Raw genomic sequence first — 53815 nt, 5'->3', positions numbered from 1 at the left:
CAGGGGCGGAGGCGATGGCCGCGGCGGCGGCCGAGAGCTTCGCGCTCGCGCTGCGGCTGGCCGCGCCCTTCGTCCTGGCGGCGGTGGTCATCAACGTCGCGCTCGGCCTGCTGACGCGCATCGCGCCGCAGGTGCAGGTCTATTTCCTCGCCGTGCCGGGGCAGGTGCTGGCGGGCGTCGCGCTGCTCGCGCTGGTAATGCCCGCGCTGCTCGGCGCCTTCGAGGAAGCCGCGCGCGGGGCCTTCATGAACCTGCCCGGGCTGCGCTGAGCCATGGCCGGGGACGCCGAAGGCGGCGCGGAGTCCGACGACAAGACCGAAGCCGCATCGCCACGGCGGATCGAACGCGCGCGCGATGACGGCCAGGTCGCCCTGTCGCGGGAATTGGCGGGGCTGGGGGCGTTGTCGGGCGGCGTGCTTGGCATGGTGCTGGCGATGCCGCTCGGCGCGCAGATGGTGCGCGGGCTCGGGGGCGTGATGTCCCGCGCGCATGACATCCCGCCCATCGATGGCGCGATGGAGATGGCGCGGCTGGGCATGCTGGTCGTCCTGCCGATCGCCCTGCTGACCGCCATTGGCGCCCTGGCGGCGACCTTCCTGCAGACGCGCGGGCTGGTCTCGGCGAAGGGGCTGGCGCCGCAATTCTCGCGCCTCAACCCGGCGGCGGCGATCAAGCGCATCTTCGGCATGGATGGCGCCATCGAATTCCTGCGCACCCTCGCCAAGCTGGCGTTGGTCGGCGCGGCGCTGTGGCACGCGGTCGGCGACCCGGCGGAACTGCCGCGACTGCTGTTCCTGCCGCCGGCGCTGCTGCTGGAACGGCTGGGCCGGGCGGCGGGCGACCTGGTGGTGGCGGCGCTGATGGCCTTCGCCGCGATCGCCGCATTCGACTGGCTGATGGCGCGGCACCGGCACCTGCAACGCCTGCGCATGTCCCGCCAGGACCAGAAGGAGGAAGCGCGCGAGGCCGAGGGCGACCCGCACATCAAGGCGCGCCAGCGTCAGATCCGGCAGCAGCGGGCGCGCGGGCGAATGATGGCTGCGGTGCCGAAGGCGGCAGTGGTGATCACCAACCCGACCCATTTCGCCGTGGCGCTCGCCTATGACCAGGGTGGCGAATCGGCTCCGCGCATCGTCGCCAAGGGTGCCGACGAGGTCGCCGCCCGCATCCGCGCCGTGGCCGGGGAGGCCGGCGTGCCCATCGTCTCCAACCCGCCCTTGGCACGCGCACTGTTCCGGCTTGAACTGGAGACGGAGATCCCGCCGGAGCATTATCAGGCGGTGGCCGAGATCATCGCCTATGTCTGGCGGCTCGGCGGGCAGGGGCAGGCAGAGTGAGCGAATTGCGCGGGCGCGAGCCGGACGAGACGGCGTTCCGGAAATTGTTCGAGGCCGAGGACACGGTCGGGCTCGCCGTGCTGGACCCGCAGGGGCGCATCCTGTTCGCCAATGCGGCGCTGGGGCGGCTTTGCGGCGATGGGCCGGGACCCAAGCCGGGCATCGCCGCCGCTGCGCTGTTCACCTTGGAGACGGCCACCGCGGTGGCCGACATCGTTCGCGCCGCCCTTGCCGGCCCGCCGGCGCCGGCGGTGGTCCTCGCCAGGCTGGCCGATGCCGCCCTGCCGGCCGATGCGCAGGTTGAGGTCGCCTGCCGCCCGCTGCGTGGCGAAGCCGGCGCGCTGCTGCGCGTGGCAGATGTGACGGCCCGGCAGCGCATGCAGGCGCAGATGGAGGAAGGCGCGCGGCTGCAATCGGTCGGCCGGCTGGCCGGCGGCGTCGCGCATGACTTCAACAACCTGCTGGCGGCGATCTCCGGCGCGGCCGAGGCGGCGCTGTCGCGCGAGCCGGATGCGCCGACGGCCGAGGATCTGCGCCAGATCCTCGACAGCGCCTCGCGCGGGGCGCGCCTGGTGCGGCAACTGCTGGCCTTCGCCAGCCGTCAGGCGCTGGCGCCGCGCGTGCTGCCGTTGGCTGCGACGGTGGAGGCGATGGCGCCGCTGCTGCACCGGCTGCTCGGCGGCCGGCACCTGCTGACCCTCGACCTGCCGGCGCGGCCGGGGCCGCAGGTGCGGGTCGATGCGTCGCAACTCGACCAGGTGCTGTTGAACCTCACCGTGAATGCACGCGATGCGATGCCCGGCGGTGGCGGCATCCGGCTCGGGGTCGAGGCGGTCACCCTGGCCGAGGAGCGTGTCGAGCCCGGCGCCGTCGTGCCGCCCGGCGACTGGGTGGTGCTGACGGTGGCGGATCAGGGTCGCGGCATCGCGCCGGCCGACCTGCCGCGGATCTTCGAGCCCTTCTTCACAACGCGCCGTACCGAAGGCGGCACCGGGCTCGGCCTTTCCACGGTGCTGGGAATTCTGCGCCAGTCGGGTGGGCATGTGACGGTGGCCTCCCGACTGGGCGAGGGCACCGCGTTCCGGCTGTGGTTCCCCGCCGTGGTGGCGCCGGCGGCCGTGCCCGCGTCATCCCCGCCGGTGGCCAGGCGGGCGCCCGATGCACCCCGGCGCGTGCTGCTGGTGGATGACGAGCCGCCGCTGCGTCGGCTTGCCGCCCATGCGCTGAAGGCGGCCGGGCACGAGGTATGCGAGGCCGAGGATGCCGAGGTCGCGCTGGAAGCGGTGGCGGACGGCTTCGTGCCCGAGGTACTGGTCACCGACGTGACCATGCCCGGGGAGATGGACGGGCTCGCCCTGGCCGATGCGCTGCATGCTCGCCTGCCGGATCTGCTGGTGGTGCTGGTCTCGGGCTATGCCGAGCGCGCGGTGGGGGAGGGGCTGGCCGGCCGCGACTATGTCTTCCTGGAGAAGCCGTTCCGCATGAAGTCGCTGCTGGCGGCAATAGCTGGCGCTGGTTCTTAATTTGTTCTTGCGGTTCCGGCAGGCCGGGGGCATCTTTCGCTTGCGCCGAATCGCGCCGTCATGTGCCGGTGCAGACCGGCCCGACGGGTCGGACCGTCGGTTGGTCCGCAACGAATGGGCGATAGACCGAATGGAGAAATCGCCCTATGGTTGAGAAATCGTCGTCCGATCGGGGGAAGGGCATGGATAAGGGAAAGGCGCTTGACGCCGCGCTGAGTCAGATTGAACGGGCCTTCGGCAAGGGCTCGATCATGCGCCTCGGCGCCCGCCAGGCGCAGGATGGGGCCATTGATGTCGTCTCCACCGGCTCTCTCGGGCTCGACCTCGCCCTTGGCATCGGCGGACTGCCCAAGGGGCGCATCGTCGAGATCTACGGGCCTGAATCCTCGGGCAAGACCACGCTCGCGCTGCATGTCATCGCGGAAGCGCAGAAGAATGGCGGCACCTGCGCCTTCATCGACGCCGAGCACGCGCTCGACCCCGGCTATGCCCGCAAGCTCGGCGTCGATGTCGACAACCTGCTGATCAGCCAGCCCGATGCCGGCGAACAGGCGCTCGAGATCGCCGACACGCTGGTGCGTTCGGGGGCGATCGACGTGCTGGTGGTCGATTCCGTCGCCGCCCTGGTGCCGCGCGCCGAACTCGAAGGCGAGATGGGCGACACCCATGTCGGCCTGCATGCCCGGCTGATGTCCCAGGCGCTGCGCAAACTGACCGGCTCGGTCTCTAAATCCAACACGCTGCTGGTCTTCCTGAACCAGATCCGGCTCAAGATCGGCGTCATGTTCGGCAATCCGGAGACCACCACGGGCGGTAATGCGCTGAAGTTCTACGCCTCGGTCCGCATGGAGATCCGCCGCATCGGCGCCGTGAAGGATCGCGACGAGGTCACCGGCAACCACACCCGCGTCAAGGTGGTGAAGAACAAGATGGCCCCGCCGTTCCGTGAGGTCGAGTTCGACATCATGTATGGCGAAGGTATCTCCAAGGTCGGCGAGATGATCGATCTCGGCGTCAAGGCGGGCGTGGTCGAGAAGTCTGGCGCCTGGTTCTCCTGCGACAGCCAGCGCATCGGCCAGGGGCGCGAGAACGCCAAGCAGTTCCTGCGCGACCATCCCGAGATGGCCGCCTCCATCGAACAGCGCGTCCGCGGCCAGGCCGGCCTGCTGGCCGAGCAGATGCTGGTGGGCAACAGCACCGACGACGACGAGGCGCTGGCGGCCGAATAAGGCCCGGCGACCGCAGCTGAACGGGAAGGGCGCTGCCCGGCCGGGTGGCCGGCGGCGCCCTTCCCGCGTTTTGGCCGGCAAGCCAGGCGGCATAGCAACCATCGCCGCCGCGCCGTGTTCCTCTGAGGAAGGAGCACGCCGCCATGAACAAGCCCCGCCGCCCTCGTCTTCCCGCCATCGCGCCGGAACCGCCGCCCCCGCACAAGCCCGACCCGCGCTTCCGGCCCGATGAGCGCAAGGAAGGCGGACCCGATTACGGCAAGGAAAGCCACCAGCGGGAGAAGTCACGGCGCGACGGCGCCGACCCCGTCCCCGATGCCGACAAACGCCCGCCAGACTGACGCGCCCCTTCACGCCCGGCCGCCCGCGCGCTACCTGTCGCTCCCTTTGGGCCAACACCTTGCCGGGACGGGCTTTTCCCGGGTGACGCGACGGGCGGGACATGACCAGCAGCAACGACATCCGGGCGACCTTCCTCGACTACTTCCACCGCAACGGACACACCGTCGTGGAATCGAGCCCGCTGGTCCCGCGCAACGACCCGACGCTGATGTTCGCCAATTCGGGCATGGTGCAGTTCAAGAACGTCTTCACCGGCCAGGAAAAGCGCCCCTACACGCGTGCGACCTCGGCGCAGAAGTCGGTCCGCGCCGGCGGCAAGCACAACGACCTCGACAATGTCGGCTACACCGCGCGCCACCACACCTTCTTCGAGATGCTGGGGAACTTCTCCTTCGGCGATTACTTCAAGGAACAGGCGATCCCCTATGCCTGGGAATTGCTGACCCGTGACTTCGCCCTGCCCAAGGACAAGCTGCTCGTCACCGTCTATTCCGAGGATGAGGAAGCGGCCGCCATCTGGCGCAAGGTCGCCGGCCTGCCCGACAGCCGCATCATCCGCATTTCCACCTCCGACAATTTCTGGCGCATGGGCGACACCGGCCCCTGCGGCCCGTGCTCCGAAATCTTCTTCGACCATGGCGACAAGATCCCCGGCGGCCCGCCTGGCTCGCCGGATGAGGATGGCGACCGCTTCATCGAGATCTGGAACCTGGTGTTCATGCAGTTCCTCGAGGAGCCGGCCGGCACGCGCAACCCGCTGCCGCGCCCGTCCATCGACACCGGCATGGGCCTCGAACGCTTCGCCGCCATCCTGCAGGGCAAGCACGACAACTACGACACCGACACGCTGCGCGCCCTGATACTCGCCTCGGCCGAAGCCACCGGCCAGGAACCGGACGGCCCGTTCCGCTCGAGCCACCGCGTCGTCGCCGACCACCTGCGCGCTGGCGCTTTCCTGATCGCCGATGGCGTGCTGCCCTCCAATGAAGGCCGCGGCTACGTCCTGCGCCGCATCCTGCGCCGCGCCATGCGCCACGCCCACATGATGGGCTCGCGCGACCCGTTGATGCACCGCCTGCTGCCGGCGCTGTTGCGCCAGATGGGCGCGGCATACCCCGAACTGGTGCGCGCGGAATCGCTGATCAGCGAGACGCTCCGACTGGAGGAAACCCGCTTCCGCTCGCTGCTCGAACGAGGCCTGCACCTGCTGGCGGAGGAAACCGGCCGGCTCGGTGACAAGCAGACGCTTCCTGGCGATGTCGCGTTCCGGCTTTACGACACCTTCGGCTTCCCGCTCGACCTGACGCAGGACGCGCTGCGCGCCGAGGGCCGCCCGGTCGATGTCGAGGGCTTCAACGCCGCCATGACCGAACAGCGCAAGCGCGCCCGCGCCGCCTGGGCCGGCTCCGGCGAGGCGGCGACCGAAAGCGTGTGGTTCGACCTCAAGGAGAAGGTCGGGGCCAGCGAGTTCCTCGGCTACACCACTGAGACCGCCGAGGGCGAGATCATCGCCATCGTCGCCGACGGCAAGCCGGTGGATACCGCGCCGGTCGGCACCGAGGTCGCGGTGCTGCTGAACCAGACGCCCTTCTACGCCGAATCCGGCGGCCAGGTCGGCGACACCGGCATCATCCAGGCCGGCGATGCCTGCCGCATCGAAATCCGCGACACGCAGAAGAGGCTCGGCGCGCTCTATGTCCATATCGGCACGGTGGTGCATGGAGAGGCGAAGCTCGGCCTTGCCGTGCAGGCGGAGGTCGACCACGCACGACGTTCCGCCATCCGCGCCCACCATTCCGCGACGCACCTGCTGCATGAGGCGCTGCGCCGCCGCCTCGGCACGCATGTGGCGCAGAAGGGCTCGCTGAACGCGTCGGACCGGCTGCGTTTTGACGTCTCCCAACCCACGCCGATGACCGAGGAAGACCTGCGCTGGGTCGAGGCCGAGGTGAACAACCGCATTCGCGAGAATGCCGAGGTCATCACCCGGCTGATGACGCCCGAAGCGGCCGTCGAGGCGGGGGCGATGGCGCTGTTCGGCGAGAAGTACGGCGAGGAAGTCCGCGTCGTCGGCATGGCCCACGACCCTGCGGCAGTCGAGAAGCACGGCGTCTATTCGCTGGAACTGTGCGGTGGCACGCATGTGCGGCGCACCGGCGATATCGGCCTGTTCAAGATCGTCTCGGAAGGCGCCGTCGCCGCCGGCGTGCGCCGCGTCGAGGCGGTGACGGGTGAAGCCGCGCTCGCCCTCGTCGCCGGCATGGAGGAGAGCCTCACCGCCGCCGCCGCGGTGCTGAAGGCACAGCCTGGTGAATTGGCCGGCCGCATCAGCGCGCTCGTCGAGGAACGCCGCAAGCTGGAACATGCGGTGGCGGATCTGCGCAAGAAGCTCGCCACGGGCGGCGCCGGGGCGGAAGTCGAGCAGGTCGCCGGCCTGCGCGTCGCCCTGCGCGACCTCGGCGAGGTACCGGCGCGCGACTTGAAGGGCTTGGCCGAAGCCATCCTGAAGGGCGGCACGACGGATGTCGTCGCGCTGGTCTCTACCGCCGAGGGCAAGGCGTCGATCGTCGTCGCCATCGGCGAGGCGGCGAAGGGCAAGGCCGACGCCGTGGCGCTGGTGCGCGCCGCAAGCGCGGCGGTGGGCGGCAAGGGCGGTGGCGGAAGGCCAGAGATGGCGCAGGCCGGCGGGCCGGATGCCACCAAGTCGGCCGAGGCGCTGGCGGCGATAAAGGCGGCGATAGGCGGGTAGGGTTATCAGCGGCGCTCGCGACTGCCTCGTACAATCTCGGCGGCGAGCCGCCGGAGGGTCAGCGAGGTCTCGCCGCTCCAACGCGGCAGTTCGTCCGAAAGGCTGCGGTAGTGCGCAACTAGCAGCAGGAGGAAGGGCCAGTCGATCAGGCCGCCGAATGGCGGCGCCGGCTGGAATGGCAAGTGGCCGTCACCGATATCCTCGGGCTCGCGCAGCCGTGCCGCGAGGCCGGTGAGGCGCTGCTCGAAGGCGGTGCCGCGGGCATGCAGAAAGGCTGTCGCGCCGGCCTTCTGTGCGGGATCAGACCAGCCCTCGTCCACCGGCATCTCGGGTGGCCAGTCGGAGTAGGTCAAATGCAAGCCCATCGGCTCGAAGCGATTGCCGGGCATCCGGCGCAGGCCGAAGTGCGGCAGGACGGCCGCTTCCGCGCAGGCCCCCAAGGCGTGCCGCAGCTTGGCCGCGACGCTGTTGTCGCTCGGGGGCGGTGGCGTCTCCAGCAACAATTCGTGCCCGCGAATGTCGGGCGATGCCGCCAGTGTAGCCGCGAGGAGCAGTCCGGCAGCATTCTGCAACGCCGCGAAGTTGTTCGGCAGGCTGTTGCTGCTGAGTACGTCATCGAGCACCTTGAACCCTTCCGGCCTGACGAGGCTGACGCCCGCCGCCGCGGTGAGGCCGATAGTGAGCGCGACGGCAGTCGCAGGCGGCGCAGGCATCGTCCGCAGAACGTCCAGGGCGGCAGCCGCGGCCTTGAGGGCGTCGGGGACGTTCTGTGTCGCCAGAAACAACTCGACAGCCTGCAAGCGCGCCCAGGCGGTCGAAAGCTGCAACGATCGCTCGTCGGCGCCGCTAAGCCGCGCAAATGCTCCAGGCTTTATCTCGGCGAGCCATGCCGCCTGACGCGCCCAGCTTGGCGCGCAGCGAGCAAGGGTGTGCAGGAGTGCCATCAGGGCACCAAATCGCGCAGATTGGTGATGCGATGAGGCTCGACGAAATCGGGATTGGGGCGTTGCCAATCGATCGTCTCGCCCGCGTGGCGGGGCTGCGGGGCCGGTTCCTGCACCGGCATGCCCTGCGCGTCGATCTTCACCACCCGGCGGATCTGCCGCGGGGGCACCACCAGTTTCGCGGCGATCTCACCCTCAAAATGCCAGATGGAGAACTGCGCTGAAGCGTTGAGGTCCCGCACCTCCTCCCCGAAGCCGGGCAACTCGGGGACCGGCTTCGGCCCGACCAGCACCCAGCATTCGAAGATGTAGCCTTCGACCTGCCCGCCGCCGGTCGCGAAGTTTGCCGCCGTGGTCCAGGCGCCATGCGGCGTTGCGACGCCACTGCCGCCCCAGGTGACGACACCTGCCGTCAGTGAGAGATAGGGCGTGGTACGCTTTACCGCGCCGAAATTGTTGACGTGGTCGTCGAGCGCCGTGGGCGAAAGCGCGGCATGCGCGTCGGCGAATACATCTTCGCGCGAAAATCTGCCTGTGGCGGAGGTGGACGGATCCCATACCCAGGCGGAACGAATTCCCAGCGTATTCATCGTCGCCGTTGCCTCGGCATCGCCGAAGCGCGGTACCGACGCCGACGACCGCACGCCCCGCAGGCACCATTGCACCAACATGATGGCGGCACTCCCGCTTTCACGATGGACCGCCTTCAGGCTACCGTTCGCCAGCGCAACAGTTCAAGAGACACGGCCATGGCTGCCGACCCGCCCACTGCCGGTCAGATCGCCGTCCAGATCATGCAGGCCAGCGCCGGCATCATCTGGAGCCTGCTCGCGGCTGGCGCTTTCGTCACGCTGCTGCCGCAGATCCGTGGCCTGTTCGGCAAGGCCGACCAGTTCGAGGCCTTCGGCATCAAGGTCTCCCTCAAGGCCTTGGCGGCGGCGGGTGCCGAGAAACAGGTTGCGATCCCCCTGGCCGGGCCCGAGGGCAGCCCTCTGCGCGACAGGCTGGCGAAGGAAGGCAAGCGGTTGAACGGGGCCGAGATCCTGTGGGTCGATGACCGCCCCTCGGGGAACCACAACGAGGCGCAGGCACTGATGGCGCTCGGTGCGCATCTCACCTTCGCTGCCAGCACGGCAGAGGCGGAGGAATTGCTACGCGCCCGTCCCTGTCGTTTCGACCTGGTCCTCTCCGATTGGGCGCGGCCGGAAAGCCCCGCGGCCGGACCGGCGCTGCTCGCTATTCTGAGTGGCCTGGAGTCCGATACGCCCTTCATCTTCTATGTCGGGCAGCCGCGTGACCTGCCGCCAGGCGCCCAGGGGCTTGCAACTCGGCCCGACCAGCTGCTGGAGCTGATCCTCGACGCGCTGAAGGACCGCGGCTGAATCGTGGAGCAGGCCCGCCTCCGAGCCCGTGAGCTCGGCCTCACGCCAGGTATCTTCAACACCGGCACGCACAACGCCATCACCGATGTGGCCGGCGTCGCGGTCGGCCATGTCACGCTGATCGACGGCGAGGCGACCCGCACCGGCGTCACCGCCATCATCCCGCACGCCGGCAACCCCTTTACCGACCGTGTGCCGGCCGGCCTCGCCGTCATCAACGGCTACGGCAAGCTTGCCGGCGCGACGCAGCTTGCCGAACTCGGCGAACTCGAAACCCCGATCATCCTGACCAACACCCTCGCCGTCGGCCGCGCGGTGGAAGCGCTGGTGGATTGGACCCTCGCGCGCAATCCTGACGCCGTCTCGGTCAATGCCGTGGTGGGCGAGACCAATGACGGAAGGCTCAACGATATCCGCGCGCGTGGCGTGGGTGCCGAGCATGTCCTCGCCGCGCTCGACGCCGCGACGGATGGCCCGCTTGCCGAGGGCTGCGTCGGCGCCGGCACCGGGACCATGGCCTTCGGCTTCAAGGGCGGTATCGGCACATCCTCCCGTGTGCTGCCCGAAGGTCTTGGCGGCTGGACTATCGGCGCGCTGGTGCAGGCCAATTACGGCGGCGTGCTGACGATGGATGGCATCCCGGCCGGCCGTGAACTCGGCAAATGGTACCTGAAGGAACACACCGACCGCGGCGATGCCGATGGCTCGGTGATGGTGGTGATTGCCACCGATGCGCCGCTGTCGGACCGCAACCTCACTCGCCTGGCGACCCGTGCCATGGCCGGGCTGGCGCGCACCGGCGCGGCCTTCAGCGACGGGTCGGGCGACTACGCCATCGCCTTCTCCACCCATCCCGGCGTGCGGCGCGATGCCGAGCGACGTGCGCAACAGGCGGTCATCGCCGACTGGCCGAATGACCGCATGTCGCCGCTCTTCGTCGCCGCGGCCGAGGCGGTGGAGGAAGCCGTGCTCAACGCGCTGACCATGGCGACGACCACCATCGGCCGCGATGGCCGCACGGGTCGACGCGCCACCGGGCACGCCATCGACCTCGACGCGCTGCGCGCCATCCTCGCGAGGTATGGGCGATGAGGCGCTGGCTGCTCGCCGCTGCGCTGCTCGCGCTCGCGCTGCCGGTCGCCGAGGCTGCCCGTGCCACGCTGCGCGCCACCCGCCCCGGCGCGCCGCCCCTCACGCTGCAGGCCGTCTCCAACGCGGAATACTGGACCATTGCGGTGCTCGACGGTGGCGTCGAAAGCCAGCGCATCGAGGTACAGTCGGACCTGCCGGACAGCCTGCCGCGCCTTGCCGATACCAATGGCGATGGCGCGCTCGACCTCTGGGTGCCGGTGATCGGCGGCAATGCGAATACCGCCTGGGATGTGTGGCTCATGCAGCCTGGTCAGGCGCGGTTCCGCCGGGCAGGGGAGGTGAGCGGCCTGGCCTTTTCGCGCGACGCGGCGGGGCGGCTGGTGACGCTCGGGCGCAATGGCTGTTGCAGCGTGGACTACACCTTCCACGAGATCACCGCCGAGGGCACGCTGCGCGAGGCGTTCGCGATCGAACGCCGGTTCGATGAACTCGGCCGCAGCAGCTGCGAACCCTCGGCCATCGCCATCGAGCCACCGGCCGCAGCCGTGGCAGCGACCTGCCGGCTGGGGCGCGGGGGCATGCCGGGGGTGGTGTTGCGCGTGCCTTGAGAGAACGACCAGGCAGGGGCGCCGCCGCTATAAGCGTCGGCGGCGCGTCACATGCCCTCGGCGCCGCTGACCCTCACCTGATCTCCCGCGTCGCCAGCGCATCCCGCGCCGCCGAGCGGAATTCGCGCCGATGCAACTCCCGCAACACGAACAGGCTGGCGACGATCAGCGCCAGCGGATGGAGGATCCAGGCCAGGGCCGCCAGCCCGAAGTAGTACGACCGCAGCCCCGTGTTGAAATGTCGCGCGCCGCGATTGGCGAGCCGCGCCGCGGCACTGGCCTGCGACAGGGCCGTGACGTCGTTCGGCATGCCCATCACCAGGGTCGAGGTGTAGTTGAACTGCCGTAGTGCCCAGGTGAATTCGAAGAAGGTGTTCACGAAGATCACCAGCAGCAGGCCGATCTTCACTTCCCACATCATCTCATCCGGCACCGCGCTCCAGGGCAGGATGGCGACGACGCGCCGGGCCGGGTCCGGCGCGGCCAGCATCGCGATCAACCCGCCGAGCACCAGGATCGAGGTGGTGGCGAGGAAGGACGTCGAGGACATCAGGTTGCCGATCGCCGCGATGTCGGCGATGCGATTGTCCCGCCCGAGCGAAGCGCGCATCCAGCGCTCGCGATGGACGTCCATGGCGGCGATGACGCTTCGCGCGCGGATCGAGGGCACACGGTCGACGACCGAGGCGTAGCCGATCCAGGCGGCGGCGAAGATCGTGACGGCGATCCAGTCGAGTAGGGTGAGGGGCAGGTTCATCGGGCACCATGCGGGGCGGGGGAGGCGGGCGCGTTGGCGCAGTGGCACCCGCGCCGCGGCCATTCGCAAGTGATTCCCGTGCCGTGGTCGGCGCCCGTGCCGTCGGTCACGTGGCGTCAGGCACATGCCAGGGCGCCGCCGATGCGCGATGGGGCTGCCGTCGATGTTCTTGAACAACGCTGGGCCGCGGGCCAGCCCATCGGGCGACGGCGAGCGCACCGGAGTGATTCATGCGGCCGCCCACGTCATGGCCGAATCATCGTGAAGCCCGCCGCGGCGAACACGCAGGCGCGGGAGCGCCCCGTTATCCGCACGGCGGGTGGCCCTTCCGGTCGCGCCACCCCTTCTGGTCGGGGGTGGCGCGCGCCGCGTCAGGCCATCGCCTTCTTCAGGTTCTCGTCGATCTTGGCGAGGAAGGCCTGGGTGGTCAGCCAGGGCTGGTCCTTGCCGATCAGGATGGCGAGGTCCTTGGTCATCGAGCCGCTCTCGACCGTGTCGATGCAGACCTTCTCCAGCGTCTCGGCAAACGCCGTCACGTCCGGCGTGCCGTCGAACTTGCCGCGATAGGCCAGGCCACGCGTCCAGGCGAAGATCGAGGCGATCGGGTTCGTCGAGGTCTCGCGCCCCTTCTGGTGCTCGCGGTAGTGGCGCGTCACCGTTCCGTGCGCCGCCTCGGACTCGACCGTCTGCCCATCCGGGGAGAGCAGCACCGAGGTCATCAGGCCGAGCGAGCCGAAGCCCTGCGCCACGATGTCGGACTGCACGTCGCCATCGTAGTTCTTGCAGGCCCAGATGTAGCCGCCTTCCCACTTCAGGGCGGAGGCGACCATGTCGTCGATCAGGCGGTCCTCATAGGTCAGGCCGCGCTTCTCGTACTCGGCCTTGAACTCGTTGTCGTAGATGGTGCGGAAGATGTCCTTGAAGTTGCCGTCATAGGCCTTGAGGATCGTGTTCTTGTGGCTGAAGTACACCGAGTAGTTGCGCGCCAGCCCGTAGTTCAGCGACGCGCGGGCGAAGCCCTCGATCGAGGCATTCAGGTTGTGGATCATCATGGCCACGCCGCCGGCCTTGAAGTCGAACTGGCCGATTTCCTGCGGCGCGCCGCCCTCGGGCGTGTAGGTCATCTTCACCGTGCCGGCGCCCGGCACCTTCATCTCGACCGAGCGGTAGATGTCGCCATACGCATGGCGGCCGACGACGATCGGCTTCGACCAATGCGGCACCAGGCGGGGCACGTTCTGGCAGATGATCGGCTCGCGGAAGATGGTGCCGTCGAGGATGTTGCGGATGGTGCCGTTCGGGCTGCGCCACATCTTCTTCAGGCCGAATTCGGCGACGCGCGCCTCATCGGGGGTGATGGTCGCGCACTTCACGCCGACGCCGTACTGCTTGGTCGCGTTCGCCGCGTCCACTGTCACCTGGTCGTCGGTCTGGTCGCGATACTCGATGCCGAGGTCGTAATACTTCAGGTCGATGTCGAGATACGGGAGGATCAGCTTGTCCTTGATGAAACCCCAAATGATGCGGGTCATCTCGTCCCCGTCCATCTCGACGACGGGGGTCTTTACCTTGATCTTGGCCATGAGCTGTCCTCTGCGGAGCGTGCGGGTGCGGGTTCGCCCGCGCGGGGCGGCCGATGCGCGCGGAAATTGCACCGCCTCGGCGGGGGCGGCAAGCCCGCCCCCCCGTATCCACGCGCCGAAGTCCCTGCCGGACCGCCAGGACCGCCCCTCCTGACGGCCCGGCCGGGTGCACGGCCGGTGCCGAACACGAGAACGCGCCGGCTGGCGCATTCTCGAACGGCCACTCAGCCGAGGCTGGTCACGTCCATCCCCGCCGGATACCAGCCATAGCCCTCGCCTTGCTTGGCCACATGCCCAAGCCCCGGCCAGGGGAAGTGATAGGACAGCAGCATCGTCCGGTCGGTGGCAAAACGTTCTAGTTGCCGGGAGCGCGACTGCGCCGACTGCTTCGGGTCGGTGTCGAAGGCGAATTCCCACATCGGGTGGCGCAACAGCAGCACCTGATGATGCGCTAGGTCGCCCGTATAGACCATGGTGTTCGGCCCGGAACTGATGGCGTAGATGGTGTGACCGACCGTATGCCCCGGCGCCGAGATAGCGCTGACGCCGGCGGTCACTTCCTGCCCGTCGCGGACCATGATCATGCGGTCGCGATAGGCCGAGAGGTTCTTCTTCGCCCCGTCGATGAAGGGCACCATGAAGGCCGGCCCGCGCTTGTTCGCGTCATCGGTCCAATAGCGCAGATCCGCCTCGGTCACCGCCACCTGGGCGTTGGGGAAGTTGCGGTTGCCCTGGCCATCGACCAGCGCCCAGCAATGGTCGCAATGGGCGTGGGAGAGCACGACCAGGTCGATCTGCGCCGGGTCGATGCCCGCCGCGCGCATGTTGGCGAGCATCCGCCCAGTGGTCGGGCCGAACATCTTGCTGGCCTCGCCCATGCTGTCGCCCATACCGGTGTCGAACAGGATGAGTTGCCGCCCGGTATTCAGGATCAGCGCATTCTGTTCGAGCGTCGCCGAGGCGGGGTCGAGGAATTCCGAGCGCAGCAGCGTGGCGATCTGCCCCGGCTGGGCGCCGGTGAAGCTGTCATCCGGCTTGCCCAGGGGCAGCGAGCCGTCGGAGACAATCGTCGCCTCATAGTCGCCGAAGCGGAAGCGGTACCAAGCGGGCGCGCCCCGGCCGACGAAGGGCGCGGCGGCCTCGGCGCGGAACAGCGGCAGCGCCGCGGCCGCGAATCCGGCGCCCATCAGGGCGCGGCGGCGAAGATTCATGGTTTTTCCTCCTGAAGCGCATCGCCATGCTTGGTGGGCGACGTCGCGCCGGCAGGCTATCGTCCCTGCCGCGCGAAATGCCAGCGTGGCGTGTGCCGTCGCTGATCATCCTCGCGTGAATGAGAAGGAGGACGGCATGTTGCTGCGGATTGCGGGATTGGGCCTCGCCGGCATGGTGGTGATGACCGCCACGGCCGCCGCCGCGGGCGCCCTGGTGGCCGGCACCGCGGTCGCCGCCTGTGCCATGCGGCGCCGCGCCAAGGCCAAGGCCGCCTGGCCGGCGGAAAGCCCGGCCGACCCACCCGGCCCGGCGCCCGAACCCGCCACGGACCCCTGACTCCCCGCTGCCAGCGCCAGCCGCTAAGACAGGCGGCGCGGAACGGGAGGATGCCATGCAGGTCTTGATCGCGGGTGGCGGGGTTGGCGGGCTGACGCTCGCCCTGTCGCTGCACGAGCGCGGCATCCCCTGCACCGTGTTCGAGGCCGCCGAGCAGGTCCGCCCGCTCGGCGTCGGCATCAACACCCTGCCGCATGCGATCCGCGAACTCACCGCGCTGGGGCTGTTGCCGGCGCTCGACGCGGTGGCCGTGCGCACGCGCGAGCTGCGCTACCTGAACCGCTTCGGCCAGGAGATCTGGGTCGAACCGCGCGGCACCTGGGCAGGCCATGACGTGCCGCAATTCTCCATCCATCGCGGCCATCTGCATGAGGTGCTGTGGAACGCGGCGCACGAACGGCTTGGTCCCGCGGCGTTGGTCACCGGCGCAAGGCTGGCGGCGGTCGAGCAGGACGCCACCGGCGTCACCGCCCGCTTCGCTGATGGCCGCAGCGCGCGCGGCGACGTGCTGGTGGGGGCCGACGGCATCCATTCCGTGCTGCGCGCCGCGCTCCACCCCGATGATGGTGGCATCCGCTGGAACGGCATCCAGATGTGGCGCGGTGCGATCGACTGGCCGGCATTCGAGGGCGGCGACACCATGATCGTCGCCGGCGACATGGCGGAGAAGCTGGTGCTCTACCCCATCGCCGCCGGCGCCACGCCCGGCACGCGCCTGACCAACTGGGTGGTCTGCGCGCAGATCGGCGATGCCACCCGCCCGCCGCCCCGGCGCGAGGACTGGTCGCGCCCCGGCAGCCTGGCCGAGGTGCTGCCCCATGTGGCGCGCTTTCGCATCCCCTTCCTCGATGTCGAGGCGCTGGTGCGCGCCACGCCGACCTTCTGGGAATACCCGATGTGCGATCGTGACCCGCTGCCCTTCTGGACCCAGGGGCGCGTTACGCTGCTCGGGGATGCGGCGCATCCGATGTATCCGGTGGGCTCGAACGGCGCGTCGCAGGCGGTGCTCGATGCGCGCTGCCTCGCTGCGCTGCTCGCCGGGGGCGACCCGGTCTCGGCACTCGCCGCCTATGAGGCCGAGCGCCTGCCCAAGACCGCCGAGATCGTCCGTAGCAATCGCCGCGGCGGCCCGGAACGCGTGGTGGATGTCGTCTCCGAACGCGCCCCGGAGGGCTTCGCGCGCATCGAGGACGTGATCGCCCGTGACGAGCTCGCCGCCATCGCCGGCGGCTATGCGCGCATGGCGGGATTCGCCGCGCCGCGCTGAGGCCCCGTTTCGCTCCCGGCCGCACCATCGCGGCGGCCGATTGCGGCATCTCTCCAGCCCACGAGCTGGAGAAAGACGATGACCACACACACCGACCTCATGACGGCATCGCCGCCCGTGCGGCGGGCGCGGCGCCCCTGGGCCTGGCTGCTGGCCTGGCTCGGCGCGGCCATGGACCGCCGTGAGCAGCGGCTGCGGCTTGCGACCCTCGACCCGCATCTGTTGCGCGACATCGGCCTGACCCGGGCCGAGGCGCAGGCCGAAGCGGAGCACCCCTGCTGGCGGGCCTGACCCGCCACATTGGCAGTCTCCCGCCGCGCAGGCAGGATGCGCCGCTTCGGAGGAAATCGCATGGCAGGACGAATTGATGTGCGACGCTCGCATGGCGGGCAGGTCGCGACGGTGACGGTGGACCACGACGCCAAGCTGAACACGCTGAACCCGGCGCTGATGGAGGCGTTCATCGCCAGCTTCGCCAGCCTCGCCGAGGACGCTTCCCTGCGCGCCGTGGTGCTGACCGGCGCCGGCCCGCGTGCCTTCATCGGTGGTGCCGACATCTCCGTGATGGCCGCCGTGAAGGATTCCGCCGGCGGCGAAGCCTTCATCCGCCTGGTCCACGGCTGTTGCCGCGCCGTGCGCGACTGCCCCGTGCCGGTGCTTGCCCGCATCAATGGTTGGTGCCTCGGCGCCGGGCTCGAGATCGCCGCCGCCTGCGACCTGCGCCTCGCCGCCGAGGCCGCGAAGTTCGGCATGCCGGAGGTGCGCGTTGGCATCCCCTCGGTGGTCGAGGCCGCCCTGCTGCCCGGCCTGATCGGCTGGGGCCGCACCCGTCGCCTGCTGCTGCTCGCCGAGACGATCGGCGCGGCCGAGGCACGTGACTGGGGCTTGGTAGAGCGCGTCGTGGCGGGCGATGGTCTGGACGCCGCGGTCGAGGCCTGGGTCGAGTTGCTGTTGGAAGCCGGGCCGCAGGCGATCCGCGCACAGAAGGCGCTGATCCGGCAATGGGAGGATTTGACGGTCAGCCAGGCAATCGAGGCCGGGATCCACGCTTTCGCGGCGTCCTGGCGGACGGATGAGCCGGTGCGGATGCTGGGCGGGTTCATGGCGCGGAAGAAGGGCGGCTGAAGGCAAGACGGGGAGGGCGCTGCCCTCCCCGAACCCCACCCGCCAAAGGCCTAAGGGCCTCTGGACACCAGTATTTTGCACCGGGACCCGGCTGAGGAGGAGGCGACATGCCCACTCGGTCCCGCACCAAGAGGCGGCTTCCCAAATGACACGGTCATTTGGTGGGGGAGGTTGAGGGGGCGACGCCCTCTCAACCTGCCTTCCCCACCAGGGCCGCCAGCCGCGCGCAACACCGCTCGAACGCCTGCAAGTCATGCCAGCGCCGACCCGCCGCCGCCTCGGTGCGCTCGAACGCCCCGCCTGCCGCCGCGATGCCGCCATCGATCATCAGATTATCCGCCAACCCGAAATCCTCGAGCCCCATAGCCTCGGCGTCTTCCCACCCACCATCCTCGCGTGGCCGTGCCTCGGCGCCGAGGAAATCCCGGCTGCGGTCGAGGAAGGCCGCCGCGGCATTGCTGTAGCCCATCACCGGCCGCCCCAGCGCCCGCATGAAGCCGAGTTCGAACACCGTACCCGCATCGGCCGATGGCCCGCGAAACGGCGTGAGGTTCGCGATCAGCCCACCGCAGGAGCGGATATGCGCCTCATTGCCGAGATAGATGCGCATCCAATAAGGCCGTTCCGCCGGCGGCGCCTGGGGCGGCGTGTCGAAGGGGAACACCCCCTCCAGCCCATGCGCGGCGCAGATGCGCTTCTTCGCCGCGGCGATCTCGAGCGCATCGGGAAGGAAGACTTCGGGGCCGGCGAGATAGACACGCATCACCGCCGATCCTGCCTTGCCCGGCCACGCCGCGCCATGCGGAATGCGCGCCATGGACCTCGAAGCTGAATACAACAACCGTGCGCGCGTCGCGGATAGCGGCGCGATCATCGGCCAATGGGCGCAAGACGCGGCCGCCTTTCGCGCCGCCTGGGCGGCAACCACGCTCGACATCCCCTATGGCGAGGGCGTGCGCGAGCGATTCGACCTGTTCGAGGCGGCCACGCCCGGTCCGGTCGCCGTCTTCATCCATGGCGGCTATTGGCAGGCGCTCGACAAATCCTTCGCCAGCCATTGGGCGCGTGGCCTGCTCGGCCATGGCGTGACGGTGGCAGTGCCGTCCTATGATTTGTGCCCCGCCGTGCCGCTCCGGCGCATCGTCCAGCAGATGCAGGCGGCCTGTGCCGCCCTGCACCGGCGGACCGGGCGGCGGTTGCTGGTCGCCGGCCATTCGGCGGGGGGGCAATTGGCGGCGATGCTGATGGCGACGGACTGGAAGGCCATCGACCCATCCCTGCCGGCGGATCTGGCCGGCGCGGTGCTGCCGGTATCCGGCGTCTTCGAACTCGAACCCGTTCTGCCCACCAGCCTCGGCGCCGCCCTGCGTCTCACCGCCGAGGAAGCCCGCGCCCTCTCTCCTCGCTGGCTGCCCCCCGCACCGGGCGCGCTGCACGCCGTGGTCGGCGGCGTGGAGAGCAATGAATTCCTCCGTCAGACCCGCGACTTCGCCGCCGCCTGGTCCGGCAGCCAGGAGGTCCTGCCCGGCGCCAACCACTTTACCGTGCTCGACCCCTTCACCGATCCGGCACATCCCCTGGTTGCAAGGGCGGCGGCGATGGCGGGCCGACTTGCGCCCGACTGACGGATCGCGCTTAAGAGAAGCTGGAATCCAGGCAAACAGGGGGGTTTTCATGGTCGGGATCGGACGGCGCGGGCTTCTGGGGACAACGACGGCGCTGCTGGCCGCGCCCAGCATCCTGCACGCGCAGCCCGCGGGCGGCGTGAAGATCGGCGTCGTCGCGGTGCAGACCGGCCCGCAGGCAGCCCTCGGCAACCAGCTCAAGGAGGGCTTTGCGCTCGGGCTGCGCCACCTCGACGGCAAGCTTGGTGGCCTGACCGCCGAGACGGTGCTGATCGACGACGAGCTGAAGCCCGATGTCGGCGTCACCAAGGTCCGCGCGGCGCTCGAACGAGACAAGGTGGATTTCATCGTCGGCGTGGTGTTCTCGAACATCCTGGCCGCGATCATCCGCCCGGTGACGGAGAGCGGCACCTTCCTGATCAGCACCAATGCCGGCCCCTCGACCTTCGCTGGACGCGGCTGCAACCCGAATTTCTTCACGACCTCCTACAACAACGACCAGGTCCATTCGGTGATCGGCCAGGCTTGCGAAGATGCCGGCTACAAGCGCGTCTTCGTCATGGTGCCGAACTACCAGGCCGGTCGCGATGCCGTCGCCGGCTTCAAGTCGCGCTTCAAGGGCGAGGTGGTGGACGAGGTCTTCGTCCCGCTCACCCAGCTCGATTTCTCCGCCGAACTGGCGAAGATCGCCGCCGCGCGCCCGGATGCGATCTTCACCTTCATGCCCGGTGGGCTCGGCGTGAACCTAGTGCGCCAGTACCGCCAGGCCGGGCTGCAGACCATTCCGTTCCTGTCCACCTTCACGGTGGATGAGGCGACGCTGCCCGCGCAGGGCGATGCCGCGCTCGGCTTCTATTCCGCCGCGTCCTGGGCGCCGAACATGGACAACCCGCAGAACGTGAAGTTCGTGGCCGACTACATCGCCGCCCACAATGCGGTGCCGGCGACCTATGCGGCGCAGGCCTATGACGCGGCGATGCTGCTCGATTCCGCCATCCGCAAGGTGGGCGGCAACCTTGCCGGCAAGGACGCGCTGCGTGCCGCGATCAAGGCCGCCGATTTCCGCTCGGTGCGCGGGCCGTTCAGCTTCGGCGTGAACCATTACCCGGTGCAGGATTTCTGGCTGCTCAAGGTCGGCCGCCGCGCCGATGGCAAGCTCGAGACCCAGACCGACCGCAAGATCTTCACCAATGCGGTCGACCCCTGGGCCGCCGAATGCCGCATGCGCTGATGCCCTTCGCGCGGCGGCGCGCGAAGGGCCCTGCGCGTGGGGTTGGCGGGGCGGCCGCGCGCGAGACCAAGGCAGCGACTGACATGCACGAGCACGTCAGGAGCGCTTCGTGACGGCGCAACTGCTGCTGGTGCAGGTACTCAACGGCCTGCAGCTCGGCATCCTGCTGTTCCTGGTCGCCGCCGGGCTGACGCTGGTCTTCGGCGTCATGGATTTCATCAATCTCGCCCACGGCGTGCAGTACATGCTGGGTGCCTATCTGGGCGCCTGGCTGGCGGCGGCGGCGGGGTCCTTCTGGTGGGGGCTGCTGCTCGCCCTGCCGGCGGCGCTGGCGGCGGGGCTGGTGCTGGAAGTGCTCGTGTTCCGGCACCTTTATGCACGCGACCATCTCTCGCAGGTGCTCGCGACCTTCGGCGTGATCCTGTTCCTGAATGAGGGCGTGAAACTCCTCTGGGGTGCCTCGCCGTTGCAGGTGCCGATCCCGCCACTGCTCGCCGGCGGCATCGAGATCATGCCCGGCCTGCAATACCCGATCTATCGTATCGCGGTGCTGGCGGCAGGCATCGCGACGGCCGGCGGGCTGTGGTTCCTGGTGGACCGCACCCGCGCGGGCATGCTGGTGCGCGCCGGCGCCACCAACGCGGCCATGGTCTCCGCCCTGGGCGTCGATATCGGCCGGCTATTCACCATGGTCTTCGCCTTCGGGGCGATGCTGGCGGGCTTCGCCGGTGTGCTGGCGGGGCCGATCTTCTCGGTCGAACCGGGCATGGGCGACAACGTCCTGATCCTCGCCTTCGTGGTTATCGTCATCGGCGGCATCGGGTCGATCCGTGGCGCCTTCCTCGCCGCCCTGCTGGTCGGGTTGATCGACACGCTCGGCAAGTCGTTGATGCCCGACGTGATGCGGCTGTTCCTCGACGCGTCACCGGCGCGGCAGACCGGCGCGGCACTCGCCTCGATGCTGGTCTATATCGCCATGGCGGCGATCCTGGCCTTCCGCCCGGCGGGGCTGTTTCCCGTCCGCGCCGGCTGACCCGCTATGCGCCTGCGCGAGGCCTGGTTGCCGCTGCTGCTGCTCGCCGCCCTCGGCATCGCGCCGCTGGCCGGCTTCGCGGCCTCCTACGAAATGACGTTGATGGCGCGGATGATGATCCTCGCCATGGCGGCCGTCTCGCTCTCCTTCCTGGTGGGCGGGGCGGGGTTGGCGAGCCTCGGCCACGCCGCCTGCCTCGGCGTCGGTGCCTATGCGGTGGTGATCCTCGACGCCCATGGCATCACCGACGCGCTGCGCGTCCTGCCGGCGGCGATCGGCGCCGCGTCGGCCTTCGCGCTGCTGACGGGGGCGATCGCCATCCGCACCAGCGGTGTGCATTTCATCATGATCACCCTGGCCTTCGGGCAGATGGCCTTCTTCACCGCCGCCTCGCTCTCGGCCTATGGTGGCGATGACGGCACTACGCTGTACAGCCGCACCGAACTCGCCGGCACGCGGCTGCTCGAGAACCGTCTCGTCTTCCACTACATCTGCCTCGGTGCGCTGGCGCTGACCTGGGCGGCCTGCGCGATGCTGCTGGCGTCGCGCTTCGGCCGCGTGCTGCGCGCCGCGCGCGAGAATGCGCAACGCGTCGAGGCGGTCGGCCTCGCGCCCTATCCCTTCCGCCTGGTGGGATATGTCATCGCCGGCGGCTTCGGTGGCGTCGCGGGCTTCCTGCTGGCCAATGCCACCGAATTCGTCTCCCCCGCCATCCTGTCCTGGCAGCGTTCGGGCGAACTGCTGTTCATGGTCATCCTTGGCGGCGTCGGGCGACTCTGGGGGGCGATCCTAGGCGCGCTGGTCTTCGTGCTGCTGGAGACGTGGCTCGCGGAACTGACGCCGCACTGGAAGATCATCTTCGGGCCGCTGCTTGTGGTCTCGGTACTGCTGCTGCGCGGCGGCCTGTCCTCCCTGGTGGCGCCGCGCCATGGCTGAGCCGCTGCTGCGCCTTGCTGACCTGCGCAAGCACTACGGGGGGCTGGCCGTGACAGACGGCGTCTCGCTCGATGTCATGCCGGGCGAGATCCACGCCGTGATCGGCCCGAATGGCGCCGGCAAGACCACACTGATCCATGAGATCACCGGCCTCGTCGCGCCGGATTCCGGCCAAGTGGTCTTCGCCGGGCGGGACATCACGCGGCTGTCGCGCCCGGCGCGGGTTCGCGCTGGCCTCGCGCGGACATTCCAGATCACCAATGTCGTTGCAGGCTTCTCGGCGCTGGAGAATGTCGCGCTGGCCGCCCAGGCGCGCGTCGGGTCTTCCTTCCGCTTCTTCCGCGCCGCCACCAGCGAAGTTGCGTTGAACGAAGCGGCGCTGGCCGTCCTGGCCGAGGTCGGCCTCGCCGATCGCGCCACAGTGCTGGCCGGCGCGCTCTCCCATGGCGAAAAGCGCGCGCTAGAAATGGCGGCCGCGCTGGCCACGCGTCCCCGACTGCTGCTGCTCGACGAACCGCTGGCCGGTGCCGGGCCGGAGGAGACGGCGCGCCTCATCGCCCTGCTGACCCGGTTGAAAGCTGCCTACACCATCCTGCTGGTCGAGCACGACATGCAGGCGGTCTTCGCGCTCGCTGACCGCATCTCGGTGCTAGTCTACGGCCGCATCATCGCTACCGGGACGGTCGCCGAGATCCGCGGCAATGCCGAGGTCCGCGCCGCCTATCTCGGCGAGGACGACGCGTGATGCTGGCGGTCGAGAACCTTCTTGCCGGCTATGGCGACAGCCGCGTGCTGCACGGCATCAGCTTCACCATCGGGGCCGGGGAGGTCGTCACGCTGCTCGGCCGCAACGGCATGGGCAAGACGACGACGGTGCGCGCGGTGATGGGGCTGCTGGCCCCGCAGGGCGGGCGCATCGCCTTCGACGGCACCGACGTCACCGGGCTGCCGCCCTACCGCATCGCCCAGCGCGGCATCGGACTGGTGCCGGAAGGCCGCCAGGTCTTCCCGACGCTGACGGTCGAGGAGAACCTCGTCGCCACCGCCGCCAACCGCTCGGGCGGGGCGCCGCGCTGGACGCTGCCCGCGGTGCTCGCGCTGTTCCCGCGCCTGGAGGAACGGCGCCGCAATCTCGGCGCACGGCTGTCGGGAGGGGAGCAGCAGATGCTCGCCATCGGCCGCGCGCTGATGACCAACCCGCGCCTGCTGATCCTCGACGAAGCGACGGAAGGCCTGGCGCCGATCATCCGGGCCGAGATCTGGGCTGTGCTGGCGGCGCTGCGAGCCGAGGGGTTGGCGATCCTGCTGATCGACAAGAACCTCGCCGCGATCCAGCGCCTGGCCGACCGGCATGTGGTGATCGAGAAGGGCCGCGTGGTCTGGACCGGCAGCAGCGAGGCCCTTTCGGCCGCACCCGAAGTGCGCGACACCTATCTTCACGTCTGAGGGAGGACGAGACCCATGACCGCATTGACCGCAGGCATCACCCCGGCCGGAGAGGGGATCGACGGCGTCGTCTGGAACATCCTGGGCCAGACCTACAAGCCGGTCGCCCATGGCGAATCCTGCTTCGCCTTCGACACGCTGTTCCCCGATGGCACCTTCGTGCCGCCGCATATCCACGCCTCGCAGGATGAATTCATCCGCGTGCTGGAGGGCCGCTTCGACCTGGTGCTTGACGGCCAGCCGCTGACCGCGACGGCGGGCGACCTGATCCGCATGCCGGCAGGCATCATGCACGGCATTTTCAACAAGTCGGGGGCGCCGGTGCGTGCGCTGTTCTGGGTGACGCCGGCGAAAGGGCTCTACACGCTGTTCACGCGCATCCACAACGTCGCCGATCCGGGCGAGGTGGTGCGTATCGCGTCGGAATACGAGGTGGAGTTCCTGCCGCCGCCGGAGTGAGTCGCGTGGTGCTCCGGTATGAGCGGCGAAGGAAGGTTGGAGGGTCGCTGCCCCTCCAAGCTACCCCGCCAAATGCCAGGGGCATTTGGAATGCCGTCCTTTGGCGCCGGGCAGTAAAGGCATGCTGCTCCTGCGGCATGCATGCCTTGCGTAGGGGTGGGGTTCGGTGCCGGAGTGTCCGGGGCGCTGTTCGTTGCGTCGCGAGGCAAGGTATTGGGGTGAATCCGAGTAGACACAATCGCTCTCGGTTCCCGGATTAAACATCGCGCGGTCATCAGAGCCGATGCTGGCTTCTGCCGACGGTACGGCCATGCGCCCGCGCCACGATCCCATCGATTTCGTGGAAATCGCGCGAAGGTGCAGGAAACTGAGTTTCCTGCCGGGGTGCTCGAGGGGCGGCGCCCCTCGACCTTCCGTCAATGATCCTCGGCGTCCAACGCATACCCCGCCGACCGCACGGTGCGGATCAGGTCCACCTCATGCTCGCCGTTGATGGCCTTGCGCAGCCGGCGGATGTGCACATCCACGGTGCGGGGTTCGACATGGATGTCGCGCCCCCACACCGCATCGAGCATCTGCTCGCGTGTAAACACCCGCCCGGGGTGCTGCAGGAAGAATTCCAACAGCCGGTACTCCGTCGGCCCCAGATGCAGCGCCCGTCCGCCGCGCGACACGCGATGCGAATCCTGGTCCATGGTCAGGTCGCGATAGGTCAGCGTTCCCTTGGTCGCCGCCCCGCCTGACCGGCGCAGCAGCGCCCGGATGCGCGCGAGCAGCGCGTCCATCACGAAGGGCTTGGCGATGTAGTCGTCCGCGCCGGTGTCCAGCGCACGCACCGCGTCCTGGTCCTCGGTGCGGGCGGTGACCATGATGATCGGCAGGTCGCGCGTATTGGGGCGACGGCGGAGCTGGCGGCACACCTCAATGCCCGACAGCGCGGGCAGCATCCAGTCGAGCAGCACGAGGTCGGGCCTGGCTTCGGAGACGCGCAGCAGCGCCTCCTGGCCATCGGCCGCCTCATCGACCTTGAACCCCTGCTTCTCGAGGTTGTAGCGCAGCAACGTCATCAGCGGCGCCTCATCCTCGACCACCAGGATCGTGGGCTTGGCAAGCGTCGAATAGGCCTCGGCCATCGGCGTTTCCCTTGTGTGTTATTCGCCGGCCGGACGGACCACCGCATAGGCCGAATCATCGGCCTTGGGGCGCTCGTCGGGCAGGCTGTCGCCGCGCACGGCGTAGTGGATGCGTTCGGCGATGTTGGTCGTGTGGTCGCCGATGCGTTCGAGGTTCTTGGCGATGAACAGCATGTGCGTCGCCGCGGAGATGTTGCGCGGGTCCTCCATCATGAAGGTCAGCAATTCGCGGAAGATGCCGTTGTAGATGGTGTCGATCGGCTCATCCGCCGCCCAGACGCGCCCGGCGGCCTCGGCGTCGTTGTTGACCAACGCATCCATCGCCGCCTTCAGGTTCTCCTGCACCAGATGCGTCATGCGCTCGAAGCCGTTGAGGCTGCCGAGCGCGGGCAGGGAGGCCAGTACGATGGCGCGCTTGGCCGCATTGGCCGCGTAGTCGCCGATGCGCTCCAGGTCGTTCGAGACCTTCATCACCGAAATGATGACGCGCAGGTCGGAGGCGACCGGCTGGCGTAGCGCAAGAAGCTGCACGCAGAAGGCCTCGATCTCGCGTTCCAGCGCGTCGATCTGGACATCGCGCTGCACCACCTCGGAGGCGAGGTCGGTGTCGCGGCGCACCAGCGCGCGGGTCGCATCGGCCACCTGGCGTTCCGCCAGGCCACCCATGCGCGCCGCCATGTCACGCAGGCGGCGGAGATCCTCGTCGTAGCTACGCACGATATGTTCGTTGGGCATCGGGTGTTCCTCGCGCCGCTCAGCCGAAGCGGCCGGTGATGTATTCCTGGGTCTTGGGGTGCTTCGGCGCGGTGAACATCTGCGCCGCCGGAGCAACCTCGATCAGCTCGCCGAGGTAGAAGAATGCCACCTGATCGGCGCAGCGCGCCGCCTGCTGCATGTTGTGCGTGACGATGACGATGGTGAAGTCGCGCTTCAACTCGTCAATCAGCTCCTCGATCTTCAGCGTGGAGATCGGGTCCAGCGCCGAGGTCGGCTCGTCGAACAGGATCACCTCTGGGCGCACGGCGATGGTGCGCGCGATGCACAACCGCTGCTGCTGCCCGCCCGACAGGCCGAGCGCGGATGCATCGAGCCGGTCTTTCACCTCGTCCCAAATGGCGGCGCGGGTCAGCGCCCATTCGATGCGCTCATCCATCTGGCTGCGGGAGAGCTTCTCGTGCAGGCGGATGCCGAAAGAGATGTTCTCCTGGATCGTCATCGGGAACGGCGTCGGTTTTTGGAACACCATGCCGATCTTGGCGCGCAGGGCGTTGAGGTCGGCATCGGGAGCGACGATGTTCATGCCGTCGATCATCGCCTCGCCGGTCGCGCGTTGGCCCGGATACAGGCTGTACATCCGGTTCAGCACGCGCAGCAGGGTGGACTTGCCGCAGCCCGAAGGCCCGATCATGCCGGTCACCTGGCGGTCGGGGATGTTGAAGTCGATCCCCTTCAGCGCCCGATTGTCGCCGTAGAAGAATTCGAGGTTCTTGATGGCGATGCGCGGCGCGTTCAGCGTGACGTCGGAACGGGCCTGGACGCCGCCGAAGCCCTGCGTGCCGGCGCCGGCCGTGCCGGTTTCTGCTGTGGTGGACATGGGTTGTTTCCTTCCGCCTACTTGCGGCCGCGCAGCAGGGTGCGCGCCAGGATGTTGAGAGCAAGCACGCTCAGCGTGATCAGCAGCGCACCGGCCCAGGCCAGGGCGATCCAATCTTCGAAGGGCGACCCGGCCATGGAGTAGATCGCCACCGGCAGGCTCGCCATCGGCCGCGTCAGGTCGGTCGCCCAGCCATTGTTGCCCAGCGAGGTGAAGAGCAGCGGCGCCGTCTCGCCGGCGACGCGGGCGATGGCCAGCAGGATGCCGGTGATGATGCCCGACATCGCCGACTTCCAGCAGACGAACACGATCATCTTCCACTTGGGCGACCCCAGGCCGATCACCGCCTCGCGCAGCGTGTTCGGGATCAGGGTGAGCATGTCCTCGGTGGTGCGCACCACCACCGGGATGACGATGATCGCCAGTGCGACCACGCCCGCCCAGCCCGAGAAGCCGCCGAAGGGCAGCACCAGGATCTGGTAGACGAACAGACCCACCAGGATCGACGGTGCCGAGAGCAGGATGTCCGAGACGAAGCGGACCATGTTCCCGAACTTCGACCCCCGCGCGTATTCGGCGAGGTAGGTGCCGACCAGCATGCCGATCGGCGTGCCGATGGCGGTGCCGAGGCTCGCCTGGATCAGGCTGCCGACGATGGCATTGAGCAGGCCACCGTCCGAGCCCGGCGGCGCGGTGACGCGGGTGAACACGTTGGGGCCCATCGCCGTGAAGCCGCGATAGGTCAGCGTGATCAGGATCGAGGCGAGGAAGGCAAGGCCGATCAGCGTCGAGCCCACGCACAAGGCGCGCACGATCCGGTCGGCGCGCTTGCGGCGCCGCCCAAGGGCTGCCGCCACCTCAGGGTCCTTGCGGGGGCCGGGGACCGAACCGGCCGTCATGGAGAGGCTCATCGGATCAGGCCTTCAGGCGGGAGCGGAGGAGGTAGCGCGAGGTCGCAAGCACGATGAAGGACAGCACGAACAGGATGAAACCGAGCGCCAGCAGCGATGCCAGCTTCAGGCTGCCCGTCTCGCTTTCGCCGAATTCGAGCGCGACCAACGAGGCGATGGTGTTGCCCGGCCCGAACAGCGAGGTGCTGATGCGGTTGGCGTTGCCGATCACGAATGTGACCGCCATCGTCTCGCCCAAGGCACGGCCGAGGCCGAGCATGATGCCGCCGACCACCGAGATCCGGGTATAGGGCAGCACGACGCCGCGCATCACTTCCCAGGTGGTCGCACCCAGGCCGTAGGCGCTTTCCTTGTAGACCGGCGGCACCTGCTGGAACACGTCGCGCATCGTCGCCGCGATGAAGGGCAGGATCATGATCGCGAGGATGAATGAGGCGGTGAAGATGCCGGTGCCGAACGGCGCGCCCTGGAACAGGAAGCCGATCAGCGGCAGTTCGCCGGCATTGTCGATGATCCAGGGCTGGATATGTGCGGCGAAGGCCGGCGCGATCACGAAGAAGCCCCACATGCCGTAGATGATCGAGGGCACGGCGGCGAGCAGCTCGATCGCCGTGCCGACCGGCCCGCGCAGCCAGGTCGGCGCGAGTTCGGTCAGGTAAAAGGCGACGCCGAAGGCCAGCGGCACGGCGAGGAAGATGGCGAGCACCGCGGTGACGATCGTGCCGTAGATCGACACGCCGGCGCCGAACACCTCCTGCACGGGGTCCCAGTCGGTCGACCAGATGAAGTCGATCCCGAAGGCGCGAAACGCCGGCAGCCCGGCGATGAACAACTCGATGATGATGGCGCCCAGCAGCACCAGGACGAGGAGCCCGGAACCCCGGCAGGCCCATTCGAAGATGAGGTCGCCGAGATTGCCACCGCGTCTAGCGCTGTGACTGATTGTTGCGGAGGAAGCGGTTGCGGCCTGGCTCACGGAATCTGCCCATCAGGAGGGAAGGGAGGCGGGGCCCGGCGCGATGGCCGGGCCCCATCCTTGGTTCAGGCGCCGTACTGGCGGGTCCAGGCGGCACGGATGGCGGTCTTGGTCGCCTCCGGCAGCGGAATGTACTCGAGTTCGCGGGCCAGCGCGTCGCCGTTCTTGTAGGCCCAGTCAAAGAACTTGCGCACATTGGCGCTGCGCGCCGCATCCTGCGGGTCGGTCGGCAGCAGGATGAAGGTCGGCGAGACGATCGGCCAGGAGGTCGCACCCGCCTGGTCGATGATGTTGGCCGCGAAGCCCGGCACCGACCAATCCGCATTGGACGCCGCCGCCAGGAAGTTCTCCATGGTCGGCTTCACGAAGTTGCCGTCCTTGTTCTTCAGCTGCGTGGTGACCAGGTTGTTGCGGCTGGCATAGGCATTCTCGACATAGCCGATGCCGCCGCGCGTGTTGCGCACGCCGCCAGCCACACCTTCATTGCCGCGCGCGCCATTGCCGACCGGCCAGCGCACCGAGGTGGCGGCACCCGGGCCGCCGCGCCAATCGGCCGACACCGCCGAGAGGTAGGAGGTGAACACGAAGGTCGTGCCCGAGCCGTCGGCGCGATAGACCGGCGCGATGGCGAGCGAGGGCAGGCTCACGCCGGCGTTCAGCGCGACGATCTTGGCGTCGTTCCAGCGCGTGATCTTGCCCATGAAGATCTCGGCCAGCACCTCGCCGGTCAGCTTCAGCTGCTCGTTCGCGATGCCCGGGACATTGATGATCGGCACCACCGAACCCATCACGGTCGGGAACTGCAGCAGCTTCGCTTCGGTCAGCTGGTCGGCGTTCAGCGGCGCGTCGGTCGCGCCGAAGTCGACGGTGCGGTTCTTGATCTGGTTGATGCCGGCGCCCGAACCCACCGACTGGTAGTTCAGGTGCACACCGATCGCCGGACGGGCCGCTTCGGCCCACTTCTGGTAGACCGGGTTGGGGAACGACGCGCCAGCGCCGGTGATGTTCGCGTCTTCGGCTCGGGCAGCGAGCGGAAGGGTCAGTACCGCGCCGGCGCCGAGAAGGATGGACCGCCTGTTCATGAGCGTCACTCCGTAGATGTTTCAGCGGCGCCTTCGATGATAGCGCCAACGCCGCGGCTTCTAGGCGGGGTGGAAGACGTCACGATTGCAGTTTTATGATGGTTCGATGACAGCCGGTGCGACAACCGAGGCGGTCATCCCTGCTCTGCGCCAGGCGCGGCCCACCGGACCGCGCCCACTTGGCCTCAGCGATACCAGGCTGGCCGGCGCTTTTCCCGAAACGCGGCAAGGCCTTCCCGCCCCTCGGCGCTGGCCCGCTGCATCCATGATTCATGCGCCAGCAATGACATCTCGCGGGCCGAAAGCTTCAGTCCGTTAGCACCAAGGAACGAATCCTTCGTCATCGCGATGGCCGAGGGAGCGGACAACATCGTCTGGTCGATGATCTCGGCCAGCCGCGCATCGGCCCGCTCGGCCGCCACCACTTCATGCACCAGACCGATTCGCAATGCCTCGGCGGCATCGAAGCGCTCGCCGGTCAGCGCGTAGCGGCGCGTGTGGCGCAGCCCCATGGCATGGACCATGTGGGTCGAGATTGGCGTCGGTGCCACGCCGACGCGCACCTCGGTCAGGCCGAAGATGGCCGCGGGCGTGGCGATCGCGACATCGACGCAGCACACCACGCCGCAGCCGCCGCCGAAGCAGGCGCCATGCACCAGGGCGAAGGTCGGCTTGGGGAACTCGTTTAACTTCTGCATCGCCAGCGTCGTCGCCATCGAGGCCGTGTAGGCCTGCTCCGGCCCGTAGGTCGCCGCCTGCGCCAGCCAGTCGAGATCCGCCCCGGCCTGGAAATGCTTGCCCGCGCCGCGGATCACCAGCGCGCGGACGCTGTCATCGTCATGCAGCTTGTCGAGCCCGGCGATCAGCGCGCCGAGCAATTCCTCATTGTACGCATTGCCCTTGGCGGGCCGGTTCAGCGTGGCGGTGGCGATGCCACGCTCGTCGACGGACAGCAGGACGGGGTCTGACATGGCGGTTCTCCCTATTCGAACCTGCGCATCCTTGCCGCGCGGCGCCCCGCCGCCAAGCCGCCGTTGACGCATGGCCGCAGCGCGCCGAGGCTTCCCCCGTCAGTCAGGAGGCCCCGCCATGGCCAGCAGCCGCCCCACGCTTTCCGGTCCCCGCCACGCCATCTCGGCGGGGCATTACCTGGCGGCCTCCGCCGGCATGGCGGTGCTCGAGGCCGGCGGCAACGCCATCGATGCCGGCTGCGCGGCCGGCATGGCCCTCGGCGTGCTGCTGCCCGACCTGGTCAATGTCGCGGGCGTAGCACCCATCATGATCCGCATGGCGGACGGCACGGTCGAGACCATCGCCGGCCTGGGCCACTGGCCGCGATCCCTGCCGCCCGACATCTTCATGCGCGAACACGGCGGCAAGATCCCGAACGGCGTCCGCCGCACCGTGGTCCCGGCCGCACCCGATGCCTGGATCACTGCGCTGGAACGTCATGGCACGATGGGCTTCGGCGATGTCGCGCAATACGCCATCCGCTTCGCCGGGGAGGGTTTCGCCGTCTTCCCGCTGCTCGCCGAGACCGTCGCGCTGCACCAGGCCGACTACGCGCGCTACCCCTCGAACGCCGCGATCTTCCTGCCCAATGGCGCACCGCCCAAGGTCGGCGACCGGTTCGTGCAATCCGACCTCGCCCGTACTCTTACATATATGGTAGAGGAAGAACGCCGCGCTGCAACCAAGGGCGGGCGCATGGCCGGCCTCGCCGCCGCCCACGCCGCCTTCTATCGCGGCGACATCGCGCGGGAGATCGTGAAATTCATCCGGGCCGAGGGCGGCTTCCTCTCCATGGAGGACATGGAGGGCTTCCGGTCGCGGCTGGAGCCCGCCGTCGCCCGCCCCTGGCGCGGCCACACCTTGCTGACCTGCGGCCCCTGGTGCCAGGGGCCAGCACTCGCCCAGGCGCTGCTGCTGATGGAACGTGCCGGCTTCTCCGGCATGGCGCACAACTCGGCCGACTACCTGCACCTGCTGACCGAATGCGTGAAGGCGGCGATGGCCGACCGCGAATACCATTTCGGCGACCCACTCTTCACCCAGGTGCCGCTCGACGGGCTGCTCTCGCCCGAACACCTCGACGCCCGGCTGGCGCAGATCGACCCGGCCCGAGCCCATCCCACCATGTACGAACCTCTGCTCGGCCAGGGCACCCCCGCCGATGGCCCACAGCGCACCGACCTGCCGAAGGTCGAGGCCGATACCTCCTACGTCGCCGTGGTCGATCGCTGGGGCAATGCCTTCAGCGCGACGCCGTCGGACGGCTCCTGGAATTCCCCGGTGGTGCCCGGCCTCGGCCTCATCCCGTCCAACCGCGGCAGCCAATCACGGCCCGACCCGGCGCATCCCTCGGGTGTCGCGCCCGGCAAGCGCCCGCGCCTGACGCCCAACCCGGCGATGCTGGTGACGGAAGATGGCGGCGTCATGCCCTTCGGCACGCCGGGCGGCGACGTGCAGATCCAGGCGATGCTGCAGGTCATGTTGAATGTCTTCCATTTCGGCATGGAGCTGCAGGACGCCATCGAGGCGCCGCGCCTCGCTTCCTATGCCTTCCCCTCCTCCTTCGCGCCCTTCGACTATTTCCCCGCCCGCATCGCGGTGGAATCGCGCATCTCGCAGGCGGTTCGCGACGACCTTGCCGCACGCGGGCATGAGGTGAAGGAATGGCCGGACATCACCTGGCTCGCCGGCAGCGTCGAGGCGGTGCTGTCCGACCCCAAGGCCGGCCTCGTGCGCGCCGGTGCCGATCCGCGCCGCCCGGCCTATGCCATCGCCGGGTGACGGCAGCACGGCCGATCAGCTCCTGGCGGTGGCGGTGGCGGTGGCCTGCGGCATCGCGAATTTCGAGGCGACCACCGGACCAGGTGCCGGACGGCTTCCGCCCGCTGCTCACCCATGCCCCGGGTACCTTCGCCGGCTATGGCCTGCCGCGCGAGGCGGCGATGGGCGCGCCCAATACCGGTGGCGCGCTTGACCTCAATATCAAGGACCTGGCCCTGACGCTGCTGGATGTGCAGGGCGGCGCCGAGGTCCACGCCGCCAATGCGCTGCGCCAGGGCCTGACGCTACCCGAACTCGCTGAGGGGCTGGTGCGGTGCATCCCGGTCGGCGGCATCACCACCTGGAACTGCGTCGGGCGCCAAATCATGGAGCACGCCGTCGTCATCGCGGGGGGATCTTGCCGCCGGGCCTGGCTGACGACCGGGTCAACGGCGAGGCGAACGGTCTGGCGCGCGGGTCTTGCGGGTCGGCCGCGCGCGAAGCAACGTCTCTGCAGCCTGGCCGGCTATCAGACGTAGCCCGGCCCCTCGATCGCCGGATAGGCGGCGAGGAACCCCTCATCCACCTCGACCCCGATCCCCGGCGTCTCGTTCGGCCGCACATGGCCATCCGCCCCGATCGTCCATGGCGTGCTGCACAACTCGTCGCGGAACTTGTTGGCGCGCGAGATGTCAGCCTCGAAATACCCGCCATTCTCGATTGCGGCGAGGAAGTGGATCGAGGCCGCCTGGTTCACCCCGGTCATTGATGAATGCGGATGGATCGGGATCTTGAAGGCGCTCGCCATGGCGGCGATGCGTTGCGCCTCGGTGATGCCGCCGCATTTCGACAGGTCCGGCTGCCAGATGGTGATGACGCCATCCTCCAGCACGCGGGTGAACTCGTACCGCGTGAAGTGGTTCTCCCCGGCGGCCAGCGGCGTCGAGCCATAGCCGCGAGCCTGGGAATAGGAATGATGGTCGTGCGCGGGGAAGGGTTCCTCGAGCCAGCCAATGTTGAGCCGGTCCATCTCCGGCATCACCTGCCGCACCTGGTCGATGTTGTAGCCGATATTGGCGTCGGTCAGGATCGTCAGCTCCTTGCCGAAGGCGTCGCGCACCGCCTCCATGCGCGCCACATCGTCCTTCACCGTATCGCCGACGCGCAGCTTCACCGCCTTGTAGCCGGCCGCCATGTGCGGCGCCGCCTCGTCGATCAACTCCGCCGGTTCCTGGTAGCCGAGCGCCACGCCCCCGGCATAGGCCGGCACCGCCCGCGCCGCCCCGCCCAGCAGCTTGTACAGCGGCAGGTTCAGCGCCTTCGCCTTGGCATCCCAGATCGCCATGTCGATGCCCGACATCGCCAGCGCACAGCCCGCCCCCATGCCGTGGCTCGCCAACTGGTACTTGTAGATGCGCGCATTGATGCCGGTGGTGTCGAAGGCGTCCATGCCGAGGATCAACTGCCGCAGCGTCGTCTGGATCAGCGTCGCGACGGCGGTGTGCGCGCGGCCATGATGCGCCTCGCCCCAGCCGACGATGCCGTCCTCGGTGGTGACCTTCACCATCACAGCATCGCGCTTGACCGCCTGGCCGATGCCGAGCCGCGGCCCCCCCGGCGGCAAGGGGAAGGAGGTCGGGTAGGCGCGCACATCGACGATCTTCATCGGCAGGTTTCCTCGGTTCGTTGCGGTCGAGGCTGCCAGCCGGGCACGCGGTTTGCAAACCTGCCCTTCGCCATGCCCAGGATGCGGCCTGGCAATGCAGGAGTAGTGACAGAATGGCGAGTGAACCCGTCCCTCCCGTGATGGAGGCGATCCGCCTCTGGACCGGCGTCGAATGCCCCAACGCGGCCGGTCTGCGGAGCCTCGACGACTTCACGGCGCTGATCCAGGAATTCGAGGCGCTGCGCGGCACGCTGGTGTTTGAGGACGAGCCCTCCAGCTTCGAAGCCGCCCTGCGCGCCGAAGCGGAGCCCGGCGCATGAGCGACCTCGCCGAACTCTCCGTCACCGACGCCGCATCGGCCTTCGCGAAGGGCGAGGTGACTGCCGAGGCGATGGTGCGCGCCTGCCTCGCCCGCATCGATGCGCATGACGTCAAGGTGAATACCGTCATCCGCCTGGACCGGGAGGCCGCGCTCGAAGCCGCGGCTGCGCAGGACAAGGCGCGTGCCGGCGGTGTGGCGCTCGGCAAGCTGGCCGGCGTGCCGATGATGCACAAGGACATGTACTACCGCACCGGCAAGGTCTCGACCTGCGGCTCGAAGATCCGCCGCGATTTCACCCCGACGGTGACCGCGACCGCGTTGCAGCGCCTGGATGCAGCCGGTGCCATCGACATGGGCACGCTGAACATGGCGGAGTTCGCCCAGAACCCGACCGGCCACAACGCCCATTTCGGCGACTGTCACAATCCGTGGAATCTGCCTTACTGCACAGGCGGCTCCTCCTCCGGCTCGGGTGCCGGCGTCGCCGCGCGCTTTTTCGCCGCCGCGCTGGGCTCGGATACCGGCGGGTCGATCCGCCTGCCGGCCTCCATCTGTGGCGTGACGGGCATCAAGGGCACCCAGACGCGCGTGCCGCGCACCGGGGTGATGCCGCTCTCCTTCAGCATGGACAATGTCGGCCCGCTGACCCGCACCGCGCGCGACGCGGCGCGCGTCATGACGGTGATCTCGGGCAGCGACGACATCGACCCGACCGCCGCCCCGGAAGCCGTGCCGGACTATGAAGCCGCGCTGACCGGCGACATTCGCGGGCTGCGCATCGCCGTGCCGCATGAATGGTTCTTCGACAGCGCCGATGACATCGTGGTCACCGCCTTCGAGGCCGCGCTCGAGGTGCTGAAGGCGCGCGGCGCGACGGTGGACTACGTCGCCTGCCCGTCGCTGCGCGCGATCGGCGCCTATGTCGCCGTGGTCAGCCGCGTCGAAGGAGCCACCATCCACGCCAACTGGATGCGCGATCATCCGGGCGACTACGCGATCCACCTCTCCGGCCGCCTCTACGGCGGCTATGCCATTCCGGGTACCTACTACCTGGAAGCGCTGTCACGGCGCGGCGCCCTCCTGCGCCAATTCTGCAAGGAGGCCTTCATCGACCATGACATCGTCGCCACGCCGACCCTGCGCATGCGCGTGCCCACGCTGGCCGAGACCGACATCGACGTCGATCCCGCGGCTAATTGGGCGCGGCACATGGCCGTCTCGGCCAATACGCGCCCCTTCAACTATCTCGGCCTGCCGACGGTCAGCGTGCCCTGCGGGCTCGACGATCGCGGCCTGCCGATGGGCCTGCAACTCTCGGCACGCCCCTTCGGCGAGGGCCGCGCACTGATGGTCGCCGATGCCTACCAGCAGGACACCGACTGGCACGCCCGCATGCCACCACTGGCCTGACCGGTCAGCCCGGCCCGACCGGCGGAAAGCGGTCGAAGACGGGCGGGTGATAGGCCTCGCCGCGCCAGCGGTGGCGGCTCACCACCCGTCGGGTCCGCGCGTCGCGGATGGTGATCTCCGGCATCGCGCCCTGCGGTGCCGGCCGGCGCTCCACCTGGTATCGCCGCGTCCAGCCGGTGCGGCGGCCACCGATCTCGCCTTCGCTGTGCACGGCCGAAACCAGGCTGCCGAAGACCGGACGCAGCACCGCGCCCTCGACCAGCAGCAGATGCAACGCTGCGGTCGAGGTGCTGCGACCGGTCGAGGTGTAGGAATTGGACACTCGAATCCCGATCGTCGGCCGCACACCAAGCGGCGCCTGCTCCACCGCGGTCAGCAGGCAGGCCCAGAGCGGGCCGAGCGTGATCGGCTCGAACGACGCCGGCCCGGCGAGGATGGCAGGCTGGCCATCGGCGCCATCGCGCATAAGCGCGACTACGATCTCCTCGCGGTCATTCGGCACCGCCACGAGGAACACGCCCTCCGCCGGCGCGCCCCAAGGGGCGAAGGCGATGCAGGGTGGCTCGCCTGTCGGCGCGTCCTGTCCGGGCGTGGCCAACAGGGCCCGCGCCGCCGTGCGTTCGTCCAGCGTGAGCGCCGCGCCTGGCGCCATCAGCGCCAAGGCCACAAGTAGCCGGGCCAGCGCCATCATCCGCGCAGCGCCTTGATCTGTGCCGGATAGCCCGACGGATCGACCGCGACATCGATCAGCACCGGCCCCTTCGCCGCGCAGGCCGATGCCATCGCCTCGGCGAGTTCGGTCTCGGTATTCGCGCTCAGCCCGACGCCACCCATCGACCGCATCGCGGCCGCGAGGTCCGCGCGCGGCCAGCCCAGCGCACCCTCCGGCAGGTCGCGCTTCTCCTTCTTGATGTCGATCAGCGAGAGCGTCGCGTCGTTGAACACCACCACCACCAGCTTGACGCCGAGTGTCGCCGCCGTGGCCAGCTCCCCGAGCCCCATCAGCAACCCGCCATCCCCGGTGAAGGCGAGCCCCCCGCGCGCCGGGTCATGCAATGCCGCCGCGATCGCCGCCGGCAGCGCGAAGCCCATCGTCGCCAGCCCATTCGAGATCAGCAGATCCCCCGGTCGCTCGCACTGCCAGAAAGTCGTGGCGGGAAACATATGCGCCCCGGCATCGACCGCGACGCGCGGATCGAACCCGGCCTTGCGGCAAGCCGCCTGCGTGATCTCGACCAGCCGCTGCGGCCCGATCCCGCCACCGCGCTTCGGGTCGTTGGCGAGCGTCAGCAGCCAGCCCTCGCGCAGCGCCGCGATCGACTGGGGGTCCCAATCCGAGCGCTTCGCCCCTTCGGCGATCGCGGCGAGCGCCGGCCCGATCGCGCCAGACAGCGCTGCCGCCGCCACGGCATAGGGCATGGCCCGCGGCGCCGTCGCCACCTCGACCACCGGCACCGGCCAGCGCCACGGCCTGGGGATGAATTCCACCGGATCGGCGCCGACCATGATCACCGCATCGGCGCCATCGAGCACCGGGCCTTCCGCCGCGCCGCAGGTGAAGATGCCGGCGAAATGCGGGTCGGTGTCGGCGATCACGCCCTTGGCCTTGTAAGTGACCAGCGCCGGGCAGCCGAGCGCGGCGACCAGCGCGCGCAATTCCGGCGCGGCGTCCACCGCCTCCAGCCCAACCACCACCACCGGGCGCCTGGCAGCCGCCAGCACCTGTCGCGCTGCCGCCACCGCGGCCGCGTCGGGCATCGGCAGGGCAGGGCGCGCCACGCGCGCCGGAAGCACCGCCGCCTGCTTCGCCGCCCCGGCTGAGAGTTCGATCAGCGCGGCCCCCCGCGGCGCAGCGAGCACGGCGTCGATCGCGCGGCTCGCCGCCTCGCCCGCCGCCATCTGCCCGACCGAGAGCTGCACCTTGGTCACCGGCGCGAGCATCGCCGCATGGTCGAAATACTGATGCGTGGCGAAGGCGCGCTCCGTCGGCGCGAAGCCATCGGCCAGCAGCACCACCGGCGCGCGGTCGAGTGCCGCATGCGCCATGCCGTTCGCCGCATTGCCCACCCCCGGGCCGCGCGTGCACAGCGCGACGCCCGGCGTGCCGGCAAGTTCCGCCTCGGTCGCCGCCATGATCACCGCCGAGGTCTCATGCCGGGCGAGCACGAAGTCGATCCCCCGCGCCTTGGCGGCGGCGACCAGATCGAGGCTCGAGCCACCCCCGGGCACGCCATAGATGCGCCTGGTGCCGGCGGCGGCGAAGGCGGCGACAATCGATTCGGCGGCGGTGGTCGGGGCAGGCTCGGTCATCGGGCACTCCGGCGTTATGGACGCACGACGATAGGGGCGACGGCGCGCGCTGCCCATCCGGGGACCAGCGTTCGCCCGCTTCCTGGGCAAAACCGTCGTGGTTGCCACGCCGTGACAGCAACGCAGGCTTGCGCCGGCACCCCCGCCCCGGCAAGGCTGGTGACCGGAGGACTTCGCGACGGTGACCAAAACGACCCCAACCTTCGACGAGATGACGGCCGATGGTCTGTTCCGCGGACCCTATGCCGAGATCGCCCGCTGGCTCGCCGCCACCCCGCGCGAGGCGCTGGAACGACGACGGCACGAGGCCGAATTGCTGTTCAAGCGCATCGGCATCACCTTCGCGGTGTATGGCGAGGGTGGCGACCCGGAACGGCTGATCCCCTTCGACATCATCCCGCGCATCCTCGCGCGCGCCGAATGGGAGTCTCTCTCACGCGGGCTGGTGCAGCGGGTCAAGGCGCTGAACCTGTTCCTGCTCGACGCCTATGGCGCGCAGGAGATCCTCAAGGCCGGCCGCATCCCCGGCGCGCTGGTGCGCGACAATGAAGCGTTTCGCCCCGAGATGACCGGCTTTGTCCCGCCGGGCGGCGTCTATACCCATATCGCCGGCATCGATGTGGTGCGCACCGGCGCCAGCGATTTCTGGGTGCTCGAGGATAATTGCCGCACGCCGTCGGGCGTCTCCTACATGCTGGAAGGGCGGGAGGCGATGCTGCGGCTCTTCCCCGGCCTCTGCGCCGCCCACCACATCGCCCCGGTCAGCCACTACCCCGAGGAACTGCTCGAGACGCTGAAATCCGTAGCACCCGAGAATTGCCGCGGCCGGCCGCGCGTCGCCATCCTGACGCCGGGCTCCTTCAACAGCGCCTATTACGAACATTGTTTCCTCGCCGACGAGATGGGCGTCGAAGTCGTCGAGGGTCCAGACCTCTTCGTCGAGGACGACGTCGTCTTCATGAAGACCACCACCGGCCCGCGCCGCGTCGACGTGATCTATCGTCGCATCGACGACGACTATCTCGACCCCCGCGTCTTCCGCCCCGAAAGCGTGCTCGGTGTCCCCGGGCTGATGGCCGCCTACAAGGCTGGCAACGTCGCCCTCGCCAATGCGCCAGGTGCGGGCATCGCCGACGACAAGGCGATCTACCCCTATGTGCCCGAGATGATCCGCTTCTATCTCGGCGAGGAACCGCTGCTGTCCAACGTGCCGACCTATCTGTGCGAACGCGCCGACGACCGCGCCTATGTGCTCGAACACCTGCATGAACTGGTGGTAAAGCTGACCCATGGCTCGGGCGGCTACGGCATGCTGGTCGGCCCGCACAGCACCGCCGAACAGCGCGCCGACTTCGCCGCCCGCATCAAGGCCAAGCCGCACGAGTACATCGCCCAGCCGACGCTCGCCCTGTCCACCGTGCCGACGCTGGTCGAGAGCGGCATCGCGCCGCGCCATGTCGACCTGCGGCCCTTCATCCTGTGCGGCAAGGATGTGCGCGTGGTCCCCGGCGGGCTGACGCGCGTGGCGCTGCGGGAGGGCTCGCTGGTGGTCAATTCATCGCAGGGCGGCGGCACCAAGGACACCTGGGTGCTCGAGGACGACCCCGCTGATGTGCCGGCGGTCGCGCCATCGCCGCAGACCCAATCGCAATCCCAGGGACCGTCGAAGGGGCAATCCCAGTCCCAGACGCAAGGGACGGCCCCATGCTGAGCAGCACCGCCGACAGCCTCTACTGGCTCGGCCGCTACATGGAGCGGGCCGGCAACAATGCGCGCGGCCTGCAGGTGACGCTGCGCATGGCGAGCCTGACCGGCGCGGTCGACCGGCGCGACAATGCCTGGCGCGCGCTGCTCACCGCCTCGGGCTGCGCGCCCGGCTTCGCCGAGACAGGCGCGGAGATGTCGCAGGCCAATGTGGTGCGCTACCTCGCCGCGGACGCCACCAACGGTTCCTCCATCCTGTCCTGCATCGAGGCGGCGCGGAGTAACGCGCGCCGCGTGCGCACCGCGCTGACCACTGACATGTGGGAAGCGGTGAACGAGACTTGGTCGGAAGGCCGCCGCACCACCGAGGCGACCTTCACGCCCGACAACCTCCCGGCCTTCCTCGACTGGGTGAAGTCGCGCACCATCCTGTTCAACGGCGCCTATGCCGACACCATGCTGCGCGACGAGGCCTGGAGCTTCGTGCGGCTCGGCACGATGTTCGAACGCGCCGACAACACCGCCCGCGTGCTCGACGTGCATCACCACGCGCTGGCGGGCACCGAGGAAGGCGGCGCGGTCGCCTATGTGCAGTGGCAGGCGATCCTGCGCTCGGTTTCGGCGCTGCGCGCCTACCAATGGGTGTACCATTCGCGACTGGACCCCGAGCGCATCGCCGAACTGCTGATCCTGCGCCCGGAACTGCCGCGCTCGATGATCGCCTGTTACGCCCGTATCGAAGAAACGCTCGACGGCATCGCCGCCCTGCATGGAGGGCGGCGCGGCGAATGCCACCGCCTGGCCGGCGAGATGCATGCGAGGCTCCGCTTCGGACGCATCGAGGACATCATGAAGGGCGGGCTGCACGAGTTCCTGACTGCGACGATCAATCGCAATCTCGAACTCGGCAAGCAGATCCAGGAATTCTATCTCCAGGCGTAGTTTTTACCCTCAGACGCCGGGCGGCCCGCATCCGCGGGCCTTGGCTTCGCGCCGTGCACTGGTGCGCTGGGGGCGGTGGGTGGTCTGGGCGCGGTCGCACCGTGCGCTCGCGGCCCGATGCGGCGCATCGGGCCGAAGGAGGGCGGCGGTGCTCGCGGTGGAGCGGGGCAGGGCGGAACGGCGTCCTCGCACTTGACGTGCCGCCCGCGATGACCGTCTCTCCAACCCTGTGGAGGCACCTGTCATGACCTATTGCGTCGGGCTCTATCTCAAGCAAGGGCTGGTGCTGCTGTCGGACACCCGCACCAATGCCGGGGTCGACCACATCTCCACCTTCTCGAAGATGCATGTCGAGGAAGTGCCCGGCGAACGCATGATCGCCATGCTCTCCTCGGGTAATCTCGCCATCAGCCAGCAGGTCTGGTCGCGCCTGCAGGAAGGCGTCTGGCTCGACGGCGAACGGCACACTCTGCGCGACGTCCCTTCCATGTTCCGCGCCGCCCAGCTCATTGGTGCCGCGGTCCGCGCCGTGTTCGAGGCCGACGGCCCCTCATTGCGCGCCCAGGGCTTCAGCTTCGACGTCGCCCTGCTGCTGGGTGGGCAGATCACCGGCCAGCCGATGCGCCTGTTCATGATCTACGCCGCCGGCAACTTCATCGAAGCCACCGAGGACACCCCCTTCCTGCAGATCGGCGAGCACAAATACGGCAAGCCGATCCTCGACCGCGTCGTCACCCCCGACACAACGCTGGTCGACGGCGTGAAGCTCTCCCTCATCAGCATGGATTCCACGCTGCGTTCGAACCTCACCGTCGGCATGCCGCTCGATCTGCTCGTGTATCGGGAAGGCGGCTGCTGCGCCACGCTGCGCAAGCGCATCACCGAGGACGAACCCTATTTCCGCTCCGTCCGCGAAGGCTGGTCGAACAGCCTGCGCGAGGCCTACCGCGCCATGCCGGTGCCGGATTGGGTGCCGACCTGACCGCTTGCCTCCGCCCGCCGGCAATGCCCCTAATGCCGGAAACGAAGCGGGAGGATGGCACCATGATCGGACGCAGGGCCACATTGGCGCTGGCTACACTGGCAAGCGCTGCGGTGGCGCGCGGCGCCTCGGCGCAGGCATGGCCGTCTCGGCCCATCCGCATCATCGTGCCCTTCGGCCTGGGTGGGTCGGCGGACGTCGCCGCCCGCTTCCTCGGCGAACTGCTGACCCAGGCGCTCGGCCAGCCGGTGGTGGTCGAGAACCGCCCCGGCGCCGGCGGCACCATCGGTGCCGACGCCGTGGTCAAGGCCGCGCCGGACGGTCACACCCTGCTGCTGATGTCCAATACCCACACGGCGAATGAGACGCTGCTGCCCAACCGCCCCTATGTGCTGATGCGCGACCTTTCGCCTGTCGCCTTCATCAATGTCGCGCATCATGTGCTGGCGGTGCATCCCTCCCTGCCGGCGAATTCGCTGCAGGAACTCATCGCCTACGCGAAGGCCAATCCCGGCAAGATCGACTACGCCTCCTCCGGTCCCGGCACGCCCTATCACATCGCCGGCGAGGTGTTCCGCGCCCGCGCCGGCATCGAGATCACCCACATCCCCTTCCGCGGCTCGAACGAGGCGCGCACCGCGCTGATCTCCGGCCAGGTGCCGATGATGTTCGACGCCATCCCGACCATGGCCGAACAGGCCCGCGCCGGCAGCGTGCGCGCGCTCGCCACCACCGGCCTGCGGCGTAGCCCGCTGCTGCCCGACGTGCCCACCGTCGCCGAGGTGCTGCCCGGCTACGAGGCCAGCATCTGGCTCGGACTGATGGCCCCCGCCGCGACGCCGATGGAGATCCGCCAGAAGCTGAACGCCGAGGTCAATCGCATCATGGCGCTGCCGGCAACGCAGGCGATGCAGACGCGCATGGGCGCGCTGGTCGACCCGATGGACATCGCTGCCTTCGACCGCTTCCTGCGCGAGGATATCACCCGCCAGGCCGAAGGCATCCGCCTCGCCGGCATCCAGGCGAATTGAGGCCCGCATGGTCGCCTTCACCCTGAACGGTGCGGCGGTGGAGGCGGCGGTCGAGGACGGCACGTCGCTGCTGCACGCGCTGCGCGGCCCGCTCGGCCTGTCCGGCCCACGCTTTGGCTGCGGCACGGAGCAATGCGGCGCCTGCGTCGTGCTGCTGGATGGCGCGCCGGCTTATGCCTGCACGCTGGACACTGTATCGGTGGCGGGGCGCAGCGTGACGACGGTCGAAGGCCTCGGCACGCCCGAGGCGCCACACGCCTTGCAGCGCGCCTTCCTGGCGGAACAGGCGGGGCAGTGCGGCTTCTGCCTGTCGGGCATCCTGGTCGCCTCGGCGGCACTGCTGGCACGCGAACCGGACCCGGATGACCTGGCAATCCGTGCCGCGCTCGATCCGCATCTGTGCCGCTGCGGCAGCCACAACCGCATCATCCGCGCGGTGAAGCGCGCGGCGGCGGAGCTGCGGGCGTCCGATCGCCAGAGGGCACAGCAGCCGCAGGCAGCGAGCACCGGCGGCGTGAACCGGCCGAAGGGCGACAACGCATGACCAGCGACCTCGACCGCCGCGCCGCGCCGCCGGGCAAGCTGCCTGGCAACCTCGCCACCAATCCGCGCCTCGATCGCTGGCTGACGTTCGACGCGGCCGGTCACGTGACCGTCACACCGGGCAAGGTCGAACTCGGCCAGGGCATCCTGACGGCGCTCGCGCAGATCGTCGCCGAGGAACTCGACGTCGCGCTGCCCCGCATCCGCCTGCGCGCGGCCGCGACGCCCGACAGCCCGAATGAGGGCGTCACCTCCGGCAGCCTCTCGGTGCAGGACAGCGGCATGGCGCTGCGCCACGCGGCCGCAGCCGCGCGCGCCATCCATCTGCAGGTCGCCGCCCAACGCAGCGGCGCGGCGCTCGACACGCTGCGCATCGAGGATGGCGCCTTCCTCACCCCCGACGGCAGCGAGGTCGGCTCCTACTGGTCGCAGGCCGGGGCAGGGCTGCTCGCCTGCGAGGCGCCAGTCGAAGCGCGCGCCAAGCCGCCCGAGGCGCGCCGCATCGCCGGCGCCTCGGTGGCGCGGCTCGACCTGCCGGACAAGGTCTTCGGCGCCGCCCGCTTCGTCCATGACCTGCGCCTGCCGGGCATGCTGCACGCCCGTGTGGTCCGTCCACCGGCCCGTCATGCGCTGCTGCTCGCTATCGCCGAGGGTGCGCTGCCAGCTGGCGTCACCCTGGCGCACGACGGCGCTTTCCTCGCAGTGGTCGCCGAGACCGAGCACGCCGCCGAACGCGCTGTGGAACGCCTCGCCCCCCACGTCACCTGGGATGCGCAGGACACCCTGCCGCCCGAAGCCGCGCTGACCGACTGGCTGCGCGACGAACCGGGCGAACACGCTGTCATTCTCGACCGCGACGACCCGGCACCGCTCGCCGCGCAGACGCTGCGCGCCAGCTTCACCCGCCCCTACGTGACCCACGCGTCGATCGGCACCTCCTGCGCCGTCGCGCGCTGGCAGGACGGCACACTCGAGGTCTGGACCCATTCCCAGGGCGTCTACAATCTCCGCGCCGACCTCGGGAAAGCGCTCGCCATGGCGGAGGACGCCATTCTCGTCCGCCACATGGAGGGCGCGGGCTGCTACGGCCACAATGGCGCCGATGACGTCGCGCTGGACGCCGCCCTCGCCGCCCGAGCCGCCCCGGGCCGGCCGGTTCGCCTGCTGTGGTCCCGGGCGGAGGAACTCGGCTGGGGCCCGATGTCCTCGGCCATGCTGGTGGAGGTCGAAGCCTCGCTGGACGCGCAGGGCAATATCGCCGCCTGGCGCGAGGAAGTGACCAGCCACGGCCATTCCTCCCGCCCGGGGCGCAACCCGAATGCGACGCTGCTCGCCGTCGAATACATGGACCCGCCGCGCGACATCCCGAACGCCATCAACCCGCCGCTCGCCTCCGGTGGCGGCGCGCAGCGCAACGCGGTGCCGGCCTATCGCATCCCGAAACTCACCATTGGGCTGAAGCGCATCGCGCGCATGCCGCTGCGCGTCTCTGCCCTGCGTGGCCTCGGCGCGCCGGCCAACGTCCTGGCGATCGAATCCGTCATGGATGAACTCGCCGCCATGGCCGGGGAGGATTCCCTGGACTTCCGCCTGCGCCACCTCGACGACCCGCGCGGCCGCGAGGTGCTGGCGCTGGCCGCCGAGATGGCCGGCTGGCGCGGCCGCACAAAGCGCGAAGGTTTCGGTCTCGGCCTTGCCTACGCCCGCTACAAACACACCGGCGCGTACTGCGCCGTCGCCGCCGAGATCGAGGCGCTCGACCGCGTCGTCTGCCGCCGCCTCTGGATCGCTGCCGATGTCGGGGAGGCGATCAATCCGGATGGCGTGCTGAACCAATACGAAGGCGGTGCCATCCACGGCGTGTCGATGGCGCTGAAGGAACAGGTCACCTTCGACGCCCGCGCCGTCACCAGCGACGCTTGGGAGACCTACCCCATCCTGCGCTTCTCCGAGGTGCCGACTGTCGAATCGCGCCTGATCGCGCGGCCCGACCTGCCGCCGCTTGGGGCAGGGGAGGCGTCGCTCTCGCCCACCGTCGCCGCCATCGCCAATGCGATCCACGACGCGCTCGGCATCCGTCCGCGCGCCATGCCCTTCACGCCGGGGAACCTCGCCGCTTCATGATCCCGCTCACCCTTGCCTGCACATCCTCCGACCGAACCAGGCCGCTGATGGATGGGCGCTTTCGCGTCCCCGGCTGCGACATCACCTTCCTGCCCGGCGAACCGGAGGACATCTTTCGCCGCGCGTTGCGCGACAAGGCGTTCGACATCAGCGAATTGTCGATGGGCAGCCACATCGTCACCACCGCGCGCGGCGACAGCCCCTATGTCGGCGTTCCGGTGTTTCTCTCGCGCGCCTTCCGCCATTCCGCGGTCTATGTCCGCACCGATCGCAGCATCCGCACGGCGGCGGACCTCGCCGGCCGTACCATCGGCCTGCCCGAATACCAGCAGACGGCGGCGCTTTGGGTGCGCGGCTTCCTGCGCGAGCAATACGGCGTGGACACCAGATCCATCGCCTGGCGTACCGCGGGCGAGCGCGTCGCCATCACCCTAGCGCCTGAATTCGACGTAAAGCCGCTCGGCCGCGACCTCGAAGCGGCGCTGGCCGCCGGCGAGATCGACGCTCTGATCGCCCCGCGCCCGCCCGCCTGCTTCACCGACCGCTCCGTCCCGGTGGACCGCCTGTGGCCCGACACCCGCGCCGAGGAACAGGCCTGGTTCACGACGACCGGCTTCTTCCCGATCATGCATTGCCTGGCCGTGCGAAAGGACATCGCCGACCGCCACCCCTGGTTGCCGGTCGAGTTGTTCCGCGCCTTCACCGCCGCCAAATCCGCCTCGATCGCCGAACTGCGCCTGGTCAACGTGCTGCGCGTCTCGCTCCCCTGGATCGCCGCCGAGGCCGAGGCGCAGATCGCCGCCATGGGCGGCAACCCCTGGCCCTATGGCTTCCGCCGCAACCGCGACGAGGTCGCCGCGATGATCCGCTACGCCGTCGCCGATGGCCTCGCCGCCCGGGAGATCGAGCCCGAGGCGCTGTTCCACCCCTCGGTGCTCGACCTGATGGATGCGGCGTAAGGGGTTGCCTGCCCTGCGCTGGCGCCGCATCAAGGCGCCAGCAGTCCTGGGAGAACATCCAATGATCACACTGACCCGCCGCGCCGTCCTCGGCGCCGCCGCCGCGACCCTCGCGGCCCCCGCCGTGCGCGCGCAGGGCACCGCCATCCGCATCGTCGTCCCCTTCGCCCCCGGCGGTTCCACCGATGCCGTGGCCCGGCTGGTCTCCCCGGGCCTGACCCAGCGCCTCGGCGTACCCGTGGTGGTCGAGAACCGGGGCGGTGCCGCCGGTTCCATCGGTACCGACGTCGTCGCCAAGGCGCGCCCCGACGGCCAGACCTGGCTGCTCACCTTCGACAGCCACTCGACGCTCGCCGCACTGATCCCCCAATTGCCCTTCAACCCGGATCGCGACCTTGACCCGGTCATGCTGATCGGCGGCGCGCCCTATGTGCTCGCCTCCAAGCCCGACAAGCCGTTCCAGAATATCGCCGACGTGGTGAACGGCGCGAAGGCACGGCCTGAGGCGGTCTCCTTCGGCTCGACCGGCAACGGCACGATCGGCCACCTGACCATGGTGCTGCTGCAGGCGCAGACCGGCACGCGCATGACGCATCTGCCCTATCGCAGCGGTGGCCTCGCGGTGAACGACACCGTCGCCGGCCATGTCGACATGATGATTGGCTCCGCCGCGGTGGTCAGCCCGCATGTGCAGGGCGGCACGCTGCGCACCTTCGCCCAGTTCGGCCCCGAACGCCTGCCGGCGCTCGCGCAGATGCCGACGGTCGGCGAGGCCGGCTTCCCGGGCCTCGAGGCCGAGGCATGGTGGGGTGTCTTCGCCCCGCACGGCACGCCGCAGGAAGCGGTGATGCGCATGAACGCGGCGCTGAAGGAATCCCTCATGACCGAGCAGGTGCGCCGCACCATGGAGGAGACGCAGCAGGCGCGCCTAATCATGTCCGACCCAGCCGCCCTCGGCGTCTTCCTCCAGCGCGAAGTGGCGAAGTGGAGCGCCGTGGTGCGCGACAACAACATCCGCGCCGACTGACCCTCCCCACTGTCGCGGCCAGGCCTCGGCCGCGACGGTCCCCGCCCGGTCGGGCCGTGATTCCCGCATGGCACACCGCCGGGATCGGCGTCGCATGGAAGGCGGCACTGACCGGGCGTATGTACGCCGGCCTGCCGAACCGCCGCATCGCCCGTCGGCGGCTGCGTTCCTCTCGAAGTCTGGTACCTGCTGTCCATGCTGTTTCGTCGCCGCAAGCTCCCGCCCGAACTCCGCCAGGCGCTGACGGCGGCCGAGCGCGCGGAGCGCGTCGCGCGGCGCCCCGGACTCTGGCGACGGCGCCTCGCCATGGTGCTGCCGGGCGCGCTGGTGCCCTCCCTGCTGATCATCATCGGCTACTTGGTCTGGCAACCTGGTCGCGGCGCGCCGCCGACCATCGCGCTGCCCACCGTTGTGACGCCGAGCGCCAGCCAGTTGCCCCCCATGACCCGACCCGCCGCTCCGGCGATCCCTCGCGTCATCTATGGCACGACCCCACCGGCATCAGAGGCCGCCGGACCCGCCGGGGCCTTCACCGTCCGCGTCGCGGTGGTCGATGGCGACACCCTCGCGACCGGCAGCGACCGGCTGCGCATCAACGGCATCGACGCGCCGGAGATGCACCAGATGTGCGAGCGCGGCGGCGCCCTCTATGCCTGCGGGGAGGCGGCCCGCGCCGCCATGGCGCGCATCGTCGGCAACGGCGCCGTGACCTGCGAATCCATCGGCGTCGATCGCTACAGCCGCCGTGTGGTGCGGTGCGCCGGGGCGGATGGGCGGGATATCGCCGCCGCACTGGTCGCGCAGGGCTGGGCGATGGCCTACCGGGAATACTCGATGGACTACGTGGCGCAGGAGGAGACGGCCCGCGCGCAAGGCCGCGGCCTTTGGGCCGGCCGCTTCGAAGCCCCTTGGGATTGGCGCCATCGGCAGCGCCAGTAACGCGCCCGGCCATCGCCGGCCGGACCGTTCCGGATACGTATTTTCCACGGAATTTCAAGGGGCTGCCGGTTGACCGCGCGAGCCTGGCACGGCCTATGCAACTCAGGTCACACGTCGCTACCGGCTTCACGACAAATGAGTGGGAGAATCCCCTGCATGCGCAACACGCGCCGCCACGCCCGCCTGATTCGCGTCTCGGCCACGGCTGCTGGCATCGGCGCGGCATGGATTGCCGCCCTGACCGTCGCCCCGGCGGCAGCTTTTGCCTCTCCCTGTGACATTGCCATGCCGGTTGCCGGCGAATTCTCTTCGGGCTTCGGCTATCGCGGCCGCGGCTTCCACCCCGGCGTGGACATCCGCGCACCCTACGGCTCGCCGATCCAGGCCGCCCGTGACGGCACCGTGGTCTATGCCGGGCGGTATTATGCCTATGGGCTGATCGTCGACATCCAGCATGCCGACGGCACGATTGCCCGCTACGCGCATCTGTCGCGCATCGCGCCGGGCATTGCCCCGGGCGCGCCGGTCCCGGCGCGTGCCAGCATCGGCAATGTCGGCCGGACCGGGCGGACGACCGGCGCCCATCTGCATGTCGAACTGCGGCGGGACAGCCGCCCGGTCGACCCCTGGCCCTGGCTCACGCAGACCGCCGCGGCCTGCCTCGATGACCGTCAGGTGGCCGAAGCGCCGCGCTGAACGTCCATTTGGGAACGCGCGATCCGGCACGTTCCCAAATCCGGCACCGGCCGCGCGCGGGAGCATCCTGGAATGGGCGGCTGGGTAGCGCGCGGGCAGGTGCCGCACGTTCCAAACAGACCCTGAACCCCCGCGGCGCCGGGGGTGGCATATCCCTTCGACGCCCGGATCAGCCCCGCGCGCGCCGCAACGCCGCCTGCGCCATGGTGTCGAGCGCGCCGAGAAAACGCGAGCGGTCCGCTGCGGTCATCGGCGCCGGTCCGCCGGTCATCGCGCCGCTCTCGCGCAGATGCTGGGACAGTTCCCGCCCGGCGAGCGCGGTACCGATATTGTCCGTCGTCCAGGGCTTGCCCTTGAAGGACAGCGCGAAGGCACCCTTGGCCAGGCAGCGCGCCGCCAGCGGAATGTCCGCCGTCAGGCATACATCGGTCGGCCGCGCTTCCTCGGCGATCCAGTCATCCGCCTTGTCGGCGCCCTCGCTGACCACCACGAGCCGCACATTGGGCAGGGCAGGCGGGCGCACCGGCCGCGATCCGTTGGTCACCAGCACCATCGCGACGCCGAGGCGGCCGGCGACGCGCGCCACCTCCTCACGAACGGGGCAGGCATCGGCATCGACGAGGAAGCGGGGCGGTTGGTCCATCCTCCACACCTAAAGCAGATCTGACGCGGCTGGAATCGGCCCGATGCATGATGAGGCCGGCGCCACCCGGCCGCGACACGCCCTGCGGCATCGACAACGGAGATCGGCCAGCCGCTGCGGCGGCGCGGACACGACGGCTGGGCGGCCGCGCCATCCTCTCATATACAGGCACCGAGCTGCCTTCAGGGGGGATACACCAGCATGACGGATCAGGCCGCACCGGCCCCAGCGTGGCACGATATTCTGCGCCAGGCGCTCAAGGATAACGACGTCCGCCTGGTCGCCTATGTCCCCGACAACGTGCTGCGGCCGTTGATCGAGGGCATCCACGCCGACCCCTACTTCACCGCCTTCACCTGCGCGCGTGAAGAAGAAGCCGTCGGCATCGTCACCGGCGCCAACATGGCCGGCATGCGCGGCGTAGTGATGATGCAGACCTCCGGCTTCGCCACCCTGCCCAACGTACTGGCCTCACTGCCGGTCGCCTTCCAGGTGCCGGTGGTGATGGTGGTCTCCGAACGCGGCACCATGGGCGAATTCAACCCCGGCCAGGCGATCGTCTGCCGCACCATGCGGCCGATCCTCGACAGCATGGGCATCGAGCACCACACCATGACAAGGCTAGACGAGGCCGCCTTCATGGCAGACCGCACCATCCGCCAGGCCTTCGCCACGCGCTGGCCGGCCTGCTTGATCATCTCGCCCCTGCTGAGCGGAGGCCGCAAGTGACCGACACCACCGACAACCTGCATGTGATGAACCGCGCCGCGCTGACAATACGCCTCGTCGGCAAGCTGGAAAACCGCGAGGCGGTGATCGGCGGCATTGGCAATTCCAATTGGGACCTCTGGGGCGCCGGCAAGGAGCGCGGCGAGAATTTCTACATGCTCGGCAGCATGGGCCTCGCCGCGCCGATCGCTTTCGGCGTCGCCATCGCCCAGCCGAAGCGCCGCGTCTTCGCGCTGGAAGGCGACGGCTCGCTGCTGATGCAACTCGGCTGCCTGTCCACCATCGCGGCGCAGAAGCCGGCGAACCTCACCATCGTGATCTGGGACAACGGCATCTACCAGATCACCGGCGGGCAGGGCACACCGGCGGCAGCCGCGCGCACCGACATGGTGGCGATCGCTCGCGCTTCGGGCATCGCCTCGGCCGCCTGGGCGGCGGATGAGGCGGAATTCGACGCGTTGGTCACCAAGGCACTGACCACCGACGGGCCGCATGTGATCGGCGTGAAGATCGACAACGAACCAGGCCGCAACCAGACCGACCGCGACCCGATCCGCTTCCGCGAAACCTTCTCACGGGCGATGGCGCAGGCGGTTTAGAGCGTCTCGGCGGGGGCGCTGCTCCTCTCTGAACCTCTGCCCTCAAAGGTCCTGGGGCCATCAATGGCTTCGGGCGACGCTCCACCACGGCCTGCGGTGGTGCGACGCCTGTGCCGGCGACAGGCCCTTACAGGACGCTCCACCATCGCTTCGCGCGCTGCCGCCGGCGAGGCGTGTTCGATCGCTTCGGCATGGACAGTCTCCAGGCCCGGCCAATCGATCCTCCGCCTAGCGCAGGCTGGGGTCGTCCAGAATGGCCAGTACGGCGTGCAGGATGCGCACGGCGCGCTCGTGGCCTGCTTCGTGGGCGTTGGCGAGCGCACTCTCCAATGCCGGTGTCACGGCGGCCAGATAGCCAGTGGCCGATGAGTCAACCGCGCGGTGCGGAAGCGACGTTGCCGCGCTCGGCGCTGGCAACACGGCATTTGCGCGGGTCGTAGAAACCATGTTCATAACAACCACCCTATCGCTATCGCTTGTTGCAGTATTCGCTCGCCCATAGCGTTAGGTCGCGGATGCCGCGTGTCGCAATACGATTGAATGCCCTCAGTGGTTGTATGCGTTCGCACATTTAGCCAATCGACTGAGATGATTAGTTTTGTGGGATTTTATCGTTGTCTCGTAACGCTCGTTTGACGCAGTATTAATGGGCGTCTGCTTCGCGTGGCGACGGGAAACGCCGTTTTCGCGGATTTTTCGGGCGCACCCATTCGCCAATGGGTTAGGCGTCACAATCGTGGCGGCGCCCGAATAACGATCGACAAGTGGACCGTCCAGTCCCGGAAGGACCCTATGCAGCGCAGCGCCGTCTCCATCGCCATCGAGCAGGCTCTGCGAGCGGAGCTCGCTCTGACGGATCAGCCGCGCGTCGCTCTCGAAGCGATAGCGGAGGAACTATTCGCATCGCTGGACAGAATCGCCACAACTGGGGATCAACGAGGCGCACAGGCAATGCAGGCCGCACAGCGCGAATTCAAGGAAGTCTTCGCGAGGGTCTGGCGTGAATACGGCGGCGACGGCGCGCTCCCGCCGCCCAACGTGCCCGACGACTCCTCGTGCGTGTACTACCGGCCGCGCGCGAACTGAGTGTCGACCTCGGCCGCGATAGCAAGTGCTTCGGCGGCATAGTGGATGGGCTCAGGGAAGGCCGCATCCATCCCGCCGAAAAGTAGCTGCAAGCCGCCGATCCCCTCCGCCCTTATGCCGACAACAGCGCATGATGGCGTTGGAGGGGCGGCCCCCAGCGTTTTCCCGCCTCATCCCAACCGCTGCTGATCCCCATCCACCGACAACGCCTGCCCGCTCACTGTCGCCCCGAATGGGGAGCACAGATACAGCGCCATGTTGGTGATATCCTGCTGCGTCACGTAGCAGCGCAGCGACACATCCCGCAGCAGCTCGGCCTCCTTCTCCTTGAACGCCACGCCCTGCGCCTGCGCCTTGGCCTCGATGACGCGACGGATGCGGTCCCCGGCCACCAGCCCGGGCAGGATGGCATTCACCCGGATACGATCTGGCCCCAGCTCGATCGACAGCGACTTGGTGAACCCCACCACCCCCCACTTCGCCGCCGCATAGGGGCTGCGCAGAGGAAAGCCGAAGCGCCCCGCCGCCGAGGACAGGTTCACGATCGACCCACCCCCCGCCTGGCGCAGATGCGGCACCGCCCGCCGCGCGCAATGGAACATCGCGGCCAAGTCAATGCGCAGCGTCGCTTCCAGCGCCTCGGGCGTCACGTCTTCCACGCGCGCGGTCGGCCCGGCGATGCCGGCATTGTTCACCAGCACATCGAGCCCGCCGAGCGTCGAGGCCGCGACATCGACGAATTCCTCGCAATCGGCGACCTCGCCCATGTCGGCGCGCATCTTCGGGTGCGGACAGTCGGCCAGCGCCTCGGCATCGATGTCCGACACGAACACCCGCGCCCCGCGGGCGACGAAACTGTCGGCCATGACACGGCCGATGCCGCCGGCCCCCGCACTGATCGCGACCCTCAGGCCGCTCAGGTCCACCGTCAGCGGCTGGTTGCTGCCCTGCATCACGCATTCTCCCCTGTGAAACGCTTCACCCATGGTCCCGCCAGGCGAGGTAGCCGGCAAGGCCGCCGTTTCGTTGCGCTGTTTATCCGGGCTATGTTCGGCCCATGAACACCACCGAGTTCGTCTCCCTCGTCACCATCGTCTGGATCGCCGTCATCATCCTGGCGATCCTGGTCGCGCTGCGCGGCGTGCGCACCGTGCCGCAGGGCGAGGTCTGGACGGTCGAGCGCTTCGGCGCCTTCACCCGCATGCTCGCACCGGGCCTGAACTTCATCATCCCCTTCGTCGACGGCATCGGCCGGCGGGTGAATGTGCAGGAACAGGTGCTCGACATCCCCGAGCAATCCGTCATCACCCGCGACAACGCGACGGTGGCGGTCGATGGCATCGTCTATTACCGCGTCATGGACGCGACCAAGGCGGCCTATGCGGTGCAGGACCTCGGCGTCGCGCTCACCGCGCTGAC

Annotated in this window: 57 protein-coding genes (2 of these 57 only partly in view); 38 read left to right on the top strand and 19 right to left on the bottom strand. The window is 69.2% G+C overall.

Translation table 11 applies throughout. The features are described from left to right. From IEY36_RS02165 to alaS, 6 genes are all read left to right on the top strand, one after another. On the top strand, positions 1-269 hold the 3' end of the coding sequence (locus IEY36_RS02165; RefSeq protein WP_188965258.1) for a flagellar biosynthetic protein FliR. Its footprint begins 508 nt before the window's first position; 269 of the gene's 777 nt are visible here — the last part of the coding sequence; its start codon lies beyond the left edge, outside the window; its stop codon occupies positions 267-269. A gap of 3 nt (positions 270-272) precedes the next feature. After that, positions 273-1337 carry an EscU/YscU/HrcU family type III secretion system export apparatus switch protein gene (locus IEY36_RS02160; protein ID WP_188965257.1) on the top strand — a complete coding sequence of 355 codons (1065 nt, stop codon included), beginning with the start codon at positions 273-275 and terminating at the stop codon, positions 1335-1337. Then, entirely contained in the window at positions 1334-2860 is a 1527-nt protein-coding gene (locus IEY36_RS02155; protein ID WP_188965256.1) for an ATP-binding protein, read from the top strand. Before IEY36_RS02160 ends, IEY36_RS02155 begins: the two co-directional genes overlap by 4 nt. Before the next feature lie 182 nt (positions 2861-3042). Then, positions 3043-4089 (top strand): recombinase RecA, encoded by a 1047-nt coding sequence (gene recA / locus IEY36_RS02150; RefSeq protein WP_188965255.1) that lies wholly within the window; start codon positions 3043-3045, stop codon positions 4087-4089. 143 nt (positions 4090-4232) lie between these two features. Next, positions 4233-4430, top strand: coding sequence for a hypothetical protein (locus IEY36_RS02145; RefSeq protein ID WP_188965254.1), 198 nt, complete (start codon positions 4233-4235; stop codon positions 4428-4430). A 101-nt stretch (positions 4431-4531) separates the two neighbouring features. Next, positions 4532-7180: an alanine--tRNA ligase gene (alaS, locus tag IEY36_RS02140; RefSeq protein ID WP_188965253.1), complete on the top strand. Its 2649-nt coding sequence runs from the start codon at positions 4532-4534 to the stop codon at positions 7178-7180. Positions 7181-7185: 5 nt separating this feature from the next. On the opposite strand, the gene IEY36_RS02135 is transcribed toward alaS, so the two are convergent. Continuing rightward, a complete protein-coding gene (locus IEY36_RS02135) occupies positions 7186-8124 on the bottom strand; it encodes a hypothetical protein (protein WP_188965252.1) in 939 nt (312 codons plus the stop codon). Then, positions 8124-8795, bottom strand: a complete 672-nt coding sequence (locus IEY36_RS02130; RefSeq protein WP_188965251.1) for a hypothetical protein — start codon at positions 8793-8795, stop codon at positions 8124-8126. Before IEY36_RS02130 ends, IEY36_RS02135 begins: the two co-directional genes overlap by 1 nt. A 78-nt stretch (positions 8796-8873) precedes the next feature. Here IEY36_RS02130 and IEY36_RS02125 point away from each other — a divergent pair, with 78 nt between their 5' ends. The 3 genes from IEY36_RS02125 to IEY36_RS02115 are packed head-to-tail and all read left to right on the top strand — an operon-like array spanning position 8874 to position 11206. Beyond that, entirely contained in the window at positions 8874-9506 is a 633-nt protein-coding gene (locus IEY36_RS02125) for a DNA-binding transcriptional response regulator (protein ID WP_188965250.1), read from the top strand. Positions 9507-9509: 3 nt separating this feature from the next. Next, entirely contained in the window at positions 9510-10598 is a 1089-nt protein-coding gene (locus IEY36_RS02120) for a DmpA family aminopeptidase (protein WP_188965249.1), read from the top strand. Next, on the top strand, positions 10595-11206 hold the full coding sequence (locus IEY36_RS02115; protein WP_188965248.1) for a hypothetical protein: 612 nt from the start codon (positions 10595-10597) through the stop codon (positions 11204-11206). Before IEY36_RS02120 ends, IEY36_RS02115 begins: the two co-directional genes overlap by 4 nt. 73 nt (positions 11207-11279) lie before the next feature. On the opposite strand, the gene IEY36_RS02110 is transcribed toward IEY36_RS02115, so the two are convergent. The 3 genes from IEY36_RS02110 to IEY36_RS02100 all read right to left on the bottom strand — a co-directional run bounded on the left by IEY36_RS02110 (position 11280) and on the right by IEY36_RS02100 (position 14757). Continuing rightward, complete coding sequence (locus IEY36_RS02110) at positions 11280-11963, bottom strand: DUF599 domain-containing protein (RefSeq protein WP_188965247.1); 684 nt, start codon at positions 11961-11963, stop codon at positions 11280-11282. Between the two features lie 371 nt (positions 11964-12334). Then, positions 12335-13546 (bottom strand): NADP-dependent isocitrate dehydrogenase, encoded by a 1212-nt coding sequence (locus tag IEY36_RS02105; RefSeq protein ID WP_188965246.1) that lies wholly within the window; start codon positions 13544-13546, stop codon positions 12335-12337. 224 nt (positions 13547-13770) lie between these two features. Beyond that, complete coding sequence (locus tag IEY36_RS02100; protein WP_188965245.1) at positions 13771-14757, bottom strand: MBL fold metallo-hydrolase; 987 nt, start codon at positions 14755-14757, stop codon at positions 13771-13773. Between the two features lie 136 nt (positions 14758-14893). On the opposite strand from IEY36_RS02100, the gene IEY36_RS02095 reads away from it, so the two are divergent. From IEY36_RS02095 to IEY36_RS02080, 4 genes are all read left to right on the top strand, one after another. Then, positions 14894-15094 carry a hypothetical protein gene (locus IEY36_RS02095; protein WP_188965244.1) on the top strand — a complete coding sequence of 67 codons (201 nt, stop codon included), beginning with the start codon at positions 14894-14896 and terminating at the stop codon, positions 15092-15094. A gap of 55 nt (positions 15095-15149) precedes the next feature. After that, entirely contained in the window at positions 15150-16361 is a 1212-nt protein-coding gene (locus IEY36_RS02090) for a flavin-dependent oxidoreductase (RefSeq protein WP_188965243.1), read from the top strand. Between the two features lie 78 nt (positions 16362-16439). Further along, positions 16440-16652 carry a DUF1127 domain-containing protein gene (locus IEY36_RS02085; protein ID WP_188965242.1) on the top strand — a complete coding sequence of 71 codons (213 nt, stop codon included), beginning with the start codon at positions 16440-16442 and terminating at the stop codon, positions 16650-16652. Positions 16653-16712: 60 nt separating this feature from the next. After that, positions 16713-17486 carry an enoyl-CoA hydratase gene (locus IEY36_RS02080; protein WP_188965241.1) on the top strand — a complete coding sequence of 258 codons (774 nt, stop codon included), beginning with the start codon at positions 16713-16715 and terminating at the stop codon, positions 17484-17486. A 190-nt stretch (positions 17487-17676) separates the two neighbouring features. Here IEY36_RS02080 and IEY36_RS02075 read toward each other — a convergent pair whose 3' ends face one another. Then, positions 17677-18249 (bottom strand): nucleoside 2-deoxyribosyltransferase, encoded by a 573-nt coding sequence (locus tag IEY36_RS02075; RefSeq protein WP_188965240.1) that lies wholly within the window; start codon positions 18247-18249, stop codon positions 17677-17679. Between the two features lie 52 nt (positions 18250-18301). Between IEY36_RS02075 and IEY36_RS02070 the strand changes: the two genes are divergently transcribed. The 7 genes from IEY36_RS02070 to IEY36_RS02040 all read left to right on the top strand — a co-directional run bounded on the left by IEY36_RS02070 (position 18302) and on the right by IEY36_RS02040 (position 24216). Next, positions 18302-19111, top strand: coding sequence for an alpha/beta hydrolase (locus IEY36_RS02070; protein WP_229681031.1), 810 nt, complete (start codon positions 18302-18304; stop codon positions 19109-19111). A gap of 49 nt (positions 19112-19160) precedes the next feature. Further along, positions 19161-20342: an ABC transporter substrate-binding protein gene (locus IEY36_RS02065; protein ID WP_188965238.1), complete on the top strand. Its 1182-nt coding sequence runs from the start codon at positions 19161-19163 to the stop codon at positions 20340-20342. 109 nt (positions 20343-20451) lie between these two features. Continuing rightward, positions 20452-21375 carry a branched-chain amino acid ABC transporter permease gene (locus IEY36_RS02060; RefSeq protein WP_188965237.1) on the top strand — a complete coding sequence of 308 codons (924 nt, stop codon included), beginning with the start codon at positions 20452-20454 and terminating at the stop codon, positions 21373-21375. Positions 21376-21381: 6 nt separating this feature from the next. Next, entirely contained in the window at positions 21382-22311 is a 930-nt protein-coding gene (locus IEY36_RS02055; RefSeq protein WP_188965236.1) for a branched-chain amino acid ABC transporter permease, read from the top strand. Next, positions 22304-23056, top strand: coding sequence for an ABC transporter ATP-binding protein (locus IEY36_RS02050; RefSeq protein WP_188965235.1), 753 nt, complete (start codon positions 22304-22306; stop codon positions 23054-23056). Before IEY36_RS02055 ends, IEY36_RS02050 begins: the two co-directional genes overlap by 8 nt. Then, positions 23056-23757 (top strand): ABC transporter ATP-binding protein, encoded by a 702-nt coding sequence (locus IEY36_RS02045; RefSeq protein ID WP_188965234.1) that lies wholly within the window; start codon positions 23056-23058, stop codon positions 23755-23757. The genes IEY36_RS02050 and IEY36_RS02045 overlap by 1 nt, the downstream gene beginning before the upstream one ends. A gap of 15 nt (positions 23758-23772) precedes the next feature. After that, positions 23773-24216 (top strand): cupin domain-containing protein, encoded by a 444-nt coding sequence (locus IEY36_RS02040; protein ID WP_188965233.1) that lies wholly within the window; start codon positions 23773-23775, stop codon positions 24214-24216. Between the two features lie 416 nt (positions 24217-24632). On the opposite strand, the gene phoB is transcribed toward IEY36_RS02040, so the two are convergent. The 7 genes from phoB to IEY36_RS02005 all read right to left on the bottom strand — a co-directional run bounded on the left by phoB (position 24633) and on the right by IEY36_RS02005 (position 30883). Continuing rightward, positions 24633-25349, bottom strand: a complete 717-nt coding sequence (gene phoB / locus IEY36_RS02035; protein WP_188965232.1) for a phosphate regulon transcriptional regulator PhoB — start codon at positions 25347-25349, stop codon at positions 24633-24635. An 18-nt stretch (positions 25350-25367) separates the two neighbouring features. Beyond that, positions 25368-26084 (bottom strand): phosphate signaling complex protein PhoU, encoded by a 717-nt coding sequence (phoU, locus tag IEY36_RS02030; RefSeq protein ID WP_188965231.1) that lies wholly within the window; start codon positions 26082-26084, stop codon positions 25368-25370. Positions 26085-26103: 19 nt separating this feature from the next. Continuing rightward, entirely contained in the window at positions 26104-26943 is an 840-nt protein-coding gene (gene pstB / locus IEY36_RS02025) for a phosphate ABC transporter ATP-binding protein PstB (RefSeq protein ID WP_188965230.1), read from the bottom strand. Positions 26944-26960: 17 nt separating this feature from the next. After that, positions 26961-27842, bottom strand: a complete 882-nt coding sequence (pstA, locus tag IEY36_RS02020; protein ID WP_229681030.1) for a phosphate ABC transporter permease PstA — start codon at positions 27840-27842, stop codon at positions 26961-26963. A gap of 16 nt (positions 27843-27858) precedes the next feature. After that, a complete protein-coding gene (pstC, locus tag IEY36_RS02015) occupies positions 27859-28830 on the bottom strand; it encodes a phosphate ABC transporter permease subunit PstC (protein ID WP_188965228.1) in 972 nt (323 codons plus the stop codon). 65 nt (positions 28831-28895) lie between these two features. Then, positions 28896-29912 carry a phosphate ABC transporter substrate-binding protein PstS gene (pstS, locus tag IEY36_RS02010; RefSeq protein ID WP_188965227.1) on the bottom strand — a complete coding sequence of 339 codons (1017 nt, stop codon included), beginning with the start codon at positions 29910-29912 and terminating at the stop codon, positions 28896-28898. A gap of 185 nt (positions 29913-30097) precedes the next feature. Continuing rightward, on the bottom strand, positions 30098-30883 hold the full coding sequence (locus tag IEY36_RS02005) for an enoyl-CoA hydratase-related protein (protein WP_188965226.1): 786 nt from the start codon (positions 30881-30883) through the stop codon (positions 30098-30100). Between the two features lie 118 nt (positions 30884-31001). Here IEY36_RS02005 and IEY36_RS02000 point away from each other — a divergent pair, with 118 nt between their 5' ends. Next, positions 31002-32705, top strand: coding sequence for a gamma-glutamyltransferase family protein (locus tag IEY36_RS02000; protein WP_188965225.1), 1704 nt, complete (start codon positions 31002-31004; stop codon positions 32703-32705). Positions 32706-32788: 83 nt separating this feature from the next. Continuing rightward, positions 32789-33223, top strand: a complete 435-nt coding sequence (locus tag IEY36_RS01995; RefSeq protein ID WP_188965224.1) for a hypothetical protein — start codon at positions 32789-32791, stop codon at positions 33221-33223. On the opposite strand, the gene IEY36_RS01990 is transcribed toward IEY36_RS01995, so the two are convergent. Next, complete coding sequence (locus IEY36_RS01990) at positions 33214-34350, bottom strand: mandelate racemase/muconate lactonizing enzyme family protein (protein ID WP_188965223.1); 1137 nt, start codon at positions 34348-34350, stop codon at positions 33214-33216. The genes IEY36_RS01995 and IEY36_RS01990 overlap by 10 nt on opposite strands. 113 nt (positions 34351-34463) lie before the next feature. Between IEY36_RS01990 and IEY36_RS01985 the strand changes: the two genes are divergently transcribed. Beyond that, a complete protein-coding gene (locus tag IEY36_RS01985) occupies positions 34464-34670 on the top strand; it encodes a hypothetical protein (RefSeq protein WP_188965222.1) in 207 nt (68 codons plus the stop codon). Continuing rightward, positions 34667-36082 (top strand): amidase, encoded by a 1416-nt coding sequence (locus tag IEY36_RS01980; RefSeq protein ID WP_188965221.1) that lies wholly within the window; start codon positions 34667-34669, stop codon positions 36080-36082. The genes IEY36_RS01985 and IEY36_RS01980 overlap by 4 nt, the downstream gene beginning before the upstream one ends. A gap of 4 nt (positions 36083-36086) precedes the next feature. On the opposite strand, the gene IEY36_RS01975 is transcribed toward IEY36_RS01980, so the two are convergent. Both IEY36_RS01975 and IEY36_RS01970 read right to left on the bottom strand, forming a co-directional pair. Beyond that, positions 36087-36773 carry a hypothetical protein gene (locus tag IEY36_RS01975; RefSeq protein ID WP_188965220.1) on the bottom strand — a complete coding sequence of 229 codons (687 nt, stop codon included), beginning with the start codon at positions 36771-36773 and terminating at the stop codon, positions 36087-36089. Then, entirely contained in the window at positions 36770-38392 is a 1623-nt protein-coding gene (locus tag IEY36_RS01970; RefSeq protein ID WP_188965219.1) for a thiamine pyrophosphate-dependent enzyme, read from the bottom strand. Before IEY36_RS01970 ends, IEY36_RS01975 begins: the two co-directional genes overlap by 4 nt. Before the next feature lie 181 nt (positions 38393-38573). Here IEY36_RS01970 and IEY36_RS01965 point away from each other — a divergent pair, with 181 nt between their 5' ends. The 10 genes from IEY36_RS01965 (at position 38574) to IEY36_RS01920 (ending at position 49339) form a co-directional block, all read left to right on the top strand. Beyond that, complete coding sequence (locus IEY36_RS01965; RefSeq protein ID WP_456307039.1) at positions 38574-40103, top strand: circularly permuted type 2 ATP-grasp protein; 1530 nt, start codon at positions 38574-38576, stop codon at positions 40101-40103. After that, positions 40097-41038, top strand: a complete 942-nt coding sequence (locus IEY36_RS01960) for an alpha-E domain-containing protein (RefSeq protein WP_188965218.1) — start codon at positions 40097-40099, stop codon at positions 41036-41038. Before IEY36_RS01965 ends, IEY36_RS01960 begins: the two co-directional genes overlap by 7 nt. A 244-nt stretch (positions 41039-41282) precedes the next feature. Then, the gene (locus tag IEY36_RS01955; RefSeq protein WP_188965217.1) at positions 41283-42020 is read left to right on the top strand and encodes a proteasome-type protease; all 738 of its coding nucleotides are present in this window, start codon (positions 41283-41285) and stop codon (positions 42018-42020) included. 62 nt (positions 42021-42082) lie between these two features. After that, a complete protein-coding gene (locus IEY36_RS01950; RefSeq protein ID WP_188965216.1) occupies positions 42083-43051 on the top strand; it encodes a tripartite tricarboxylate transporter substrate binding protein in 969 nt (322 codons plus the stop codon). A gap of 7 nt (positions 43052-43058) precedes the next feature. Next, positions 43059-43595, top strand: coding sequence for a (2Fe-2S)-binding protein (locus IEY36_RS01945; RefSeq protein WP_188965215.1), 537 nt, complete (start codon positions 43059-43061; stop codon positions 43593-43595). Then, positions 43592-45718, top strand: coding sequence for a xanthine dehydrogenase family protein molybdopterin-binding subunit (locus IEY36_RS01940; RefSeq protein ID WP_188965214.1), 2127 nt, complete (start codon positions 43592-43594; stop codon positions 45716-45718). Before IEY36_RS01945 ends, IEY36_RS01940 begins: the two co-directional genes overlap by 4 nt. Then, positions 45715-46677 carry a substrate-binding domain-containing protein gene (locus tag IEY36_RS01935; RefSeq protein ID WP_188965213.1) on the top strand — a complete coding sequence of 321 codons (963 nt, stop codon included), beginning with the start codon at positions 45715-45717 and terminating at the stop codon, positions 46675-46677. Before IEY36_RS01940 ends, IEY36_RS01935 begins: the two co-directional genes overlap by 4 nt. 61 nt (positions 46678-46738) lie before the next feature. Beyond that, entirely contained in the window at positions 46739-47704 is a 966-nt protein-coding gene (locus IEY36_RS01930; protein ID WP_188965212.1) for a tripartite tricarboxylate transporter substrate binding protein, read from the top strand. Positions 47705-47899: 195 nt separating this feature from the next. Then, entirely contained in the window at positions 47900-48643 is a 744-nt protein-coding gene (locus IEY36_RS01925) for a thermonuclease family protein (RefSeq protein ID WP_229681029.1), read from the top strand. A 156-nt stretch (positions 48644-48799) separates the two neighbouring features. After that, complete coding sequence (locus IEY36_RS01920) at positions 48800-49339, top strand: M23 family metallopeptidase (RefSeq protein ID WP_188965211.1); 540 nt, start codon at positions 48800-48802, stop codon at positions 49337-49339. A gap of 169 nt (positions 49340-49508) precedes the next feature. Here the strand turns inward: IEY36_RS01920 and IEY36_RS01915 are convergent, their stop codons facing one another. Further along, positions 49509-49982 (bottom strand): YaiI/YqxD family protein, encoded by a 474-nt coding sequence (locus IEY36_RS01915; RefSeq protein ID WP_188965210.1) that lies wholly within the window; start codon positions 49980-49982, stop codon positions 49509-49511. 201 nt (positions 49983-50183) lie between these two features. Here IEY36_RS01915 and IEY36_RS01910 point away from each other — a divergent pair, with 201 nt between their 5' ends. Beyond that, positions 50184-50711 (top strand): thiamine pyrophosphate-binding protein, encoded by a 528-nt coding sequence (locus IEY36_RS01910; RefSeq protein WP_188965209.1) that lies wholly within the window; start codon positions 50184-50186, stop codon positions 50709-50711. After that, positions 50708-51310, top strand: coding sequence for a thiamine pyrophosphate-dependent enzyme (locus IEY36_RS01905; RefSeq protein ID WP_229681028.1), 603 nt, complete (start codon positions 50708-50710; stop codon positions 51308-51310). Before IEY36_RS01910 ends, IEY36_RS01905 begins: the two co-directional genes overlap by 4 nt. Positions 51311-51538: 228 nt before the next feature. On the opposite strand, the gene IEY36_RS01900 is transcribed toward IEY36_RS01905, so the two are convergent. Continuing rightward, the gene (locus tag IEY36_RS01900; protein ID WP_188965208.1) at positions 51539-51763 is read right to left on the bottom strand and encodes a hypothetical protein; all 225 of its coding nucleotides are present in this window, start codon (positions 51761-51763) and stop codon (positions 51539-51541) included. 339 nt (positions 51764-52102) lie between these two features. On the opposite strand from IEY36_RS01900, the gene IEY36_RS01895 reads away from it, so the two are divergent. After that, the gene (locus IEY36_RS01895; protein WP_188965207.1) at positions 52103-52396 is read left to right on the top strand and encodes a hypothetical protein; all 294 of its coding nucleotides are present in this window, start codon (positions 52103-52105) and stop codon (positions 52394-52396) included. A gap of 170 nt (positions 52397-52566) precedes the next feature. On the opposite strand, the gene IEY36_RS01890 is transcribed toward IEY36_RS01895, so the two are convergent. Further along, positions 52567-53349, bottom strand: a complete 783-nt coding sequence (locus tag IEY36_RS01890; protein ID WP_229681026.1) for an SDR family oxidoreductase — start codon at positions 53347-53349, stop codon at positions 52567-52569. A 104-nt stretch (positions 53350-53453) separates the two neighbouring features. Between IEY36_RS01890 and IEY36_RS01885 the strand changes: the two genes are divergently transcribed. Further along, positions 53454-53815, top strand: partial view of an SPFH domain-containing protein gene (locus IEY36_RS01885; protein ID WP_188965206.1) — the 5' portion only. The gene runs 637 nt beyond the window's last position; 362 of the gene's 999 nt are visible here — the first part of the coding sequence; its start codon is at positions 53454-53456; its stop codon lies beyond the right edge, outside the window.

The organism is Neoroseomonas lacus (assembly GCF_014644535.1).
GTDB lineage: Bacteria > Pseudomonadota > Alphaproteobacteria > Acetobacterales > Acetobacteraceae > Neoroseomonas > Neoroseomonas lacus.
This window is presented reverse-complemented; position numbering and strand designations above follow the sequence as displayed.

What these genes read in the sequence shown, in the direction of transcription:
- IEY36_RS02115 (WP_188965248.1), top strand. Translation starts at nt 10,595, where the DNA reads ATGAGGCGCTGGCTGCTCGCCGCTGCGCTGCTCGCGCTCGCGCTGCCG.
- IEY36_RS01985 (WP_188965222.1), top strand. Translation starts at nt 34,464, where the DNA reads ATGGCGAGTGAACCCGTCCCTCCCGTGATGGAGGCGATCCGCCTCTGG.
- IEY36_RS01960 (WP_188965218.1), top strand. Translation starts at nt 40,097, where the DNA reads ATGCTGAGCAGCACCGCCGACAGCCTCTACTGGCTCGGCCGCTACATG.
- pstS (WP_188965227.1), bottom strand. Translation starts at nt 29,912, where the DNA reads ATGAACAGGCGGTCCATCCTTCTCGGCGCCGGCGCGGTACTGACCCTT.
- IEY36_RS02040 (WP_188965233.1), top strand. Translation starts at nt 23,773, where the DNA reads ATGACCGCATTGACCGCAGGCATCACCCCGGCCGGAGAGGGGATCGAC.
- IEY36_RS02055 (WP_188965236.1), top strand. Translation starts at nt 21,382, where the DNA reads ATGCGCCTGCGCGAGGCCTGGTTGCCGCTGCTGCTGCTCGCCGCCCTC.
- IEY36_RS02160 (WP_188965257.1), top strand. Translation starts at nt 273, where the DNA reads ATGGCCGGGGACGCCGAAGGCGGCGCGGAGTCCGACGACAAGACCGAA.
- IEY36_RS01900 (WP_188965208.1), bottom strand. Translation starts at nt 51,763, where the DNA reads ATGAACATGGTTTCTACGACCCGCGCAAATGCCGTGTTGCCAGCGCCG.
- phoU (WP_188965231.1), bottom strand. Translation starts at nt 26,084, where the DNA reads ATGCCCAACGAACATATCGTGCGTAGCTACGACGAGGATCTCCGCCGC.
- IEY36_RS01945 (WP_188965215.1), top strand. Translation starts at nt 43,059, where the DNA reads ATGGTCGCCTTCACCCTGAACGGTGCGGCGGTGGAGGCGGCGGTCGAG.
- IEY36_RS02085 (WP_188965242.1), top strand. Translation starts at nt 16,440, where the DNA reads ATGACCACACACACCGACCTCATGACGGCATCGCCGCCCGTGCGGCGG.
- IEY36_RS02045 (WP_188965234.1), top strand. Translation starts at nt 23,056, where the DNA reads ATGCTGGCGGTCGAGAACCTTCTTGCCGGCTATGGCGACAGCCGCGTG.
- IEY36_RS02130 (WP_188965251.1), bottom strand. Translation starts at nt 8,795, where the DNA reads ATGTTGGTGCAATGGTGCCTGCGGGGCGTGCGGTCGTCGGCGTCGGTA.
- IEY36_RS01980 (WP_188965221.1), top strand. Translation starts at nt 34,667, where the DNA reads ATGAGCGACCTCGCCGAACTCTCCGTCACCGACGCCGCATCGGCCTTC.
- IEY36_RS01910 (WP_188965209.1), top strand. Translation starts at nt 50,184, where the DNA reads ATGACGGATCAGGCCGCACCGGCCCCAGCGTGGCACGATATTCTGCGC.
- IEY36_RS02090 (WP_188965243.1), top strand. Translation starts at nt 15,150, where the DNA reads ATGCAGGTCTTGATCGCGGGTGGCGGGGTTGGCGGGCTGACGCTCGCC.
- IEY36_RS01925 (WP_229681029.1), top strand. Translation starts at nt 47,900, where the DNA reads ATGCTGTTTCGTCGCCGCAAGCTCCCGCCCGAACTCCGCCAGGCGCTG.
- IEY36_RS02135 (WP_188965252.1), bottom strand. Translation starts at nt 8,124, where the DNA reads ATGGCACTCCTGCACACCCTTGCTCGCTGCGCGCCAAGCTGGGCGCGT.
- IEY36_RS01940 (WP_188965214.1), top strand. Translation starts at nt 43,592, where the DNA reads ATGACCAGCGACCTCGACCGCCGCGCCGCGCCGCCGGGCAAGCTGCCT.
- IEY36_RS01935 (WP_188965213.1), top strand. Translation starts at nt 45,715, where the DNA reads ATGATCCCGCTCACCCTTGCCTGCACATCCTCCGACCGAACCAGGCCG.
- pstB (WP_188965230.1), bottom strand. Translation starts at nt 26,943, where the DNA reads ATGTCCACCACAGCAGAAACCGGCACGGCCGGCGCCGGCACGCAGGGC.
- IEY36_RS02095 (WP_188965244.1), top strand. Translation starts at nt 14,894, where the DNA reads ATGTTGCTGCGGATTGCGGGATTGGGCCTCGCCGGCATGGTGGTGATG.
- IEY36_RS01915 (WP_188965210.1), bottom strand. Translation starts at nt 49,982, where the DNA reads ATGGACCAACCGCCCCGCTTCCTCGTCGATGCCGATGCCTGCCCCGTT.
- IEY36_RS02080 (WP_188965241.1), top strand. Translation starts at nt 16,713, where the DNA reads ATGGCAGGACGAATTGATGTGCGACGCTCGCATGGCGGGCAGGTCGCG.
- IEY36_RS02075 (WP_188965240.1), bottom strand. Translation starts at nt 18,249, where the DNA reads ATGCGTGTCTATCTCGCCGGCCCCGAAGTCTTCCTTCCCGATGCGCTC.
- IEY36_RS01970 (WP_188965219.1), bottom strand. Translation starts at nt 38,392, where the DNA reads ATGACCGAGCCTGCCCCGACCACCGCCGCCGAATCGATTGTCGCCGCC.
- pstA (WP_229681030.1), bottom strand. Translation starts at nt 27,842, where the DNA reads ATGACGGCCGGTTCGGTCCCCGGCCCCCGCAAGGACCCTGAGGTGGCG.
- IEY36_RS01895 (WP_188965207.1), top strand. Translation starts at nt 52,103, where the DNA reads ATGCAGCGCAGCGCCGTCTCCATCGCCATCGAGCAGGCTCTGCGAGCG.
- alaS (WP_188965253.1), top strand. Translation starts at nt 4,532, where the DNA reads ATGACCAGCAGCAACGACATCCGGGCGACCTTCCTCGACTACTTCCAC.
- recA (WP_188965255.1), top strand. Translation starts at nt 3,043, where the DNA reads ATGGATAAGGGAAAGGCGCTTGACGCCGCGCTGAGTCAGATTGAACGG.
- IEY36_RS02065 (WP_188965238.1), top strand. Translation starts at nt 19,161, where the DNA reads ATGGTCGGGATCGGACGGCGCGGGCTTCTGGGGACAACGACGGCGCTG.
- IEY36_RS02005 (WP_188965226.1), bottom strand. Translation starts at nt 30,883, where the DNA reads ATGTCAGACCCCGTCCTGCTGTCCGTCGACGAGCGTGGCATCGCCACC.
- IEY36_RS02000 (WP_188965225.1), top strand. Translation starts at nt 31,002, where the DNA reads ATGGCCAGCAGCCGCCCCACGCTTTCCGGTCCCCGCCACGCCATCTCG.
- IEY36_RS02050 (WP_188965235.1), top strand. Translation starts at nt 22,304, where the DNA reads ATGGCTGAGCCGCTGCTGCGCCTTGCTGACCTGCGCAAGCACTACGGG.
- IEY36_RS01920 (WP_188965211.1), top strand. Translation starts at nt 48,800, where the DNA reads ATGCGCAACACGCGCCGCCACGCCCGCCTGATTCGCGTCTCGGCCACG.
- IEY36_RS01950 (WP_188965216.1), top strand. Translation starts at nt 42,083, where the DNA reads ATGATCGGACGCAGGGCCACATTGGCGCTGGCTACACTGGCAAGCGCT.
- IEY36_RS01955 (WP_188965217.1), top strand. Translation starts at nt 41,283, where the DNA reads ATGACCTATTGCGTCGGGCTCTATCTCAAGCAAGGGCTGGTGCTGCTG.
- IEY36_RS02125 (WP_188965250.1), top strand. Translation starts at nt 8,874, where the DNA reads ATGGCTGCCGACCCGCCCACTGCCGGTCAGATCGCCGTCCAGATCATG.
- IEY36_RS01975 (WP_188965220.1), bottom strand. Translation starts at nt 36,773, where the DNA reads ATGATGGCGCTGGCCCGGCTACTTGTGGCCTTGGCGCTGATGGCGCCA.
- IEY36_RS01890 (WP_229681026.1), bottom strand. Translation starts at nt 53,349, where the DNA reads ATGCAGGGCAGCAACCAGCCGCTGACGGTGGACCTGAGCGGCCTGAGG.
- phoB (WP_188965232.1), bottom strand. Translation starts at nt 25,349, where the DNA reads ATGGCCGAGGCCTATTCGACGCTTGCCAAGCCCACGATCCTGGTGGTC.
- IEY36_RS02070 (WP_229681031.1), top strand. Translation starts at nt 18,302, where the DNA reads ATGGACCTCGAAGCTGAATACAACAACCGTGCGCGCGTCGCGGATAGC.
- IEY36_RS02110 (WP_188965247.1), bottom strand. Translation starts at nt 11,963, where the DNA reads ATGAACCTGCCCCTCACCCTACTCGACTGGATCGCCGTCACGATCTTC.
- IEY36_RS02100 (WP_188965245.1), bottom strand. Translation starts at nt 14,757, where the DNA reads ATGAATCTTCGCCGCCGCGCCCTGATGGGCGCCGGATTCGCGGCCGCG.
- IEY36_RS02145 (WP_188965254.1), top strand. Translation starts at nt 4,233, where the DNA reads ATGAACAAGCCCCGCCGCCCTCGTCTTCCCGCCATCGCGCCGGAACCG.
- IEY36_RS02105 (WP_188965246.1), bottom strand. Translation starts at nt 13,546, where the DNA reads ATGGCCAAGATCAAGGTAAAGACCCCCGTCGTCGAGATGGACGGGGAC.
- IEY36_RS01930 (WP_188965212.1), top strand. Translation starts at nt 46,739, where the DNA reads ATGATCACACTGACCCGCCGCGCCGTCCTCGGCGCCGCCGCCGCGACC.
- IEY36_RS01990 (WP_188965223.1), bottom strand. Translation starts at nt 34,350, where the DNA reads ATGAAGATCGTCGATGTGCGCGCCTACCCGACCTCCTTCCCCTTGCCG.